Source organism: Pseudomonas sp. UBA6562 (assembly GCF_002434265.1).
Taxonomy (GTDB): Bacteria; Pseudomonadota; Gammaproteobacteria; order Pseudomonadales; family Pseudomonadaceae; genus Aquipseudomonas.
Map to the genome: position 1 here is coordinate 111,318 of NZ_DJJS01000004.1, position 57,671 is coordinate 168,988.

The following is a 57,671-nucleotide window of genomic DNA, read 5'->3' on the forward strand; positions in this document are numbered from 1 at the left end:
GACCAGGCGCTGGCGCAGGTGTTCAAGGCGCGGCACGGGCAGCTGGTGGCGCGCCGCGCAGCGGCAGGCATGGCCCAGCAGGTAGTGGATCTCGGTGCGGCGCCCGGCGCGCACGTCCTGGTGCATCGAGGAGTAGTTGGCAGCGGTGGCGAGAATCACCCGCTGCACGTCCTCGGCCAGGTCCTGGGCGGCGTCGGGCTGGCCACAGCGTCGCAGCAGAAGTGACAGCTCGGCGCACAGGCCCTCGATTTCGTCGAGGTGGCCCAACAGGCCGCCGTTGCGGCAGCCGTGCAGTACGGTCAGCGGGTTGATCGCGCAATTGAGCGCCAGTTTGCGCCATAGGCGGGTGAGGATGTCGACGGTCCATTGCGCGGGGATGGCGGCATCGTGCAGGTCGTCCAACCATGCCGGTGGCGTGGCCTGCAACGGATCGCCCAGCCAGGTGAAACCCTGGCCGGCGAAGCGTACCGCGAACGGCGCCTCGAGAAAGGCGCCTTCGGTGCTGGAGGCGAAGATGCAGCGTGCGTGGGGCGCCTGTTCGGCGACCTCGTCCTGGCTGCCCAGGCCGTTCTGCAACAGGATCAGCTCGGCACCGGGCGCCAGTCTGGGCAGCAGGCCGGCGATGGCCGGCGCGGCATCGTAGGCCTTGCAGGCCAGCAGCAGGCGGTGGATCGGCGTGTCCGTACTGGCCGTCTGGGCGGGCACGGCGTAATGGCTACGGTGCTCCTGCTCATGCAATGTCAGGCCGCCGGCGGTCTGGTAGGCGTCCAGCGCACGCTGGTCGCGCAGAATCAACTGCACCGCCTTGCCTGCCCGCGCCAGGCGGCAGGCCCACAGGCTGCCGAGGCTACCGGCGCCGAGAATATGCCAGCTGCTGCTCATCTGCGTTTCGCAACCCGTTATAATGGACCCGCATTTTAACCCTCAAAACACCCGCGCTCCACCGCCTGGGCCGTTGGCCGAAGGCGTGTCGAGCGCGCCGTTCATTTATGGAGAGTAACCCATGCCTTCGTTCGACGTGGTATCGGAACTGGACAAGCACGAAGTGCAGAACGCTGTCGAAAACGCCATCAAGGAACTCGACCGCCGCTATGACCTCAAGGGCAAGGGCAGCTTCGAGTTCAAGGACAAGGAAAAGACCGTCGCCCTCACCGCCGAGGCCGAGTTCCAGCTCGAAGCGATGATCGAGATCCTGCGTCTGGCCTTGGTCAAGCGCAAGCTCGACGTCAAATGCCTGGAAGTCAAAGACGCCTATGCCTCGGGCAAGGAAATGAAACAGGAAGCGGTGTTCCGCGAGGGCATCGACAAAGACCTGGCCAAGAAGATCGTCGCCGAGATCAAGGACGGCAAGCTCAAGGTGCAGGCCGCCATCCAGGGCGAGCAGGTGCGCGTCACCGGCAAGAAGCGTGACGACTTGCAGGAAGCCATCGCTCTGCTGCGCACCAAGGAATTCGACATGCCCTTGCAGTTCAACAACTTCCGTGACTGATTCGAGCGCGCCAGGAACCTCCCTGGCGCCGGCAGGGTCCACCCCTCCCGTGCCCGCTGCCAGCCGGCGGCCGGTTTCAACGTGTACGTGCCGCTCGGCATCAGGAGATAAACATGGATTTGAACGCTGAAGTCGATCAGCTGGTTCACCAAACGCAAACCTGGATTCCCTTGATCCTGCAGTACGGCAGCCGCCTGCTGCTGGCACTGCTGACCCTGGCCATCGGCTGGTGGGTCATCAACCGGCTCAGCGCACGGTTGGGCAAATTGGTGGGGCTGCGCCACTCCGACGCCGCCTTGCAGGGCTTCATCGCCACGCTGGCCAACATCGTGCTGAAGATCCTGCTGATGGTCAGCGTGGCCTCGATGATCGGTATCGAAACCACCTCCTTCGTCGCCGCCATCGGTGCTGCCGGTCTGGCCATCGGCCTGGCCTTGCAGGGCAGCCTGGCCAACTTCGCCGGCGGGGTGCTGATTCTGCTGTTCCGTCCGTTTCGCATCGGCGACTGGATCGAGGCGCAAGGCGTCAGCGGTACGGTCGACAGCATCCAGATCTTCCACACCGTGCTGCGCACCGGCGACAACAAGACGGTGATCGTGCCCAACGGCAGCCTGTCCAACGGCATCATCACCAACTACAACCGCCAGCCGACCCGTCAGGTGGTGTTCAACGTCGGCGTGGACTACGACGCCGATTTGCAGAAGGCCCGTGAAGTGCTGCTGGACCTCGCCAAGGACCCGCGTGTGCTGCCCGATCCCGCCCCTGCGGCGGTGGTGTCCGAGCTGGGCGACAGCTCCATCACCGTGTCGCTGCGCGTCTGGGTGAAGACGCCGGACTACTGGAGCCTGATGTTCATGCTCAATGAGCAAACCCGCGACCGCCTGCGCGCCGAAGGCATCGACATTCCGTTCCCGCAGCGGGTGATCCGCGTGGTACAGGAAGCCCCCGCACAGTAGACCCTGCTGGGTCGTACAACCTGTGGGAGCATCGCGAGATGCTCCCACAGGCGTTTCTGCCCTTACACTTGTTCACAGCGCCGCCCCTGGCGTTGTGGCATATAGCCTGCCACTCATACCTTCCTGCCGATTTCGATCCATGAAACCACTGCTGCACATCACCCCGGCCCGCGCGCTGCTGTTCGGGCTCACCCTGGCCTTGTTCGAGCTGCTGACCTACCTGGCCAGCGATGCGGTCATGCCGGCCATGCCCAACGTGGTCGCCGACCTCAAGGCCAGCCCCGAGTACATTCCCCACGCGCTCAACCTGTACCTGCTGGGCGGGGTACTGTTGCAATGGCTGATCGGCCCGCTGGCCGACCGCTACGGGCGGCGACCGTTGCTGCTGACCGGCTGCCTGCTGTTCGGTGCGGCATGCCTGGGCACCTATTGGGCGCATGACATCACCCTGTTCAACGTATTGCGCCTGTTGCAGGGGGTGGGCCTGGGCTTCGTGGTCACGGTCAGCTACCCGGCATTGAACGAGGCCTTCAGCGAGGCCGACGCCGTGCGCATGATGGCGCTGCTGGCCAACATCGCCTTGCTCTCGCCGCTGCTCGGGCCTCTGGTCGGTACGCTGATGCTGCAATGGCTCGACTGGCGCTGGCTGTTCGTGGCCTTCGCGGTGGGTGCAGTGATGACCTGGGGGCTGTTGTACCGGCTGATGCCGGAAACCCTGGGCGTCGAGCGGCGCGACGGTTCACGCTTGCCGTTCACGCCGATCGAGCTGCTGCCGCTGTTGCGCGGTTACGGACAACTGCTCGGCAACCGCCGCTTCGTCGCCGGCAGTGCGGCGCTGGGGCTGGTGGGCTTGCCGCTGATCGCCTGGATCGGCCTGTCGCCGGTACTCTTGATCCACGACGAAGGCTTGAGCGCGATGGCCTATGCGCTGTGGCAACTGCCGGTGTTCGCCGGGCTGATCCTGGGCAACCTGATCATCAACCACATCGCCGACCGCTACCCGCTGGCGACCCTGTTGCGCGGTGCGTTGCTGCCTTATCTGGCTGGCTTGGCCGCACTGGTGCTGGCTACCTGGTTATGGCCTTCGGTGCCGAGCGTGGTGCTGGGCCTGTCGTTGTACGCGGCGGGGTTGGGAATCGCCAACGCGGTGCTGTACCGCTTGACGCTGTTTTCCAGCCTGCAGAGCAAAGGCCTGGTGTCGGCCATGCTGGGCATGATCACCATCGCGTTGTTGGGCGTGGGTGGCGCGCTGCTGGCGGTGCTTGGCGCCGGCGCCAGCCTGTTGAGCTTCGCCGTGGCGGCCAGCGCGGCGGGCGCGTTGGCGCTGTGGCCGCTGTGGTCGATCGTCGGTGCGCGTTCCGGGCAGCAAGTGCCCGCAGCGTAGGGCTGGGGAGCGATCGCTCCCCAGCGCTATCAGGATTTTTCCGACGGTGGCTCGGCCGCCGCGCCCAAGGCGCCCGGCCGCGACTGCTGGCGCCATTGCAGGGCGATCAGAATCAAGGTCGGCACGCCCAGCAACGCTGTGATCATGAAGAAGTTGTGGTAACCGAACTTCTCCACCATGACCCCGGAGTAACCGCCGATCAGACGTGGCAACAGCAGCATGATCGAGCTGAGCAGGGCGTACTGGGTGGCCGAGAACTTGAGGTTGGTCAGGCTCGACAGGTAGGCGACGAAGGCCGAGGTGGCCAGGCCCGAGCTCAGGTTGTCCAGCGAGATGGTCAGGATCAGCATCTGCAGGTTCGGGCCCATGTCGGCGAGCATGACGAACAGGACGTTGGTCGCCGCCGAGCTGACCCCGCCGATGAATAGGATCGGCAGAATGCCGAAGCGCACGATCAGCAACCCACCCACGCCCGCGCCGAGCAAGGTCATGATCAGGCCGAAGATCTTGCTGACGCTGGCGATCTGGTCCTTGGTGAAGCCCTGGTCGATGTAGAAGACGTTGGCCATCACGCCCATCACCGTATCGGACATGCGGTAGGTGGCGATCAGCCCGAGCAGCAGCAGCGCTTGCCAGCGGTAGCGCTGGATGAAGTCGTTGACCGGCGTGAGCACCGGCGCCAAACCGCGCCGGCCCATGGACGACAGGCACGCCCAGGTCAGTAGCACATACAGGACCAGGCGCATGAAGGCCCGGTCGTCACGCGCCAGGTCGAGCATGGAGGCATTGCCGAACACTACGCTGGCCCAATCGGTGTTGAACATCTGGGTGAAGCTCGCCGGTACCGACACCAGCAGGATGATCAGCACGAACACCGAAGCCAGCTGGTGGCCCAGGCCATAACGCGCAGCCGACAGCTGGGTGCGCAGCGGCACTGGCGGTTCGCGCATGATCAGCGTGGTGAATACCGCCGGCAGCATGATCACGCCGAACAGCACGTAGGTGCCGGTCCAGGCCTTGTGCAGGTAGCTGAAGCCGGTCGAGCCGAACCATTCGGCGAAGAACAGCGCACCGGCGGTCGCCAGCAGGGCCGCGACCCGGTAACCGGCCATGTAGCTGGCGGCCAGGGCGGCCTGGCGCTGGTCGTCGGCGATTTCCAGGCGGTAGGCGTCGACGGCGATGTCTTGCGTGGCCGAGGCGAAGGCGACCAGCACCGCCAGCGCGATCAACCAGGACAGGTGCTGTTGCGGATCGCACAGGCCCATGCCGATCAGCCCCAGCACGACCAGGGTCTGCGACAGCAGCAGCCACGAGCGACGCCGGCCCATGCCGCCGAGCAGCGGCAGGCGCCATTGGTCGAGCAGGGGCGACCAGACCCATTTGAAGGCGTAGGCCAGGCCGATCAGGCTGGCGTAGCCGATGGTCTCGCGGGCGACCCCCGCTTCGCGCAGCCACACCGACAGGGTCGAGAACACCAGCATGTAGGGCAAACCGGCGGCGAAGCCGAGCAGCAGAAGCACCAAGGTCGAGGGACTGGCGTAGGCAGCGAGCGCAGCGCGCCAGGTTTTACGGGACATCGGCCACTATCTGCCTCAAGGTTGCATGAACAAAACGCGCACTCTACCCGCTGTGCTCCACCGGGCGCCAGCCATGTCGGGCCATATCCACACGATCGGCGCTGATTGGCACGCCCTCGGCGCGCAGCCTGGCGCGTTGCTCGTCCCCGGAAGGCGTACCGCTGGCCAGGCTCAAGCGGCCGTTGGCGGCCAGCACCCGGTGCCAGGGCAGGCGCGTGCCTTCGGGCAGTTGGCTCAAGGTTCTGCCGACCCAACGGGCCGCGCGACCCAATCCGGCCAGTTCGGCCAGTTGCCCGTAGCTAACCACCTTGCCGGCGGGCACGCTGGCCAAGACGCCATACAGCGCCGTTCGTCGGGCTTGGGCGCTCGAAGCGTCGGGTATGAGGGGGTCGTTCATCGGTACGCACCTGCTGGCATGGGGCCCTCCAAACGAATGGCTTCAAATGAGAATGGAACTCAACGCCAAAGTGGGTGTCTGTGCTTGCTCTGACCGCGGCGATCTGGATAATGCCCGGATTTTTCCACCTTCCGAGCCTTTCGATCCGCTTATGTTCTCTCGAGCTTTGCTGTCTATTGCCGTCGTTTCCCTGTCCGCTCCGGTATTGGCCGACACCGTCTGGATGAAGAACGGCGACCGCCTGACCGGCACCATCAAGGTTTTCGACGGCGGCAAGTTGCTGCTCGACACCAAGTACGGCGGCGCTATCGCGCTGGACTGGAAAGAGGTCAAGACCCTCGAAAGCGACCAGCAGTTGCTGGTCAAGCAAGGCGCCTATGAAGGCGAACGCGCCAAGTCGCTGCAACCGGCCGAGGCGGGCAAGGTCATCCTGGCCAATGGCGAAGCGCCCAAGACCGTCGAGCTGGCCAGCATCGAGCAGATCCTCAAGCCCAAGCCCGTGGTCGAAGACCTGGTCTGGAAGGGTCGAATCGACGCCGCGCTGGACTACAAACGCGCCGAAAAAGACACCGACAACTACGACATCGGCTTCAAGACCAGCGCGCGCCACGGCCGCTGGCGGCACACCGCCGACGGTGAGTACAACCGCGACACCCAGAACGACGTCACCACCAACGACAACTGGAACGTCGAGTACTCGCTCGACCGCTTCCTGACCGACCAGTGGTTCTGGCAAGGGCGCGTCGACTACACCCGCGACCATATCGAAGACCTCGAACGCCAGCGCACCGTCGGTACCGGCCCCGGTTACCAGTTCTGGGACGACGAACTGGGCGCCTTCTCGCTCGGCAGCCTGCTCAACCGCACCGACTACGCCTACCGCGACGGCGGCAAAGACAGCTTCTATTCCGTGGCGATGAAGTGGGACTACAACCGCTACCTGATCGGCAAGCGCTTCGAATTCTTCACCAACGGTGAAGTGGGCAAGCCGCTGGGCTCGGTCGCCGACTACTCGCTCGATGCCGAGCTGGGCGTGCGTTACAAGGTGACCGAATGGGCGTCGCTCAACCTCAAGGCGGAGCGGAACGTGATCAGCGGCACCGAGGACAGCGACCTGGAGAAGACCCGCTACACCGCAGGCTTCGGCGTCAACTGGTAAGCCGCTGGCAGCGCTCTGGCGGCTGGCACCTGACGGCGTAAATGACTATCGTGTGCCCGGTCATTTCTTCGTCAGGAGCCACCCCCTGTGAGTACCCCCGCCCATCGCCCAGCCCGTGAGCTGTTGCTCAAGGAATACCGGGGCGTGCTGTCGACCCACTCCAAGTCCATGCCCGGTTACCCGTTCGGTTCGGTAGTGCCTTATTGCCTGGACGCGCAGGGCTGGCCATTGCTGTTGATCAGCCGCATCGCGCAACACACCCACAACCTCAAGCAGGACGCCAAGTGTTCGCTGCTGGTGGGCGAGCGTGACGCCGAAGACGTGCAGGCCGTGGGCCGTCTGACGCTGCTGGCGCAGGCGCGCAAGCTCGACGAAGCCAGCGCCATCGCCGCCGCTGCCGAGCGTTACTACCGTTATTTCCCGGAAGCGGCCGGCTACCATCAGGCCCACGATTTCGATTTCTGGGTGCTGGAACCGGTACGCCATCGCTACATCGGCGGCTTCGGCGCCATCCACTGGCTCGACGACGTCACCCTGGCCAACCCTTTCGCCGGTAGCGTCGAGGCCAGGATGATCGAACACATGAACAGCGACCACGCCTCGGCCATCGCCCATTACGTTGCCCTCAACCCACTGCCAGTCACGCCGCCTGCCGCACTGGTGGGCATCGACAGCGAAGGCATGCACCTGCGTATCGGCCAGGCGCTTCATTGGTTGCCCTTCGGGCAGACCTGCAATAACCCGACACAAGTTCGCGAAGCCCTGGTTTTACCGACCCGCGCCGAGCAATGGCCCACCTACGAAACGCCTGCGGGTTGAAATGCAGAGTCGTCGCAACCATCTAGAGGTCTCACAGCAAGACTGTCTTGCGCGAGGATTCCTGTAATGCGTGTTTTTCTCCTGCTTCTATTGATCTTCCCGGTGCTTGAGTTGTTCGTCTTCGTCAAGGTCGCCGGGGCCATCGGATTTCTGCCGGCGTTGCTGCTGATCATCGCCGGCTCCGCCCTGGGCCTGCTGGTGATGCGCGTGGCGGGCTTGGCCACGGCGCTGCGTGCCCGTGAAAGCCTGCAGCGCGGCGAACTGCCCGCCGAGCAGATGTTCCAGGGCTTGATGCTGGCCGTCGGTGGCGGCCTGCTGCTGATCCCGGGCTTCGTCAGCGACGTACTGGGCCTGGTCTGTCTGTTGCCGTTCACCCGCCATTTCGTCGCGCGCAAGCTGCGCGCCCGTGTCGAGGCGCAAGCCGCCCGCCAGCGGGCGTTCCGCGACGAGCCCTTTGCCGCCCAGCCGCGCGAGGGCCTGCAACGGCCCAACGTCATCGAAGGCGAGTACGAGCGCCGCGACCAATAATCCCGCCCTCCTTGCAACGGCCCCATGACGGGGCCGTTCGCATTTACGTTCCCCGTGTCTGAAAAAATATTTTTCTACGGCCTTGTAATCGACGTTGCCGACCTCATGTATGGGACACCGCAAGGTTTCTGGCGCACATCGCCAGACATGACAGCGATGGCTCGCCCACGGCGGGCCATCTCCGGCGACGCCGGAACGCATTAACCGCCGGTGTCGACACCGGCCGATGAAAACCACAATTTGGGAGAGATCGACAATGAAGCTTCGTCCTCTGCATGACCGCGTAGTCATCCGTCGCAGCGAAGAAGAATCGAAAACCGCTGGCGGTATCGTCCTGCCGGGCAGCGCGGCTGAGAAGCCGAACCGCGGCGAAATTGTTGCCGTCGGTACCGGTCGAGTTCTGGACAGCGGCGAAGTCCGCGCCCTGGCCGTCAAAGTGGGTGACAAAGTCGTGTTCGGTCCGTACTCGGGCAGCAACACCGTGAAAGTCGACGGCGAAGACCTGCTGGTGATGAGCGAGAACGAAATCCTCGCTGTCGTCGAAGGCTGATTTCCCCCGATTTCCGTGACCCCACAGAATTTCAAGGATTAAACGATCATGGCTGCTAAAGACGTAAAATTCGGCGATTCCGCCCGTAAGAAAATGCTCGTTGGTGTCAACGTTCTGGCTGACGCCGTCAAAGCCACCCTCGGCCCGAAAGGCCGTAACGTAGTCCTGGCCAAGAGCTTCGGCGCGCCGACCATCACCAAGGACGGCGTTTCCGTCGCCAAGGAAATCGAACTCAAGTGCGCGTTCGAGAACATGGGCGCGCAGCTGGTCAAGGAAGTCGCTTCCAAGGCCAACGACGCAGCCGGTGACGGCACCACCACCGCCACCGTCCTGGCACAAGCCATCGTCAACGAAGGCCTGAAAGCCGTCGCTGCCGGCATGAACCCGATGGACCTCAAGCGCGGCATCGACAAGGCCACCACCGCCGTCGTCGCCGAGCTGAAGAACCTGTCCAAGCCGTGCTCCGACTCCAAGGCCATCGCCCAGGTCGGCACCATCTCCGCCAACTCCGACGAGTCCATCGGCCAGATCATCGCTGAAGCGATGGAAAAGGTCGGTAAAGAAGGCGTCATCACCGTCGAAGAAGGTTCGGGCCTGGACAACGAACTGTCGGTCGTCGAAGGCATGCAGTTCGACCGCGGCTACCTGTCGCCGTACTTCGTCAACAAGCCAGACACCATGGTCGCCGAGCTGGAAGGCCCGCTGCTGCTGCTGGTCGACAAGAAGATCTCCAACATCCGCGAACTGCTGCCGGTGCTGGAAGCCGTTGCCAAAGCCGGCCGTCCGCTGCTGATCGTGGCTGAAGACGTCGAAGGCGAAGCGCTGGCGACCCTGGTCGTCAACAACATGCGCGGCATCGTCAAGGTCGCTGCGGTCAAGGCGCCAGGCTTCGGCGACCGCCGCAAGGCCATGCTGCAGGACATCGCCGTCCTGACCGGCGGTACCGTGATCTCCGAAGAAATCGGTCTGTCCCTGGAGACCGCTACCCTGGAGCACCTGGGCAACGCCAAGCGCGTCGTCCTGTCCAAGGAAAACACCACCATCATCGACGGTGCTGGCGTTGAAGGCGACATCCAGGCGCGCGTCACCCAGATCCGTGCCCAGATCGGCGACACGTCGTCCGACTACGACCGTGAGAAGCTGCAAGAGCGTCTGGCCAAACTGGCCGGCGGTGTTGCCCTGATCAAGGTCGGTGCCGGCACCGAAGTCGAAATGAAAGAGAAGAAAGCCCGCGTCGAAGACGCCCTGCACGCTACCCGTGCGGCCGTCGAAGAAGGCGTGGTGCCTGGCGGTGGTGTTGCCCTGGTGCGCGCCCTGGCCGCACTGGTCGACCTCAAAGGCGACAACGAAGACCAGAACGTCGGTATCGCACTGCTGCGCCGCGCCGTCGAAGCGCCGCTGCGTCAGATCACTGCCAACGCCGGCGACGAGCCAAGCGTCGTGGCCGACAAGGTCAAGCAGGGTTCGGGCAACTACGGCTACAACGCCGCGACCGGCGAATACGGTGACATGATCGAGATGGGCATCCTGGACCCAGCCAAGGTCACCCGGTCCGCGCTGCAAGCGGCCGCTTCGATCGGTGGTCTGATGATCACCACCGAGGCCATGGTCGCCGAACTGCCGGAAGAGAAATCCGCAGGCGGCATGCCTGACATGGGCGGCATGGGTGGCATGGGCGGCATGATGTAAGCCAGCCTTACCCTCGCTGTAGGAAAAGCCTCGCCTCGTGCGGGGCTTTTTCGTTATGGCGCGTCAGTTGTTTCACTGGCAGGTCCAGGCTAAATGACCCGCAACGCTGGCGCCGCCACGACCGAAAGCCTTAAGCTGCGCCAGCCGCGCAGCACCCCCAGCACTGCACAGGAGAACCCGATGCGCATTCTTTTGGTAGAAGACAACCGCGACATTCTGGCCAACCTCGCCGACTACCTCGGCATGAAAGGCTATACCGTCGATTGCGCCCAGGATGGGTTGTCCGGGTTGCACCTGGCGGCGACCGAACACTACGACCTCATCGTGCTCGACATCATGCTGCCCGGCATCGATGGCTACACCCTGTGCAAACGCCTGCGCGAAGATGCCCGCCGCGATACCCCGGTCATCATGCTCACCGCCCGCGACCAACTCGACGACCGCTTGCAGGGCTTCCGCTCCGGCGCCGATGACTACCTGCTCAAGCCTTTCGCGCTGTCGGAGCTGTCGGCGCGCATCGAAGCGATTCTGCGCCGTGCCCAGGGCGGCGGGCGGCGCACGTTGCAGGTGGCCGACCTCAGCTACGACCTCGACACCCTGGAGGTCACCCGCGAGGGTCGCCTGCTCAAGCTCAACCCGGTCGGCCTCAAGCTGCTCGCCGTGCTGATGCAGAAAAGCCCGCACGTGCTGCGCCGTGAAGTGCTCGAAGAGGCGCTGTGGGGCGACGACTGCCCCGACAGCGACAGCCTGCGCAGCCACGTCCACCAACTGCGCCAAGTGATCGACAAGCCGTTCGACAAGCCGTTGCTGCACACCGTGCATGGCGTCGGCTATCGCCTGGCCGAGGGTCGTGATGGAGTTTAAGCAGAGCCTCGCGCAGCGCATCATCATCGCCTTCGCGGTGATGAGCGCCCTGGTGGCCGGCGCCTTCGGTATCGGCATCGTGTCCACCGTGCACCTGGTGGAGGAGCGCTTGATCTCCTCGGTCCTCGGCGGCGACCTGCAGCGTTTGCTGCGCATGGACAGCGTCAGCGACTGGAGCCACCGACCGCGCCCCGACCAGCTGTTCTATTTCGACGGCGGGCGCGACGACTTCGAGCTGCCCCGAGACTTGCGCCATCTGGAAACCGGCTTCCATGAGGTGTTCCGCGATCAACTGTCGTACCACGCGATGGTCGAGGTGGTCGATGGCCGGCACTATGTGCTGCTGCAGGACCAGAGCGACTTCGAAGAGCGCGAGCGACTGCTGTTCGCCGTGGTGCTGGTGGGCTTCGTGCTCAGCCTGGTGCTGGCCACCGTGCTGGGCTGGCTGCTGGCAAGGCGGGTGATGGCGCCGGTGATCCGCCTGGCGCGCCAGGTGCGGCACCGCGATCAGTTGTTGGGCTTGGCACCGCCCCTGGCGCCGGACTACGCCGCCGACGAAGTGGGGCAGCTGGCGGTGGCCTTCGACGACACACTGGGCCGGCTGCGCGATGCCCTGACCCGCGAACGGCTGTTCACCAGCGACGTCAGCCACGAACTGCGCACGCCGTTGATGGTGCTGGCGACCTCCTGTGAACTGCTGATGGTCAATCCCAACCTCGACAGCCGTTCGCGCAGCCAGGTCGAGCGTATCGCCCGCGCCACCGAGGAGATGCGCGAACTGGTCAAGACCTTCCTCATGCTGGCCCGTGCCCAGCATGACGAGAATGCAATCGCCTCGCGCGCCACTGTACGCGAGGTGGCCGACGACCTGATCGGGGTGTGGCGCGACACCGTCGAGCAGAAGGGCCTCGCGCTCTACTACGACGGCCGGGTCAGCGCCGGCCCACAGCAATACAACGCCACGTTCCTGCAATCGGTGATGGGCAACCTGCTGCGCAACGCCGCACATTACACCGACAGCGGTTACATCCGCCTGAGCCTCAACCCCGATGGCTTCAGCGTGGAAGACAGCGGTGTCGGCATCCCTGAGGAGCAGCGCGAGGCGATGTTCAAACCCTTCGTGCGTGGCGCCGAGCGGCGTGGCGAGGGCCTGGGTCTGGGCTTGTCGCTGGTGCAGCGGATATGCGACGACCAGGGCTGGCAGGTCAAGCTCAGCGCGACCTTGCCCCATGGTTGTCGTTTCCAGGTGGACCTGTGCGGTCCGAAAGAGGTGCTTGATCTGAAAGGCGAGGCCCACAACGTCCTCTCCAACGAGCAGACTTAGCAGCGAGTCTCAGTGGTCTGCTTGTCGATGTCCGTCGTTTGGGCTTGCGTGCGCTCGCACGGTGACGGTCGAAGGCATGTCTCTTCGATCAATGGGTTGGCGACGGTCGTGCGACCACGAACCGTGGCAAGACCAGCATGTGCGGCAGGGCGAACGCGGCCAGTACGGCAAATAGCGAGCGGATTCCCGTGTGCTCTTGCCGGACGAACACGGCAGCGACGATCAGGGCGAACAAGGCGGCTGCCGCCAGTACCGGGCGCGTCAGTCGCAGGTAGGCGCCCAGCTTGCAAGTGCCTAGCAGGCGCTGCCGCGTGCGGGTCTGCGGTGCGGCATGCAGCACGAAGAAACCCAACGCGAACCCTACCAGAGGCGGCAGGCACAGGGTCGCGACGAGTGTCGCCGCCAAGCGCCCATCGCCTTTGCGCCAGGCAGCCCTGAGCAGCACCACGCTCGCCAGGACGCCTGCGGCGGCCAGGGCACTCGCCAATCCAATACCCAACGCGCTGGGCGCGTGGGTGCCTGAGGCCAGATCGAGCAACCGTGCCACCGTTTGCCTGTGCAATACGGCAGGGGCGCCGACGATGAAAGCGCCCAAGGCCAGGCGCTCGCTGGGATGTTCGAAGAGTTCGTCTTCGTGACTGAAATGCCAGGCGGACAGCAGCAGAAAGGTCACGAGGGCAATGGCGCTGGCAATTTGCCAAAGCGCCAGGTAGGCCAGAGCTGCGGCCAGATAGCAGGCGATGAAAGGCAGCCGCTGCGCTGCATTGACCACGTGCAGGTCGCTGGCTCCATGCAACAGGCCGAGGCCTAGCCCGACGGCCACCGCAAACGCCAGCGGCAGGCCGCCGCCGATCATGCTGGCGGCTACCGCGCAGAACACCAGCGCCAGCCAACCCCGGCTCCCGGCGCGCACGTTCAAGCGCTTCGGTCGACCAGCGCGTTGCGCAGGTTGCCCTCGCTGGTAAAGGCGTAGACCACCTTGGCCAGGACGTCGAGCACCAGGAACACCCAGACGGTCAACGCGTCGCTCACCAGGCCCAAGCCCTCGGGGCCGACGGCGAACACCACGGGATAGATCAGCCACAGCACGCTCAGAAAGCCGATGTTGCGACGATAGGCGCTGCCGATCGAGGCGTTTTGTCCGGCCAGCATCGCCAAAGGCTTCCACATCAGATACAGCACACCGGCGAAGGCGGCACAAGACCAGGTGAAGAACACCCATTTCAACATGCCATAAGGCGCCAGCGAGGCGATTAGGCCGGTGACGATCATCACCACATCCAAGGTCACGATCGAGGCGACGAAGCCGGCCTGGCCGTCTCGTTCGCGCGCACCGAGAAATGCCGAGCTGACCACGCCGGCCAGCAGCAGGGGCGTGGTGAACGTCCAGTCCATATAGCGCGCGACATAGGTCACGGTGCCATCCGGCTTGATCAGGTTGCCCAGGCCCAGGTACATGGCCAGGTAAGCGGTGGCAGCGATGAAGGGCACCGCAGCGTGAAGCAGGGTGTGGCCACGTAAAGGCCCGTGATGAGCGCCTTTGGCATAAATGGCCAGGGAGGCGAGCGACATGACGATGAAACCGATCAGCAGAGGCGTTTGAACCATGGCGAGCTCCGGAAGCGGCAGAGAAGGGCAGTGTTCAAGCAGGGTCGTCATGGGGGCTACGACGCACTGCCTGATAGAAAATGGAGGAAGTGCCCGAATATTTGGTTCAAAATGTTTCAGATGTGAGTAAATCCTAGGACTGTGTAAGTAATCGCCCGGTCGGGTATGGGAATATTCGGCATATGCGCCATTGACGGTACGTCCCTTGCACGTTCTTACGGGGTCTATGGATTACCTCGATCATGAAAAGCGCCATAAGGGCTGCCGTACCGATTCGGCAAATTGCACAAAAATAAAATATTTCAAGGAGTTACTGGCACGGATCGTCGTTCGTGCTGTCAGCTATCGGCTACTTTCGCAGGCTTGTGACCTGCCAAGGAAGCTGCTACGGCAAGCGCCTATGGCGCCTTGCCAAGAAACATCGTGTTACTCATAGCTACATTCCTGACACGCCTTTTCTCGATCAGCTTTGCACTCAACCGCGTGTGACGGTGCTGCCAGGCTATGCCGTATGGCTAATCAATCTATTACGCAAGAGACAGTGACCATGGCAAGTGCCCATACCCCAGCCTCGCAGTTCGACTTCTACTGGCAGCAAAAAGGAGAGTGGGTCGAAGAGCCCAACCAGCGCCGGGGAGGCGAAAGCGGTGTGCAGCGCCTGGATGATGGCCAAGGTCACTGCCTATACGCCAAGCGCCAGACGGGCCATCTGTACCGTAGCTGGCTGCATCCGTTCGGGCGTCCGACCGTACTGCGCGAGCAGGATGCCTTGAGCAACTGCGCGCGCCTGGGCGTACGCGTGCCACGCATCGTGTTCTGCCAGGCGCGCCGCGACGCCAACCACCAATGGCAGGCGCTGCTGGTGAGCGAGGCGCTGGAAGGCTTCGTCGACCTGGAAAGCTGGTACGCCGCCGGTGCTCTGACGCGTTATCCCGAAGCCGTGCACCAGCGCATGCTCAAGGACTTGGCGCAAAACATGGCGCGCATGCACCGCGGGCACTGGCAGCACAGCTGCCTGTATGGCAAGCATGTGTTCGTCAAGGTCGTGGGAGAAGGCGAGGACGCGCACGTCGAAACGGCGCTGCTAGATCTGGAAAAAGCTCGGCGGCGCTTGAGGTGCCAAAGCGCGGCCGCGAAAGATCTGGGGCAATTGCAGCGCCACTCGTCCATTTCGGACGCACACTTCCGTTCGTTGCTCTACTTTTACGAGACAGCGTTTGGCAGCGCAGTCAAAGGGTTAGGGCAATGAAACTAGAAATAGCACGAGCTTTGTTCCTCATCGCTGCGTTGGCCGTCACCACGGCAGCGGCGGCAGCCTGGGAACAACCGCGCCCATTGGTGTTCAGCAAAGCCGAACTGGCAGGGCAGTGCGCCTTGCCGCGCGGCCCCAAGGCGCAGGTACAGGACCAGGCCAAGCCCGATCATGACCTGTTGCTGTTCCTGTTCGGTATGCGTCAGGGCCTCAAGCCTTTCGGCTGAGGCTGCCTCCCCCAGGCCCGACGCCCGCATCCAGGATGCAGGCATCGGGTCACCGCTCCATCACTCCTGCGCGTTGAGCAAACGCTCCATGCGCACCGCCAGGCGACGCTTGATCTCGGTTTCGATGTGCGGCGTGAAGTCGTTGATCACGTCCTGCATGATCGATTGGGCCGCTGCGCGCAGTTCGCTGTCCAGGTGCAGCAGGGTGTCCTGACGGCGGGTCTGCGCGTTTTGGAGGTCGCCAGCGCTCGTGGGCGCCGTGGCGGACGACGCAGTGCTGCCCTGTGCCGCGCTGACCGACGGTGCAGGCTCCACCGTCTCGGTGAGCAGCGGTGGCTGCAGGTCGGCATCGCCCAGCAGTTCGCGGATCGACTCCAGGTCATCGAGCAGGTGGGCGGAGTGGTTGGAGGAAGTCATCGGCTTGTCCATGGGCGTCAAAGTCGCTGTAGGCGGTGATCGGTAAGAGCGTAGCCCCGTTCCCGATAGAAACGGAACCGCTCGCGTGCGGCCTGGCGGACAACGGGGGCTTCCACCACGATTTCGGCTACCCGCTGGAACTGGCCGACGAAAGCGGGTACATCGCCGCCTAGGTTGATCAGCAGGTCGGCATGCCCATGGGCCGAAGCACCGATGCCCAAGACCACCCGGCCGGCAGGGTCCAGCTCTGCCGAGTCGTGGGGCACGAATGCCTCGCCCTTGAATTGCCACAGGCGTTGGTCGAGCTCGCCGCGCTGGGCCTCGTCCTGACAATGCAGATAGACCTGATGCCCGAGGCGCCAGGCTTTTTCGCAGAGCTTGCAGGCGAAGTCCAGACGCGCCGTGAGCGAGTCGGTGGGCAGGATGTAGAAATCGACTTTGGCCATGATGGGTGTGCCGGCCAACGGCGCCTAGGCGCCGCTGGCGATGCGGCATCAGGCTCCTGCGCGGTCGAGCAGGTATTGGGTCAGCAAGGGAACCGGACGGCCGGTGGCGCCTTTTTCCTTGCCGCCGCTGATCCAGGCGGTCCCGGCGATGTCCATGTGCGCCCACTGATACTGCTTGGCGAAGCGCGAGAGGAAGCACGCAGCGGTAATGGTCCCGGCCTTCGGCCCGCCGATGTTGGCGATGTCGGCGAACGGGCTGTCGAGCTGCTCCTGGTACTCCTCGAACAACGGCAACTGCCAGGCGCGGTCGTCGGCACGCTTGCCGGCATCGAGCAACTGGTTCAGCAGGCCATCGTCGTTGCCCAGCAAGCCGGTGGTGTGGCTGCCCAGGGCGACGATGCAGGCGCCAGTGAGGGTGGCGATGTCGATCACCGCCTGTGGTTTGAAGCGTTCGGCATAGGTGAGGGTGTCGCACAGCACCAGACGGCCTTCGGCGTCGGTGTTGAGGATCTCCACGGTTTGCCCGCTCATGGTGGTGACGATGTCGCCAGGACGGGTGGCACCGCCGCTCGGCATGTTCTCGGCACAGGCCAGCAGGCACACCAGGTTGATCGGCAGTTGCAGCTCCAATACCGCCTGCAGGGTGCCGAACACGCTGGCCGCGCCGCACATGTCGTACTTCATCTCGTCCATGCCGGCGCCAGGCTTGAGGCTGATGCCGCCGGTGTCGAAGGTGATGCCCTTACCCACTAGCACGTAGGGTTTTTCGCTTTTCTTCGCGCCTTGGTAGTTGAGCACGATCAAGCGCGGCGGTTGCTCGCTGCCTTGGCCGACGGCGTAGAAGGCGCCCATGCCCAAGTCTTTGATCTTCTTCTCGTCGAGCACTTCGACTTTGAGGTTCTTGTGCGCCTTGCCCATGTCCTTGGCCTGCTCGGCGAGGAAACTCGGGTGGCACAGGTTCGGCGGCAGGTTGCCCAGGTCGCGGGTCAGGGCCATGCCGGCGCTGATCGCGCGGGCATGCTTGAGGCCACGCTCGACCTCTGACAGACCGGCTTCGCTGGTGAGCAGGGTGATTTTCTTCAGCGCGCGCGGTTCGGCCTTCTGGCTCTTGAAGCGGTCGAACACGTAGGCGCCGGCCAGCAAGGTTTCGGCCAGCAGCCGGTATTTGCCGTAGTGGCCTTCGCGACCTTCGACGACCACGTCATCGAGCACCAGGGTGGCATCGCTGCCGCCCAGGCCTTTGAGCGCGCCGGCGACGGCGTTGACCACCTTGCGCCAGTTGCGGTCGTTCAGGGCCTGTTCCTTGCCGATGCCGACCAGCAGCACGCGTTCGGCCTTGAGGCCGGGCAGGGCCTGCAGCAGCAGGGTCTGGCCGACTTTGCCGGTCAGGTCGCCGCGTTTGAGTACCGCGCCGATGGCACCGTTGCTCGCCTGGTCGATGGGCTGGGCCAGTGCGCCCAAAACGCGACCTTCGCCGACGCAGAGCACCAGCGTGGCGGTTTTGACGGATACAGCAGCGACGCTTTTTACAACCAGTTCCATGTCAGGTCCCCAGATGGTCGTTGGTGTGGCGCTGTCGGGCGTAGGCGTCGTGATGCGCGGACCGCCTGCTCGCATGCCAGTGGAAAAACTGCCAGTTTGACCCTCCGCCGACCCTACTGACAACCCCGGGCCACGGCAGGGCTCAGCACCAAGTGACAGAGGCCGTCAATCCCAGGATAATGCGCGCACTTTTGCAGTCGGTGGGCTTCGGCGAACCGGCTATGATCCTGATTGTCCGATTTCCTTGTCCGGCACTTCGCCCCTGACAACCCAGGAGTTTCTGGTTTGATCGTCTTCCGTTATCTGTCTCGCGAGGTCCTGGTGACCTTGAGCGCCGTCAGCGCCGTGCTGCTGGTGATCATCATGAGCGGGCGCTTCATCAAGTATCTGGCCCAGGCTGCGCAGGGCATACTCGACCCGAGCGTGCTGTTCCTGATCATGGGCTTCCGCCTGCCCGGGTTCCTGCAACTGATCCTGCCGCTGGGGCTGTTCCTCGGCATCCTGCTGGCCTACGGTCGGTTGTACCTGGAAAGCGAAATGACCGTGCTGTCGGCCACCGGCATGAGCCAGCAGCGTCTGCTCGCCGTCACCCTGGCCCCGGCGGCCCTGGTGGCGCTGCTGGTCGCCTGGCTGAGCCTGAGCCTGGCGCCCCAGGGCGTTGCGCAGGTGCAGCGGATCATCAACCAGCAGGATGCCCTGACCGAATTCGACACCTTGGTCCCGGGCCGTTTCCAGACCCTGCGCGACGGCACCCGGGTGACCTACACCGAGCAGCTCTCCGACGATCGCGTCAAGCTCGACGGCGTGTTCATCTCCGAGAAACGCTTCAACCAGGACAAGACCAAGGACCGCGCGCCGACGGTGCTGGTGGCCGAGCGTGGCCATCAGGAAGTGCGCGGCGACGGCAACCGCTACCTGGTGCTGGAAAACGGCTATCGCTACGACGGTAACCCGGGCGAAGCCAGTTACCGCGCGATCAAGTACGACACCTACGGCGTGCTGCTGCCCAAGCCCGAAGTCAGTCAGGAAGTCACCGACCGTGAAGCCATCCCGACGCAGCAATTGTTCGGCGAGCAGGGCCTGCGCGAACGGGCCGAGCTGCAATGGCGCCTGTCGCTGCCGATCCTGGTGTTCATCGTGACCTTGATGGCGGTGCCGCTGTCACGTGTCAATCCACGCCAGGGCCGCTTCCTCAAGCTGCTGCCGGCTATTCTTCTCTACATGGCGTACCTGACCATGCTGATTTCCGTACGTGGCGCCTTGGAGAAGGGCAAGCTGCCGATCGCTCTGGGCATGTGGTGGGTACACGGGCTGTTCCTGGCCATCGGCCTCGGGCTGATGTACTGGGAACCGTTGCGTCTCAAACGCGCGGCCCGTCGTGCGGAGGTGGCCCGTGGGTAAGCTGGATCGTTACATCGGCAGCAGCGTGTTGCTGGCCATTCTGGCCGTACTGGGCATCATCCTGGGCCTGGCCTCGCTGTTCGCCTTCATCGACGAAATGGGCGACCTGAGCGACACCTACAGCCTGCTCGACGCTGGCATGTATGTGCTGTTGACCGCGCCCCGCCGGCTCTACGACATGCTGCCCATGGCCGCGCTGATCGGCTGCCTGATCGGCCTGGGCAGCCTGGCGAGCAGCAGCGAGCTGACCATCATGCGTGCGGCCGGGGTGTCCATCGGGCGCATCGTCTGGGCCGTGATGAAGCCCATGCTGGTGCTGATGCTGGCCGGCCTGCTGATCGGCGAATACGTGGCACCGGCCACCGAGAGCAAGGCCCAGGCCGATCGTTCGCTGGCCCAGGGCGGCGGCGAGGCGCTGAGTTCCAAGCGCGGCATGTGGCATCGCCAGGGCAACGAGTTCGTGCACATCAACTCGGTACAGCCCAACGGCCTGCTGATCGGCGTTACCCGTTACCAGTTCAACGAGCAGCGCCAGGTGATGACCTCGAGCTTCGCGCGGCGCGCCACCTACGCCAATGACCAGTGGACGCTGAACGACGTCAGCACCACCTTCTTCCGCGGCGACCACACCGAAGTGGTCAAGGCCGAGCAGGAGCGCTGGGACGTTTCGGTGACGCCCGAGTTGCTCAATACGGTGGTGCTGCCAGCCGAATCGCTGTCGATCAGTGGCCTGTGGAGTTACATCCATTACCTGGCCGACCAGGGTCTGAACAACTCCGCCTACTGGCTGGCGTTCTGGACCAAGGTGTTGCAGCCGCTGGTGACCGCTGCGCTGGTGGTGATGGCGATTTCCTTCATCTTCGGCCCATTGCGTTCGGTGACCCTGGGCCAGCGCGTGTTCACAGGTGTGCTGGTGGGCTTCGTGTTCCGCATCGCCGGGGAACTGCTGGGCCCGTCCAGTCAGGTGTTCGGCTTCCCGCCGCTGCTGGCAGTGGTATTGCCTGCAGCGATCTGCATGGTGGCCGGGGTCTGGCTGTTGCGCCGAGCCGGCTGATGCCGTGATGCCAGGGGGCCGATCCCGGTCCCCTGGCTCGATCTTCACACCTCTACTTTCTCGCCTTCGGCACCCTGACCAATTGGGTGTTGGAGTAGAGGTCGTGCCATGTGCGCTGATGCTTGTCGAACAGCGCCCAGAAAAACCCCAGCCCCAGGCACAGCCACGAAGCGATGGCCACCATGAAGCGCAGCAAGGCCTGCCACAGGCTGATCGCACTGCCGTCGGCGTTCTGCACCCTGACACCCCACGCTTGCATGCCCAATGTCTGCCCGCCGTGGGTCCAGAATTTGGCGAAGAAGCCGAACAAAGCGAACAGCAGCAGGGTGGACAGCAGCGGGTCGCCGTCCAGCGCCCCGGCTTCGGTCAACTGACGCATGCGCGCCTCGCCGATGAACGCCATCTGGACCAGTTTGTAGACCCCTGCGGTGACGATCAGCAGGGCCGTGCACAGCAGTGCGTCATAGAACACGGCGGCCAGGCGTCGGGCGAAGCTGACGGGCGGGAAATCACCCTGGGGTTGCAGCGTGGAGGTTGGCATGCGTAGCGGCTCCGGTAAGCGAAGCGCGCATTCTACGGACAAAAAAAAGCCCCTGCACTTGGCAGGGGCTTTTTTGCGGAGCTTCGATCAGGCTTCGGCTTGAACTTCGTCAGCCTGCATGCCTTTCTGGCCTTGAACGGCAACGAAGGTCACCTTCTGGCCTTCCTTCAGGGATTTGAAACCGTTGCCCTGGATGGCACGGAAGTGGACGAAGAGGTCGGCACCGGATTCTGGAGTGATGAAACCGTAACCTTTCTCGTCATTGAACCACTTGACGGTACCGTTCTGACGCTCTGCCATGATCTTGCTTCCTATGGAACTTGGGTTGTGATGACAGTGGTTCACTTGAGGTTTGGAGTGAACGCCACTGGGCTGGTTGCAGGAAGTCTGGCGTCGAACGGGTGGTAGCGATTTTGGCTACTGGCCCGGGTCACGATTCCACTTTGGCGACCCATGCAAACACAGTGGAAAAGACTCTACGCCAACTCTCTCGGATAAAACAAGCCCTCTCTAAGGGGCCTTCCGGGCGGCATGCGCAGGTACGACATTTCTGTCGGAAACGGCATACCGCCTGGCCTGTAGAGCTTTCGCAAAGCGACAGCAAAGGTTCGAAAACGAACAGAAGTTCAGCCTTCACCCCCGGTGATAACGCGGCGTGACGAAAGGCATTTTGCTCACGCGCATGGGCACCGGCTTGCCGCGTACCAGCGCGAACAATGCGCTGTCCAGCGCCGCATGTTCGTTATCGACATAGCCCATCGCCACTGGCGCATCGAGCGTAGGCCCGAAGCCGCCACTGGTGACCTTGCCCACCACCCGACCAGCGGTATCGACGATCTCCGCGCCTTCTCGCACCGGTGTCCTGGCCTGGGCCAGAAGACCGACCCGTTTGCGCGCCACGCCTTCGCCTCGCTGCGCGAAAATCACCTGGGCACCCGGGAAACCGCCGGCACGCACACCGTCCTCGCGGCGCGTTTTGGAAATGGCCCAGAGCAGACTGGCCTGCACCGGCGTGGTGGCGCTGTCCATGTCATGGCCATACAGGCACAGCCCTGCCTCCAGGCGTAGCGAATCGCGCGCCCCCAGGCCGATGGCCTGCACCTGCGCTGCGGCCAGTAACCGTCGGGCCAGCGCCTCGGCGCTAGGGGCAGGCACGGAAATCTCGTAGCCATCCTCGCCGGTGTAACCCGAGCGGCTGACCACGCAGGAAACACCCAGCAGGTCTACCGTGCGGACCTGCATGAAGGTCATGTCTGCAACCTCGGACGCCAGATCGGCCAGCACCTCGGCAGCGGCAGGGCCTTGCAGAGCCAGCAGGGCGCGTTCTTCGAACAGCGGCAACACATCGCACAGGCCATCCAGCGCCTGGCGCAGGTAGGCGAGGTCTTGCGTCTTGCAGGCGGCGTTGACCACCAGCAGCAGTTCGTCGTCGGCCAGGCGCGCGACCATCAGGTCGTCGAGGATGCCGCCCTGCTCGTTGGTGAACAGCGCATAGCGTTGCAGGCCCACCGGCAGGTCGAGGATGTCCACCGGCACCAGGCGCTCCAGCGCCGCCGCAGCGCCTGGGCCGCGCAAGAGGATCTGGCCCATGTGCGAAACGTCGAACAACCCGGCGTGCGCACGGGTGTGCAGGTGCTCCTTGAGCACGCCCAAAGGGTATTGCACGGGCATGGCATAACCGGCGAAGGGCACCATGCGCGCGCCCAACTCCAGGTGCAGGGCATGTAGCGGGGTGTGTTGCAGTGTGTCGGACATCGAACGCTCCTGAGAATCTCGTCTAGGTCGGCCCAGCGGCACGACGATGGACCGGCCGGCGCCGTGGCGACCGACCGGGCCTAGCGCGGACGGCAACGGCCGTCAGCCTTCCTGATACAGCTCGATCGGCGGGCAGGCGCACACCAGATTGCGGTCGCCATAGACGTTGTCGACACGCCCCACCGGCGGCCAGTATTTGCCCTGCACCAGGCTCGGCAGGGGGTAGACGGCCTGTTCGCGGCTATAGGGGTGGCGCCACTCGCCCACCAGTTCGGCGGCGGTGTGCGGCGCGTTCTTCAGCGGGTTGTCGTCCGCGTCCAGGCGGCCTTCCTGCACGGCGCGGATTTCCTCGCGGATCTTGAGCATGGCCTCGCAGAAGCGGTCCAGCTCCTGCTTGGATTCGCTTTCGGTCGGCTCGATCATCAGCGTGCCCGCCACCGGGAACGACATGGTCGGCGCATGGAAGCCAAAGTCGATCAGTCGCTTGGCCACGTCGTCGACGCTGATGCCGCTGCTGTCCTTGAGCGGGCGCAGGTCGAGGATGCACTCGTGGGCCACCAGGCCCTGGTTGCCGGTGTACAGCACCGGATAATGGCCGTGCAGGCGCCGGGCGATGTAGTTGGCGTTGAGGATGGCCATCTGCGAGGCGCGCTTGAGACCGGCGCCGCCCATCATGCGGATGTACATCCAAGTGATCGGCAGGATGCTGGCGCTGCCGAAGGGCGCGGCGCATACCGCGCCTTCCTGGCGTGGCAGTGCCGCGTGGCCCGGCAGGAACGGCGCCAGGTGCGCCTTCACGCCGATCGGGCCGACGCCGGGACCGCCGCCGCCGTGGGGGATGCAGAAGGTCTTGTGCAGGTTCAGGTGCGAGACGTCGCCGCCGAACTTGCCCGGTGCGCACAACCCGACCATGGCGTTCATGTTGGCGCCGTCGATGTACACCTGGCCGCCGTGTTCATGGACGATATCGCAGATTTCGCCGATGGCCTCCTCGAACACACCGTGGGTGGACGGGTAGGTGATCATCAGCGCGGCCAGTTGCTCGCGGTGCTGCTCGGCCTTGGCGCGCAGGTCGTCGACATCGACGTTGCCGCGGTCGTCGCAGGCCGTGACCACCACGCGCATGCCGGCCATGTGCGCGGTGGCCGGGTTGGTGCCGTGGGCCGAGGCCGGAATCAGGCAGACGTTGCGCTGATGGTCGCCGCGGCTGCGGTGGTAGGCGCGGATCGCCAGCAAGCCTGCGTATTCGCCCTGCGAGCCGGCGTTGGGCTGCAGCGACACGGCGTCGTAACCGGTGGCGGCGCAGAGCATGGCTTCCAGCTCTTCGGTCATCTGCGCGTAGCCCTGGCTCTGTTCGGCCGGGGCGAAGGGGTGCAGGTTGCCGAATTCGGCCCAGGTCACCGGGATCATTTCGCTGGCCGCGTTGAGCTTCATGGTGCACGAGCCCAGCGGAATCATGCTGCGGTCCAGCGCCAGGTCCTGGTCGGCCAGGCGGCGCAGGTAGCGCATCAGCTCGGTTTCGCTGTGGTAGCGGTTGAACACCGGGTGTTCAAGGAAGGCCGACTGGCGGCGCAGTGCGGCGGGCAGGCGTGACTCGGCGGTGGCGGCCAGGGCGGCGAAGTCGGGCGCCGCCTTGTTGTCGGCAAACAGCGCCCACAGTGCCTCGACGTCGGCTTGGGTGGTGGTTTCGTCCAGCGACAGGCCCAACTGGCTGGCGCCGACCACGCGCAGGTTGATGCCCTGCGCACGGGCTTTGTCGTGCCACTGCGCGGTGGCGCTGCCCGTGTCCAGGATCAGGGTGTCGAAAGCGCTCTCGCCGAGCACTTTCAAGCCCAGCTCGCCCAGGCCTTGGGCGAGGATCGAAGTCAGGCCGCTGACCCGCTCGGCGATGCGCGTCAAGCCTGCCGGCCCGTGGTAGACCGCGTACATGCTGGCCATGTTGGCCAGCAGTACTTGCGCGGTACAGATGTTCGACGTCGCCTTCTCGCGGCGGATGTGCTGCTCGCGGGTCTGCATGGCCAGACGCAACGCCGTGTTGCCGAAGCGGTCGATGGACACACCGACCAAGCGCCCCGGCATGTCGCGTTTGAACGCATCGCGGGTGGCGAAGTAGGCCGCGTGGGGGCCGCCGAAGCCCAGCGGCACGCCGAAGCGCTGCGCCGTGCCGATGGCGACGTCGGCCCCGAACTCGCCGGGTGGCGTGAGCAGGGTCAGGGCCAGTAGGTCGGCGGCCACTGCCACCAGGGCGTTGGCGGCGTGCAGGCGCTGCACCAGTTCGCGGTAGTCGAAGATCTCGCCGTGGCTGGCCGGGTATTGCAACAGGGCGCCGAAGAACGTCGAAACATCCTCGAGTTCGCGCTCGTCCCCGACCACCACCTCGATGCCGAGGGGCTCGGCGCGGGTGCGCAGCACGTCGAGGGTTTGCGGGTGGCAATGCACGGAGGCGAAGAAAGCCTGGCCGGTCTTGTTCTTCGACAGGCGCTTGCAGAAGGTCATGGCCTCGGCCGCAGCGGTGGCCTCGTCGAGCAGGGACGCGTTGCTGATCGGCAGGCCCGTGAGGTCGCAGATGAGGGTCTGGAAGTTCAGCAGCGCTTCCAGGCGACCTTGGGAAATTTCCGGTTGGTAGGGCGTATAGGCGGTGTACCAGGCGGGATTTTCCAGCAGGTTGCGCAGGATCGGCGCCGGGGTATGGCAGTTATAGTAGCCCTGGCCGATGTAGGTCTTGAACAGCCGGTTGCGGTCGGCGATGGCCTTGAGCGCCGCTAAGGCGTCGGTTTCGCTCTGGCCGGGGGCGTCGCCCAGCACGCTGGTGCCCTGGATGCTGGCAGGGACGACGGCTTGGCTCATGGCGTCGAGCGAGTCGAAGCCGAGGGTGGCGAGCATGGCCTGCTCATCGGCGGCACGCGGGCCGATGTGGCGGGCGACGAATTCGTTGGCGGTGCTGAGGTTCAGGGGCATGGCAGGGTCCTCAGGCGTCGGCGCTGGCGTTGAGCAGGCGGTCGTAGGCGTCCTGGTCGAGCAGGGCGGCGACGGCGTCCGGTTGGTCGGGCACGAAGCGGAAGAACCAGCCTGCGCCGAGCGGTTGTTCGTTGACCAGCTCAGGTTGCTCGGCCAGTTGCTCGTTGACGGCGACGATCTCGCCGGCCAGCGGCATGTATACGCCACTGGCCGCTTTCACCGACTCCACGGTCGAAGCCTCGCTGTCTTTGTCGTAATGCTGCAGTTCGGGCAATTGCACGTAGACCACATCGCCCAGCGCCTGCTGGGCGTAGGCGGTGATCCCCACCGTGACGCTGCCGTCGGCTTCGACGCGCAGCCATTCGTGATCCTCGGTAAAACGCAACTCGCTCATGAAAAGTCCTCGGGATGCAGGAGGTCAGGCGCGGTGTGGCCCCACGCTCTGGGTCGGGGTTTTCCCTAGCAAGAAGGCGGCCAGCAGGGTAGAAGCCCGATTAATCAAGGGCTTGCCGGGGATCGGCGCAGGAAAGCCGGCGGTGATTGTAATGAATTCGATACGGCCCGAAGCGGTCTGAAAAGAAAGCCCAATCAAACCCTTGCAGAACAAGCGGTCGCAGGGTTTGTATCGAATTCATTGCAATGGAAAGAAATCGATACGGTCTCGTTAAGCCTGCCTCATATACCTATAGCCCTGCGGGGCCGCTCTTGCCATTGCGCACGGCCGGCGACTTCGCTTCTCAAGCGTCCTTGCGAATACCGTATTTGCGCAGACGTTGGGCGATGGCGGTATGCGAGGTCTGCAAGCGTGCGGCCAGCAAACGGGTCGACGGATAGCTGGCATACAGGCGTTGCAGCAGTTCGCGCTCGAAGTCGCCGACCGCCCGTTCCAGACTGGCGACGCCGCCCAGTTGGCCGCTGGCGACCGAGGTGCCGGCGATGTCCAGGTCGTCGATTTCCACCCACTGGCGCTCGCAGATGGCCGCCGCGCGGAAGATCACGTTGTGCAGCTGGCGCACGTTGCCCGGCCAGGGGTTGGCCAGCAGCGCCGCATGGGTGGCGCTGCTCAGGCGGCAGGGCGGGCGCTGGATCTGCGTGCAGGCCTGGGCCATGAAAGCGTGCGCCAGCATGAGGATGTCTTCGCCGCGCTCGCGCAGGGGCGGCACTTGCAGGTTGAGCACGTTGAGGCGGTAGAACAGGTCTTCGCGGAAGGTGCCTTCGCCGACCATGCGTTGCAGGTCGCGGTGGGTGGCGCTGATGATGCGCACATCGACCTTCACTTCCCGGTCGCCGCCGACCCGGCGGAAGCTGCCGTCGCTGAGAAAGCGCAGCAGTTTGGCTTGCAGGTAGGGCGACATTTCGCCGATTTCATCGAGAAACACCGTGCCCTGGTTGGCCAGCTCCATCAGCCCCGGCTTGCCGCCACGCTGGGCGCCGGTGAAGGCGCCGGGGGCATAGCCGAACAGCTCGCTCTCGGCCAGGCTCTCCGGCAGTGCGGCGCAGTTCAGCGCCAGGAACGGCGCGGCCTGGCGACTGCTCAGGGCGTGGCAGCCACGAGCCACCAGTTCCTTGCCGGTGCCGGTTTCGCCATGCACCAGCAGCGGCGCATCGAGCACCGCCACACGCAAAGCGCGGGCCTTGAGGGTTCGAATCGCCGGCGAATCGCCGAGCAACGCCTCCAGGCCTTCGGCATGGTCGTGGCGCAAGGCCGAGAGCCGCTCGCCCATGCGCGTGGGTGGATACAGGGTAAGCAGGCCGCCGGCGTGGGTGATGGGACTGGCGTCGAGCAGCAGGCTCTGGCCGTTGAGCTGCATCTCACGCATCGGCAGGTGGAAGTTGTTGTCCAGCAGCGCTTGCAGCAGGCCCGGGTCGCCGAACAGCTCGCCCACCGAGCGCCCGGCCGACTCACGCCCGCACAGGGCGATCAGCGCCGGGTTGGCCAGCAGCACCTTGCCGGCGCTGTCGACCGCCAGCACCGGGTCGCTCATGGCCGCCAGCAGGGCGTCGAGTTGCAGGTGGCGACGCTGGCCGGGAAGGATGTCGACCACTTCCACCGACTGCACGCCGTGCACGTCGAGCAGCGCGTCGTGCAGCTCTTCGAGGACGGCCGGGCTCAAGGTCGGGGCATCGATGTAGACGTTCGGCGGCACCATCTCCACCGCGTCCAGGTTGAGGTGGCGGGCACCCAGCAAGGCGAGCACTTCCTGGGTGATGCCAACGCGGTCGATGAAGCTGACGTGGATACGCATGGGGGCTGGGGCCATGGCCGGAGGGGCGAACAGTATGCCCTGGCCAAGCCGGCAACCCCAGGGGGTCAGGTGAGGTGTTCGGGCTTGACCGGGTCGCCGGACTTCACGTCGAGCTGGGCGCGCACGTCTTCGAACATCAGGTCATAGAACGTATGGGATGCCGCGATGCTGGACGCGCTCTTGGGCAGGCCATGCTTTTCCGCCAGGCGGGTGACGTAGCGGGCGAAGTCGAAGGCCTGGTCCTTGGGCAGGAAGAAGGTTTCATCGACCGCTTTGTCGTCGATGCTGCCATGCAGGCGGAAATTCATGCCGGTGCCTTCCTTGGGATCTTGGAACAGGCTGTAGTCGACGCTCAGGTTGTAGCTGTGGTCAGCCTGGTTCAGCGCGTGGCGCTCGATGTGCAAGTGGCCGGGGGTGAAGGTGGCCATGGGCGGTCCTCCTGATGGTGGGTGGGCTTTGCGCGCATTGGGTGGCGTCAACGGTAGCTGATAAGCAGCGGGGCATGCCAAGCGGTTGCGCTGTTTTGGCGCGGAAACGGTTTGGCGGTGCCGCCGCGCGATGACGGATCGGGTACTGCGCGCAGCGGCCGGGATGTGCTGTCCATGGCGACCGGAAACCCCAGCCTAAGGGCGCGGGGCCTGCTGACAACTGATCTGCATCAGTCGATGCTGGCATGGGAGGGCGATGTTGGTGCCATGGGTGGCTGTGCCGCGTCATACGGAGTAACGGTCCGCTCAGGGCGCGACCAGATCCACAGGTTGCCGAGCGCCATACCGCCGATGGCCAGGAACACCGGCCAATGGTGCTCCAGCACCAGCAGCATCAACCCGGCACACAACAGCATGCTAACCGTGGCGCTAAGTTTGGCACGGCGCTGGATCACCTTGCCGTTGCGCCAGTTGTAGAGGATCGGGCCGAACAACCGGTGCTGCTCCAGCCAGGCGCTCAGCCGCGGCGAACTGCGTGTCGCGGCCCACGCTGCGAGCAGGATGAACTCGGTGGTCGGCAGCCCCGGTATGACGATGGCGACCAGCCCGATGCCCAGGCTCGTATAAGCCAGGAGTGCGTACAGCAGGCGGGTCACGCGGGAGCGGGCAAGTTGGGTCATGGTCTCACTGCGGTGGGTCCGACCTCCGTTCGCAGGGGCCGGACGGGCGTATCAAGCCAGTGCGTTGTCGGTCGCATAGGCGTGCTTGAGCAACTCGGTAAAGCGTTCGAACGCAGCCACGGCCGCGCGTTCGGCGGCGGCGTCCTCTTCCGCCGAAAGGGGCAGGGCGTCGAGGGTGCGGGTGAAGCGTTTCCAGCCCTCGGCACGGCCGCCGGCAGGCTCGCCCAAGTGGCGTGCGCCGAACGTGTCGGACAGTTGCAGTGCGGCGGCGCGCTTGATCAGGAATGCAGCGCCGAGTTTGGAGCCTTCGGACACGAAGAGCCAGCCCAGGGCCTGCGCTACGCTCGGATCGTGCAGCGCACCCGGCACGGGTGCCGGCACTTCGCAGCCGAGGTCGGCCAAGTCCAGTCGGGCCTGCTCGGCGCGGCAGCGTTCGGCAAGGTCCGGGAATAGCGCGATCAATGCCGGGTCGCGGTACAGCGGTTGCAGTTCGGCTTGGAACAGGTACTGGGCGGCGACGAAGCGGGCGAAGCGCTCGCGGCTGTCGAACGGGGCATGAGCCTTGACCAGAGCGTCCAGTTCGCTGTGCGGTGCGTGGGTGACCTGGTTCAGGCGTTGCGAGCGCAGGCTGGCGCGCTCGGGGGCGGTGGCAGTGGCCATGGAAGTTCCTCAAAGAAAGGGCGTCTGTGTATGAAGACGAAACAGACAGGGCAAAGCGGTAAAAAAGGTCGTCAGGCGCGCTGTGGCAGCGCGCCCATGCCCGTTCAGATGTCCCACACCAGGTTGATCGCCACGTTGCGCCCTGGCAGGGTCAGGCGGTCGAGGTTCGCCGGTTGCGTCACCCCGGCTTCGCCCAGGCCGTCGTAGCCACGTACCGAATCCCACTGCCAGTATTTCTTGTCGGTGAGGTTGTAGAGCCCGGCGTTGAGGGTCAGGTCGTCGGTGAGCTTGTAGAACCCGCTGAGGTCGAGCACGCCATAGCCGGGTGTGCGGAACTGGCTGCTGGTGCCGTCGGGGGCGAAGAAGGTGGTGTCGTCGACACGGTCCTTGCGCTTGACCAGGGTCCAGCTCAGCAGGCCGCCGTAGTTCGGCTGCTCGTAACCCAAGCCCCACACCGTGGTCAGCGGGTTGATGCTGTTCAGCGGCTGGCCGTTGTCGTCGTTGCGCCCGTGCAGATAGGTGACCGCGCCTTGCGCGTACAACCCGGGTGCGGCGCCGAAGTGGTCGAGGTTCAGACGGCCCTTGAGCTCGGTGCCCTTGATGGTCGCGCGGCGAATGTTGTTGGCCTTGAACGTGTTGCCCAGCGAAGACGACTGGATGGCGTCTTCGTTGATGAAATCGCGGTACTTGTTATAGAACACCGCCACGTCGAAGTGGCCTGCCTCGAACTGGCCGCGCAGGCCGGTTTCCAGGCTTTTGCTCTTTTCCGGTTCGAGGTCGGGGTTGCCCTCGACGCGGTAGCCTTCGACCTGATTGTCGAAGCGGCCGTACATCGATTTGGCGGTGGGGGTACGGAAGCCTTCGGCGTACTGGCCATAGCCGGTGTAATGCTCGTCGAAGGCGTAGGTGACGCCGAGCTTGGGCGAAACCCGGTGCCAGTGCTTGCTGGAGGTGTCGATGGACGTGGGCGCCGTGCTGCCGCTGCCCTGCAGGCCGAGCAGGAATTCGTCGGTGGCCTTGGGTTTCATGCGCGTGTAGTCGTAGCGCGCGCCGGGCAGGAAGGTCCAGGCACCCCAGCGGATTTCGTCTTGGGCGAACAGGCTGTAGGTGTCGATGGTCGGGTCAGGGAAGTCGCTGACTCGCGCCTGACCGTCGGTGGGGCTGTCGAAGCCTGCGCCTGGGCAGCGCGCGCCGACCGTTAGACAGGTGCCGGTGCCGCTGCGCGAACCGGTGACCTTGTCGTGCTTGAAGGTGGTGCCGTAGGTCAGCAGATGCTGCGTCTCACCGAGGTCGAAGGCCTTGTCGAACTGTGCGTCGAGCACCCACTGGCGATCCTTGTACGTGGTGTCACGGGTGCGCAGCACGGTGCGGCTGAAGGGAAAATACACTTCTTCGGTGTGCTGGTCGGTCTTGGCGATCTGGTAGTTGAGGCTCCATTTCGCGTGGTCGGCCAGGGCGCTGTCCAGGCGCAATTCATGCTCCAGGCCGAAGCGCTCGCGGGTCACGGTGTCTTCGGCTTGGCGACTGCGGTACATGCCCAGCCCCCTGCCCTGGGTGAACGGCCCGCCGACCGCGCTGCGCACGTTCTGCTCGCGGTCGTTCTTGAACCGCTCGTACACCAGCGCCAGGCGATCCTCTTCGGCATAGTTCCAGCCCAGCTTGGCCAGTACGTTCGTCGTGCGGGCATCCTCGGGGTTGGCCGAGGTGCGCGCCAGGCCATCGCCGCCCTGGCGACCATAGGACTCGGTCTCATGGCCGTCGCGCCGGCTCAGGTGCAGTAGGCCGTCGACGTCGCCGCTGCGCCCGGCCACGGTGGCCGACTTCAGCCAACTGTCGTCGGCCGAGCTGTAGCCGGTTTTCAGACGGGCGCCGACATCCTTGCCGGGCTTGATGATGTCTTCGGGGTCGAGGGTGAAATAGCTGACCGCGCCACCGATGGCGTTGCTGCCATAGAGCACCGAGGCCGGGCCGCGGAGGATTTCCACGCGCTTGACGATTTCCGGGTCGACGTAGTTGCGTTGGGTCTGGGCGTAGGGGCCGAAGAAGAAGCTGTCGGGAATGGCCACGCCGTCGACCTGGGTGAGGATGCGCTCGCCGTCGATGCCGCGGATGTTGTAGCCGTTCAAGCCGCTGCGCTGGCCGATGCCACTGACCGACACGCCCGGCTCGTAGCGCGCCAGGTCGGCGATGCTGTTGACGTTCTGCCGGTCGAGCTGCTCGCGGGTCTGCACGCTGACGGTGCTGGGCACCTGGTTGACGTCCTGGGCGTTGCGGGTGGCGCTGACGGTGAGCTGTCGCAAGGCGATGGCGTTGCGCTGGCCGAGGGCCTGGCGTTCGATCACCACGTTGCCGTGGCCGACGGTACGGTAGGTCAGCCCGGTACCTTGCAGCAGGCGCTCGAGCGCGGCTTGCGCCGGCAGCGAATCGCGTACGCCGGAGGAAACCACGCCCTGGGCGAGCTCTGCGGAAAAGCCGACCTGCCAGCCGGTGACTGCGGTGAAGGCATTGAGGGCCGACACCAGCGGTTGCTGTTCGATGGCGAAGCGGTAGTCGCCTGTGTGCTGGCTGCTCGCCTGGGCGATGTCGGCGGCCAGCGCCGGCAGGCTGGTCAGCCCTCCGGCGAGCATGGCCAGAGTCAGCAACGACAGCTGACCGACCCGGCGGGAAGAAGAGGACGGGCGTGTGAAACCTGTGGGCATCGAAAGCGCTCCCTGTCGCGCGAACGTTATGAGTGGCTGATTTCGTAACGAACAAGAATCAGTCGCATTGGCTATAACGAGACGGAACAGGGTAGGCGGGTGCGTAAAAATAATTTCGATAGGCGCCGCAAGCGCTAGTTGAGGATGACCAGCGCAGGGTATTCGTGCAACTGCGCCGAGGTGATCTGCGCCAGGGCACGCAAGGTTTCCAAGGGCCGATCGAGGCGGTAGTTGCCGGTGACCGTCAATTGCTCCAGGCGTGGATTGCGGTTGACGATCCAACCGGGGTAGTAGCGCCGCACCTCGGCCAGCACCTGGCTCACCGGGCAGTTCTCGAACACCAGGCGGCCTTCGACCCAGGCCAGCGCCTTGGCCATGTCGGGCCTTTGCGGTGCGCTGAAACCGGCAGGGCCCAGGCTGATGCTGTCGCCCGCACGCAGGCGCACGCGCTGGTCGTCCGGCGATTGCAAATCGACGTCCCCACGCTGCACGCGCACCTGCGCCTGACCGTCGAAGTAGCGCACGGCGAAGTCGGTGTCGTCGGCACGCGCGCGCAGCGGCCCGGCTTGTACTTCAAAAGCGGGCTGGGCGCCGGCCGGCACCTGGAAATAGGCCTCGCCTTGCAACAGGCGGACGTTGCGATGGCCGTCGTGTCGCTCGCTGGCCAAGGCGCTGTCGGTGTTGAGCAGCACACGGGCCCCCGTGTCCAGCTGCAGGTGCTGGCGCTCACCGACGGCGGTCAGGTGGTCGGCCTGAAGGCGCACCGGCAGGTTGCCGAAGGCGAACAGACCGACCAGCAGCAACGCGGCAGTCGCCAGTGGCGCGCGGTAGCGGCGCAGACGCGCGGGCCAGGTGCGGCGCCTGCGGCGGTGCAAGTGGTCGGCCGCCTGTTGCAGGGCAGCACTGTTCCATAGCGCTTCGGCCTGCAAGTAGACTTCGGCGTTTTCCTCGGCCTGGGCCAGCCAGGCGGCGAAGTCGCGTTCGTCTTGCGGGTCGGCGCATTGCAGGCGCACCAGCCAGTCCAGCGCCTGCTCACGGGCGCGCGCTCGGGCCTGGGTGACGCTGGAGGAAGTGGCTGGGTGGTCGGTCACGCAGAGTCCTTGCACGGCTCGAAGGGCCAGGGATGATCGGGGCTGACGGGGCGGCTGGCAAGCCGTGCGCCTACTGGCCAGTGGCGTCGGCCGTTCAACTCAAACGCTGTGCGATGTCCATGCAGAGCGCCATGATCAATTTGAGTTCCTTCTGCACGGTGCTGGCCGACACCTTCAGCTGCCGGGCGATTTCCAGATAGCTGGCGCCCTGCACGCGGCTGAGCACGAAGATCCGTTGCTGACGCTCGGTCAGTTGACCCAGGTGGCTGCTCAGGTGTTTGAGCAATTGTTCGGCATGGGCGGCATCTTCGCTGCTGCCAAGGGGCGCGGCGACGTTGTGCAGCACCTGCTCGGGCACATCGTCGACCAAGGTGCGCGCCTGCGTACGACGTGCGCGCAGGTGGTCGAGCGCCAGGTTGCGTGCGGTCTGGAACACGAAGGGCTCCAGATGCGTGACCGGCCGTTCGGCCAGGGCGCGGGCGACCCGCAGGTAGGTTTCCTGCAGCAGGTCTTCGGCGGTGCTGGGGTTGCCGACCATGCGCTGCAAGGTGCGCAGCAGGGGGAGGCGCTGCTGGACGAACAGCGCATTGAACCGGGACTGACTCACAGGGAAACCTGGCCAAAGGGAAGTTATTGATAATGCGTATCATCTTCCCATGGGGTCAAGCTGGAAAACGCTTCCAAACGTTAGGCCGCGCCTGGCCATCGCCCGGCGCCTGCCGAAGCCGCGATGCGGCTTCGGTCAAGCACAGCGAACCCTTCAACGCGCCTCGAACAGCGCGCGGCAGGTGTCGAGCATGCGGTTGGAGAAGCCCCATTCGTTGTCGTACCAGGCCAGCACCTTGAGCATGCGCCCGTTGCTGCGGGTGTGGTTGGCGTCGAAGATCGACGACAGCGGGTTGTGGTTGAAGTCGCACGACACCAGGGGCAGGGCGTTGTAACCGAGCACCGGCGATTGGCGGCTGGCCTCGGCGAAGGCCTGGTTGACCTCGTCGCGGCCGACTTCGCGTTGCAGGTTGACGGTCAGGTCGACCAGCGACACGTTGATCACCGGCACACGTACCGCCATGCCCGTCAGCTTGCCGGCCAGCTCCGGCAACACCAGCCCGACCGCCTCGGCGGCGCCGGTCTTGCTCGGGATCATCGACTGCGTGGCCGAGCGCGCCCGGTACGGGTCGCTGTGGTACATGTCGGTCAGCACCTGGTCGTTGGTGTAGGCGTGGATGGTGGTCATCAGGCCCTGTTCGATGCCGAACTCGCGATGCAGCACCTGGGCGATCGGCGCCAGGCAGTTGGTGGTGCACGAAGCGTTGGAGATGACCTGGTGCGAGGCGCGCAGCACGTCGTGGTTGACGCCGTACACCACGGTGGCGTCGGCGCCTTTGGCCGGTGCCGAGATGATCACCTTGCCGGCGCCGGCGCTCAAGTGCGCGGCGGCCTTTTCGCGATCGGTGAACAGACCCGTGCATTCGAACACCACATCCACCGCTTCGGCCTTCCATGGCAGCTCCGCCGGGTTGCGGATGGCGCTGACGGCGATGCGGTCGCCATTGACCGTCAGGCTCTGCTGGTCGGCTTCGACCTGGGCATCGAAGGGGCCGTGTACGCTGTCGTACTTGAGCAGGTGGGCGTTCATGGCGCTGTCGCCCAGGTCGTTGATGGCGACGACCTGCAGGTGCTCTCGATAGCCTTGGGTATAGAGTGCGCGAAGCACGTTGCGGCCGATGCGGCCGAAGCCATTGATGGCGATGCGGATGGTCATGGCGATACCTCTGGCAGTGGGGCGAGGCCTGTGGCACAAAGGCAGGCGTCGCTGAAACGGTTTTGTTGTTGGAATTACAAGATTATTCCCTTGCTGATAGAAAACAACCCTTTTTGGTGTCAGTATTTGTTTAGAACATACAACGAGTGGTCGGGTTCAACCCAATGTCGCTGCCGGCGGGGCTTTCAACTGAGCCTAGGCCGCAACCGTCGCAAGGTGAAGCAACCCGTCAAGACCGCCCTTACCGCGAGCCTGGAGTCCTGTACATGCACCCGCGCATCCTTGAGGTCACCCAGCGGCTGATCGAACGCAGCCGTGCCACCCGTGAACGCTACCTGGCGCTCATCCATGGCGCGGCCAGCGCCGGCCCCATGCGCGCCAGCCTGCAATGCGCCAACTTCGCCCACGGCGTGGCGGCGTGCGGTACGGACGACAAGCAGACCCTGCGGCTGATGAACGCGGCCAACGTCGCCATCGTCTCGGCCTACAACGACATGCTCTCGGCGCACCAGCCCTATCAGCACTTCCCCGAACAGATCAAACGGACGCTGCGCGACATCGGCTCGGTCGGCCAGTTCGCCGGTGGCGTGCCGGCCATGTGCGACGGCGTCACCCAGGGCGAGCCGGGTATGGAGCTGGCCATCGCCAGCCGCGAAGTGATCGCCATGTCCACGGCGATCGCGCTGTCGCACAACATGTTCGACGCCGCGCTGATGCTCGGTATCTGCGACAAGATCGTGCCGGGGCTGATGATGGGCGCGCTGCGCTTCGGCCACCTGCCCACCGTGTTCGTACCCGGCGGGCCGATGGTCTCGGGGCTGTCGAACAAGGAAAAGGCCGACGTGCGCCAGCGCTACGCCGAAGGCAAGGCCAGCCGCGAAGAGCTGCTGGAATCGGAGATGAAGTCCTACCACGGGCCCGGTACCTGCACCTTCTACGGCACCGCCAACACTAACCAGCTGGTGATGGAAGTGATGGGCCTGCACCTGCCGGGCGCCTCGTTCGTCAACCCCTACACGCCGCTGCGCGACGCGCTCACTGCAGAGGCGGCGCGCCAGGTCACGCGCATGACCAAGGCCAGCGGCAACTTCATGCCGCTGGGCGAGATCGTCGACGAAAAGGCTCTGGTCAACTCCATCGTGGCCCTGCACGCCACCGGCGGTTCGACCAACCACACCCTGCACCTGCCGGCCATCGCCCAGGCGGCCGGCATCCAGCTGACCTGGCAGGACATGGCCGAACTGTCGGAAGTGGTGCCCACGCTGTCGCACGTCTACCCCAACGGCAAAGCCGACATCAACCATTTCCAGGCCTCCGGCGGCATGGCTTATCTGATCCGCGAGCTGCTCGACGCGGGCCTCTTGCACGAAGACGTCAACACCGTGGCCGGCCCCGGTCTGCGCCGCTACACCCAGGAGCCTTTCCTCGAAGACGGCCAGCTGGTCTGGCGCGAAGGGCCGACCCAGAGCCTCGACGAAACCATTCTGCGTCCGGTGGCGCGGCCGTTTTCGTCCGAGGGCGGGCTGCGGGTGATGAACGGCAACCTCGGCCGCGGCGTGATGAAAGTCTCGGCGGTGGCGCCCGAGCACCGGGTGGTCGAGGCCCCGGCACGCATCTTCCATGACCAGCAGTCCCTGGCCGATGCGTTCAAGGCCGGCGAGCTGGAGTGCGACTTCGTCGCCGTGGTGCGTTTCCAGGGCCCGCGCTGCAACGGCATGCCCGAGTTGCACAAGCTGACGCCGTTCCTCGGCGTGTTGCAGGATCGCGGCTTCAAGGTGGCGCTGGTCACCGACGGGCGCATGTCCGGCGCGTCGGGCAAGATTCCCGCCGCCATCCACGTCTGCCCCGAGGCCTTCGACGGTGGCCCGCTGGCACGGCTGCGCGATGGTGATATGGTGCGCGTCGACGGCGTCGAAGGCACGCTGCAGGTGCGCCTCTCGGCCAGCGAGCTGGAAAGCCGCGACCTGCCCCCCGCACCCCAGGGCAACGACCTGGGCTGCGGGCGCGAGCTGTTCGGCTTCATGCGCGTCGCCTTCAGCTCGGCCGAGCAGGGCGCCAGCGCCTTCACTGCGGATTTGGAGAAGCTTGGATGACGGAATTGCTGGTCGGCGACATCGGTGGCACCAACGCGCGTTTCGCGTTGTGGCGCAACAACCAGTTGGAGGCCGTGGAAGTATTCGCCACCGCCGACTACAGCGGGCCGGAACAGGCCATCGAACGGTACCTGGCCAACCAGGGCGTAGCGCCCGGCGCAGTGCGCGCGGCCTGCCTGGCCGTGGCCGGGCCGGTGCTGGGCGACGCGTTCCAGTTCACCAACAACGAGTGGCAACTGAGCCAGCGTGCGTTCTGCGAGCACTTGCAGATCGAGCGCCTGCTGCTGGTCAACGACTTCACCGCCATGGCCTTGGGCATGACCCGGCTCAAGCCCGGCGAATCGCTCGAAGTCTGTGCCGGTGAAGCCGACCCCAGCCGCCCGGCGCTGGTGATCGGGCCGGGCACCGGTCTGGGCGTGGGCTGCCTGCTGCGCCAGGGCGAGCGCCGTTGGCTGGCCTTGCCGGGGGAGGGCGGCCACGTCGACCTGCCGGTGAGCAACGCCCGCGAAGTGGCGATCCAGCAGTACCTGCACCGCCAGCTCGGCCACGTCAGCGCCGAGAACGTCCTCAGCGGCAGCGGCCTGTTGCGTCTGTACCAGGCGCTGTGTGCCATCGACGGCGACGTGGCGCAGCACCAGACGCCCGCGCAGATCACCGACGCCGCCCTGGGCGGCGAACCACGGGCACGGGCGGTGATCGAGCAGTTCAGCCGCTTCCTCGGCCGGGTCGCCGGCAACAACGTGTTGACCCTCGGCGCGCGCGGCGGTGTGTACATCGCCGGCGGCGTGATTCCGCGCTTCGCCGAGCTGTTCCTGCACAGCGGCTTCCGCGACAGCTTCACCGACAAGGGCCACATGAGCCATTTCTTCGCCGGCATTCCGGTATGGCTGGTCACCGCCGAACTGTCCGGCCTGCTGGGGGCCGGGGTGGCCCTGGAGCAGTCGCTGCACGATTGAGCCGAGTCATGGCAGGCCGCGTGGCCTGCCGCTACACTGCCGGCCGCATGCAACTGCCATTTCCACCCAACGCCTGCACCAGGCACATCGCGGCTGTACCCCCAGCCGTCCAAAAGGGATCGACCGTGAGCACCTCCGGTAAATCGATACTGATGGTCGACGACGACCACGACATCTGCGAATTGCTGCAGACCTACCTCAGCCGCGCCGGCTTCGACGTGCGCGCTGAAACCAATGGCCAGGGCTTTCGCCAGGCGCTGGACGCCGGCGACTATGACCTGGCCATCCTCGATGTGATGCTGCCCGACGAAGACGGTTTCAGCCTGTGCCGCTGGGTGCGCCAACATCCGCGGCATGCGCGGGTGCCGATCATCATGCTCACCGCCAGCTCCGACGAGACCGACCGGGTCATCGGCCTGGAGCTGGGCGCCGACGACTACATCGGCAAGCCGTTCGGCCCCCGCGAGCTGCTGGCGCGCATCAAGGCTCTGCTGCGGCGCACCGAGTTCGCCCAGGCCGCGTCGGCCAGCACGGTGCTCAGCTTCGACGACTGGCGCCTGGACACCACGCGCCACCGCCTGTACCACTGCGACGGCGAAGAGGTGCTGCTCACCGGCGCCGACTTCGCCCTGCTCAAACTGTTCCTCGACCACCCGCAGCAGATCCTCGACCGCGACACCATCGGCAACGCCACCCGCGGGCGCGAACCGATGCCGCTCGACCGCATCGTCGACATGGCCGTCAGCCGCCTGCGCCAGCGCTTGCGCGACACCGACAAGCCGCCGCGGCTGATCCGCACCGTGCGCGGCAGCGGCTACGTGCTGGCCGCCGATGTCCGCCCGGGTGTCTGAGCCGCGCTGGCGCCTGCTGCCGCGCTCGCTGCTGGGGCGCATGCTGCTGCTGACCTTGCTGGTGGTGCTGCTCGCCCAGGGGCTGTCGAGCCTGATCTGGGTCGCCCAGTTGCGCGCCAGCCAGTTGCAGGGGCTGCAAGCCAGCGCACGCAGCCTGGCCCATTCGATGAGCGCCAGCGTCAGTTATTTCCGCTCGTTGCCCGTGGCCTACCGGCCGATGGTGCTCGACCAGCTGCGCAGCATGGGCGGCACGCGTTTCTTCGTCTCGCTCAACGACCGCCCTCTGGACATGCCGAGCCTGCCGGCCACGGCGCGCAAGCAGGCAGTGATCGAAGTGTTCGACCAGGTCCTGCACGAGCGGCTCGGCGCGCAGACCGACTTCACCGTGGAGTTCGTCACGCCACAGGAGCTGCGCATCTTCAACAGCGGCCTGAAGCTCGACGAGCTGCCGCGCTCCTGGGCGCACTACGCGCTGACCCTAGAGCCGCTCAATCCGCCGGTGCTGGTGATCCAGATCCCTTTGGCCGAACACGAATGGCTGTACATCGCCTCCTTGCTGCCCGAGCCCTACACCGGCCTGGAAGAGCAGGGCCTGCCGCGCCAACAGATCGGTTTCGTCGGCCTCACCACGGCCTTGCTGTTGCTGTTCATCGGCCTGTTGGTGCATTGGCAGACCCGCCCGCTCAAGCGCCTGGCCAGGGCCGCGCGCGACCTGTCGCTGGGCGCCGACGTGGCGCCGCTGGCCGGCGGTGGCGGCAGCGAAGTGGTGGAGGTGACACGCGCCTTCAACAGCATGCGCGAGCGCATCAGCCGTTACCTGACCGAACGCAGCCAGCTGTTCAGCGCCATCTCCCACGACCTGCGCACGCCCATCACGCGCTTGCGCCTGCGCGTCGAGCTGCTCGAGGACGAACAGGCGCAGCGCACCTTCAACCGCGACCTCGACGAGCTGGAGCTGCTGGTCAAAGGTGCGCTGCAATGCGTCAAGGACACCGACATCCACGAGAACATCGAGCCGATCGACCTCAACCAGGTGCTGGAAATCCTCGCCGAGCCCTACCTGCGCGACGGGCGCATCACCCTCGAAGGCCGGGCGCTGGCGCCCTATCCGGGTAAATCCCTGGCCCTGCGCCGCTGCATCGGCAACCTGATCGACAACGCCATCAAGTACGGCGAGCGCGCCCACCTGCGCATTCTCGACAGCGCCACCGGCTTCGTGCTGCAGGTCGACGACTGCGGCCCCGGTGTGCCGCAGCAGCGTCTGGAACAGGTGTTCGAGCCGCATTTCCGTCTGGCCGTGCAGCAGCAGGGCTACGGCCTGGGGCTGGGCATCGCGCGCAACATCGCCCACAGCCACGGCGGCGAGGTGAGCCTGCTGAACCTGCGCCAGGGCGGCCTGCGCGTCACCCTGAGCCTGCCGCGCAGCGCCGAATGAGCAGGCCTTTGTCACCGATCGGTGACAAAGACGCGGCGCTTCGTTACCTGGCGCTGCGGCTCGCCTGATTAGACTCCGAGGCAAGCGCAAGCACTCGACTTGCTCGCATAACAAAAACAAAGGTTTTCACATGAACGCATTCACTCGCCTGGCTACTGCCGTCTCTCTCGCTTGCTCCCTGCCCCTTAGCGCCGTCGCAGCCGACAACGGTACCGTCGAAGTGCTGCACTGGTGGACCTCCGGTGGCGAAGCCGCCGCCGTTCAAACCCTCAAGCAGCAGATCGAAAAAGACGGCTTCACCTGGAAAGACAACGCCGTCGCCGGCGGTGGCGGCGCGGCGGCCATGACCGTGCTGAAAAGCCGCGCGGTCGCCGGCAACCCGCCTGCCGCCGCGCAGATCAAAGGCCCCGACATCCAGGAGTGGGGCGCCCTGGGCCTGCTCACCGAACTGGACGAGGTCTCCAGCGCCAACAAGTGGGACGAACTGCTGCCGGCCAAGCTCACGCCGATCTGGAAGTACGACGGCCACTACGTCGCCGTGCCGGTCAACATCCACCGCGTGAACTGGCTGTGGATCAACCCGCAGGTGTTCGAGAAGGCCGGCGCCAAGGTGCCGGACACCCTCGACGAACTGTTCGCCGCCGCCGACAAGCTCAAGGCCGCCGGCTTCCAGCCCCTGGCCCATGGCGGCCAGCCGTGGCAGGACAGCACCGTGTTCGAGAACCTGGTGCTGAGCCTCCTCGGGCCCGAGGGCTACCACAAGGCGTTCGTCGATCTCGACACCGACACCCTCACCGGGCCGAAGATGGTCGACACCTTCAAAGCCCTGCAACGCCTGGCCGGCTACATGGACCCCAACCGCGCCGGACGCGACTGGAACATCGCCGCCGCCGACGTGATCACCGGCAAGGCCGGCATGCAGATCATGGGCGACTGGGCCAAGAGCGAATGGACCGCCGCCAAGAAGACCGCCGGCACCGACTACGTCTGCGTGCCGTTCCCCGGCACCCAGGGCAGCTTCACCTACAACATCGACTCGCTGGCGATGTTCAAGCTGACCAAGGAAAACGACATCAAGGCGCAGAACGACCTGGCCAAGGTGGCGCTGGAAAAACCCTTCCAGACCGCCTTCAACCAGAACAAAGGCTCCTTGCCCGTGCGCCAGGACATGGACATGAGCCAGTTCGACGCCTGCACCCAGCGCTCGTCCAAGGACTTCCAGCAGGCCAGCCAGGGCGACGGCCTGCAGCCGAGCATGGCGCACAACATGGCCTCGACCCTGGCGGTGCAGGGCGCGATCTTCGATGTGGTCAGCAACTTCCTCAACGACCCCAAGGCCGATCCGGCCAAGGCGGCCAAACAGCTCGACGCGGCCATCAAAGCCGCGCGCTGATGGCCTGGCAGGCCAGCCGCAGCGGGTGATCCACCTGTGCGGCGCGGCCTGCGTTCATCCGTCTTTTCTCTTCCTGGAACACACGCCATGAACATTGCGACCGCGTCTCGGCGGGCGTCTCCCCTGGACGCCCTGCAACGCTGGCTGCCCAAGCTGGTGCTGGCCCCGAGCATGCTCATCGTGCTGGTGGGCTTCTACGGCTACATCCTCTGGACCCTGGTGCTGTCCTTCACCCAGTCGACCTTCATGCCCAGCTACAAATGGGCGGGGCTCACCCAATACGCCAAGCTCATGGCCAACGACCGCTGGTGGGTGGCAAGCAAGAACCTGCTGGTGTTCGGCGGCCTGTTCATCGGCATCAGCCTGGTGATCGGCGTGGTGCTGGCGGTGTTGCTCGACCAGCGCATCCGCCGCGAAGGCTTCATCCGCACGGTGTACCTGTACCCCATGGCCCTGTCGATGATCGTCACCGGCACCGCCTGGAAGTGGCTGCTCAACCCCGGCCTGGGCCTGGACAAGCTGTTGCGCGACTGGGGCTGGGACGGCTTTCGCTTCGACTGGCTGGTGGACCCGGACCGCGTCGTCTACTGCCTGGTGATCGCCGCCGTGTGGCAGGCCTCGGGCTTCGTCATGGCGCTGTTTCTGGCCGGGCTGCGCGGGGTCGATCCGTCTATCATCCGCGCCGCCCAGGTCGATGGCGCCAGCCTGCCGCGCATCTACCTGCGCATCGTCCTGCCCAGCCTGCGGCCGGTGTTCTTCAGCGCGGTGATGATCCTGGCGCACATCGCCATCAAGAGCTTCGACCTGGTGGCAGCGATGACCGCCGGCGGGCCGGGCTACGCCTCCGACCTGCCAGCGATGTTCATGTACAACTTCACCTTCAGCCGCGGCCAGATGGGCATGGGCTCGGCCAGCGCCATCCTCATGCTCGGCGCCATCCTGGCGATCCTGGTGCCGTACCTGTATTCCGAACTCAGGAGCAAGCGCCATGACTAGCCGTCGCGGATTCTCCGCAAGCCGCCTGGCCATCTACGCCACCCTGCTGCTGGCCTGTGCGGTGTACCTGGTGCCGCTGATCGTGATGCTGCTGACCAGCTTCAAGTCCCCCGACGACATCCGTACCGGCAACCTGCTGAGCTGGCCCGAGGTGATCACCGGCATCGGCTGGTTCAAGGCCTGGGACAGCGTCGGCGGCTACTTTTGGAACTCGGTGAAGATCACCGTGCCGGCGGTGGTGGTGTCCACGCTGATCGGCGCGCTCAACGGCTACGTGCTGTCGATGTGGCGCTTCCGCGGCTCGCAGCTGTTCTTCGGGCTGCTGCTGTTCGGCTGCTTCCTGCCGTTCCAGACCGTGCTGCTGCCGGCCTCGTTCACCCTCGGCAAGCTGGGCCTGGCGAGCACCACCACAGGCCTGGTGTTGATGCACATCGTCTACGGCCTGGCCTTCACCACGCTGTTCTTCCGCAACTACTACACCAGCGTGCCGCAGGCCCTGGTGCAGGCGGCGCGGCTGGACGGGGCGGGGTTCTTCACCATCTTCACGCGCATCCTGCTGCCGATGTCGCTGCCGATCATCATGGTCTGCCTGATCTGGCAGTTCACCCAGATCTGGAACGACTTCCTGTTCGGCGTGGTGTTCGCCAGTGGCGACGCGCAGCCGATCACCGTGGCATTGAACAACCTGGTCAACACCAGCACCGGGGTCAAGGAATACAACGTCGACATGGCGGCGGCGATGATCGCGGGGCTTCCGACCCTGCTGGTCTACGTGGTCGCCGGCAAATACTTCCTGCGCGGCCTCACGGCCGGCGCGGTCAAGGGGTGACACATGGCACGCTTGCAACTTCGTAACGTCAACAAACGCTATGGCAGCGGTCTGCCAGACACCCTCAAGGCCATCGACCTGGCCATCGATTCGGGTGAGTTCCTGATCCTGGTCGGCCCCTCAGGCTGTGGCAAATCGACCCTGATGAACTGCATCGCCGGGCTCGAAGACATCAGCGGCGGCGAGATCCTGGTCGAGGGCGTCGACATCAGCGGCATGAGCCCCAAGGATCGCGACATCGCCATGGTGTTCCAGTCCTATGCGCTGTACCCGACCATGACCGTGCGCGAGAACATCGCCTTCGGCCTGAAGATCCGCAAGATGCCCCAGGCCGCCATCGACGAGGAAGTGGGCCGCGTCGCGCGCCTGCTGCAGATCGAGCACCTGCTCGGGCGCAAGCCCGGCCAGCTGTCCGGCGGCCAGCAGCAGCGCGTGGCCATGGGCCGGGCGCTGGCGCGCAGGCCGCAGATCTACCTGTTCGACGAACCCTTGTCGAACCTCGACGCCAAGCTGCGGGTGGAGATGCGCACCGAAATCAAGCTGATGCACCAGCGCTTGAAGACCACCACGGTGTACGTCACCCACGACCAGATCGAAGCCATGACCCTGGGCGACAAGGTTGCGGTGATGAAAGACGGTATCATTCAGCAGTTCGGCACCCCGCAGCAGATCTACAACGACCCGGCCAACCAGTTCGTGGCGAGCTTCATCGGCTCGCCACCGATGAACTTCATCCCCGCCACCCTGATCCATCAGGACGGCCGCGTGCTGGCCCAGCTCGACAGCGGCCAGCAGCGCTGCGACCTGCCGCTGCGGGTGCCGGGTGACCTCGCGGGCCGCGAGGTGGTGCTGGGCATCCGCCCGGAACAGATTGCCCTGGGCCCCGAGCAGGGCAATGGCCTGCCATCGATCGGCGCGCAAGTCGAAGTGCTCGAACCCACGGGTCCCGACCTGTTGGTGTTCGTCTCCCTCAATGGCAGCAAAGTCTGCTGCCGATTGGCGCCGGACGTCGTCTGCCGAGTGGGCGACAGTCTGCGCCTGCAATTGGATCCAGCCCGCGTGCTGCTGTTCGACGCGCAGACCGGCGAACGCCTGGACCGCATTACCGAACAGGGCTTGCCGGACAGCGCCGCCGCGCGTCCGGTCGGCGCGCTGGACTAACAACAACAGAAAGGACGTAACGCAATGGAGCATCGCAATCGCATCACCACCCTCGGCTCGCTGGCACTCCTGGCCGCAGTCGGCAGCGGCACGGCGCAGGCCGCCGAGGCGTTTTCCAGCGACTCGAAATGGATGACCGGGGACTGGGGCGGCACCCGTACCGAGCTGCTGGAAAAAGGCTACGACTTCACCGTCGATTACGTGGGCGAGGTGGCCGGCAACCTGCACGGCGGCTACGACCATGACCGCACCGCGCGCTACAGCGACCAGTTCGCCCTGGGCGCGCACCTGGACCTGCAGAAGATCCTCGGCTGGCACGATGCCGAGTTCAAGCTGGCGGTCACCGAGCGCAGCGGCCGCAACCTGTCCAACGACCGCATCAGCGACCCGCGTGCCGGGCAGTTCAGCTCGGTGCAGGAAGTCTGGGGCCGTGGCCAGACCTGGCGACTGACACAGATGTGGATCAAGCAGAAGTACTTCGACGGCGCACTGGACGTGAAATTCGGCCAGTTCGGCCCGGGCGAGGAGTTCAACAGCTTCCCCTGCGACTTCCAGAACCTGGCCTTCTGCGGCTCGCAGGTGGGCAACTGGGTCGGCAGCATCTGGTACAACTGGCCGGTCAGCCAATGGGCGCTGCGGGTCAAGTACAACATCGCGCCGGACTTCTTCGTGCAGGTCGGCGCCTTCGAGCAGAACCCGTCGAACCTCGACACCGGCAACGGCTTCAAGCTCAGCGGCAGCGGCACCAAGGGTGCCATCCTGCCGGTCGAGGCGGTGTGGCAGCCACGGTTCAACGGCCTGCCGGGCGAGTACCGCTTGGGCTACTACTACAGCACCGCCGAAGCTCAGGACGTCTACAAGGACATCAACGGCAACGCCCAAGGCGTGTCCGGCAGCGGCTTCCGCTCGCATTCGAGCAAGCACGGCTGGTGGGTGGTGGCCCAGCAGCAGGTCACCGCGCACGCGGGCGACGTCAACCGCGGCCTGAACCTGTTCGCCAACTTCACCGTGCACGACAAGGCCACCAACGTGGTCGACAACTACCAGCAGGTGGGCTTGGTGTACAAAGGCGCCTTCGACGCCCGGCCCAAGGACGACATCGGCTTCGGCGTGGCGCGCATCCATGTCAACGACGACGTGCGCAAGCGCGCCGACCAGCTCAATGCCCAGCTGGGTGTGGACAATTACGACGATCCGCGCTTCACCCCGCTGCAACGCACCGAGTACAACGCCGAGCTCTACTACGGCTTCCACGTCACCAATTGGCTGACCGTGCGTCCCAACCTGCAATACATCAAGAGCCCTGGCGGGGTGGACCAAGTGGACAACGCCCTGGTCGCAGGCTTGAAGATTCAGTCGTCATTCTGAGACCGTTTGTTGTAACTTTACGCACTTCTCGCAGCCGCTTCGGTGGCTGAACGTCACAGGCCTGGGTCGAACCGGGCCTGTGACGGTAGCGCCCCTAAAGACAACAAGAGCTTCAAACCCATGCCCGAACATCCACTCCACTGCCTTTTCAGCCCCGAGCGGCCCAGGCCGACCTTCGAGTGGGCGCGTCATCAGCAGCGCGACGTGCTGGTGATCGATCATCCGCGTTGCCAGGCCGTGTTCAGCCGTCAAGGCGCACAACTGCTGCACTTCCAACCCACCGGCGAACTGCCCTGGCTGTGGTGCGCCGCGAAATGGCCGCACGTGGGTGCGATCCGTGGCGGGGTGCCGGTGTGCTGGCCCTGGTACGGCCGCCACCCCAGCGAAGACCTGTGGCCGACCCATGGCTGGGCGCGTTTGCTCGACTGGCAACTGTTGGGCAGCGAAGAGGACGCCGAGGGCGTCAGCCTGACCTGGCGCCTGCAACTGTGCGACTGGCAGGTCGAACTCCAGGCACGGCTGTCCAGCACCATGGAACTGAAGCTGACCACCGAGCACCAGGACAGCGAAACCTGCCAGTTGAGCCATGCGCTGCTGGCCTATTGGCGCATCAGTCACGTGTCAAAGATAGCGCTGTCTGGGCTGGAAAACGTCGAGGGCTATGACCGCATGAACCGCAGCGCCTGCCGTCAGAGCGGTGCGTTCAAGGTGCAGGGCAGTTGCGAGCGCGTGTACCCCGGCATGGCCGCCCTGCAGGTGCAGGACGCGGCCTGGGAGCGGGCGTTGTGCATCGACACCAGCGACGGCGACGACACCGTGGTCTGGCATCCGGGCAGCCGACCGCTGGTGGGCGTGACCGGGCGCGAGGCGCGCAGCTTCGTCTGCGTCGAGGCCGCCAGCGGCTGCAAGGAAGGCCTCAGCCTGGCGCCGGGCGAACAAGCGCACCTGCGCTTGCAGGCCCACCGCCTCAGCTGAGCGGGTCGTCTTCGATGGGGTAGCGGCTGGCGTTCAGGCTTTCCTTGATCTTGCGCAGGTGCGGCTGGAAATCCACGCCGCGGCGCAGGGTCATGCCCGTGGCCAGCACGTCGAGCACGGTGAGCTGGATGATGCGCGAGGTCATCGGCATGTAGATGTCGGTGTCCTCGGGCAGGGGAATGTGCAGGCTCAAGCTGCACGCCTCGGACAGCGGCGAGCCGGCAGCGGTGAGGGCCAGCACCGAGGCGCCGTTTTCCCGCGCCGTGCGCGCCACCTCGACCAGTTCGCGGGTGCGGCCGGTGTAGGAAATCATCACGAACAGATCCCCGGTGTGCGCCACCGAGGCCAGCATGCGCTGCATCAGCACATCGGCATGGGCCGACACCGCCAGGTTGAAGCGGAAGAACTTGTGCTGCGCGTCCACCGCCACCGGGGCCGAGGCGCCGAGGCCGCAGAAGTGGATCTGCCGGGCCTGGATCATCATGTCGACGGCGCGGCTGATCTGCTGTGGGTCGATCTGCTGGCAGGCGCTGTCCAACGAGGCGATGGCGCTGCCGAAGATCTTCTGGGTGTAGGCGGCCGGGTCGTCGTCCGGCTCCACCGCGCGGCTGACGTAGGCGGCGCCGCTGGCCAGGCTCTGCGCCAGTTGCAGCTTGAGCTCGGGGTAGCCACTGACCTCGAACGAGCGGCAGAAGCGGTTGACGGTCGGTTCGCTGACCTTGGCCGCCTGGGCCAGCGCCGCGATACTGAACCGGGTGGCCTGTTGCGGGTTGAGCAAAATGACTTCGGCGACTTTGCGTTCAGCCTTGTTGAGGTCGTCGAGACGTCCCTGGATCTGTTCCAGAAGGTTTCGCACGCGGTCCATGGGGTGTCCTTGATTCGGTGAGACGGCCGAGGCACTCGGCTTTTTCGGTGGCGTCTATCCTACTGGCGGTCGCTCAGGCGCACCACTTGTCTAAGGGAAAACTGCCATATGTTGTTAGATTTACTACATCTAGTGTTGAAAAACAGGTTTGAAACCGGTATTCCTACCCTAACTCTATAAAAGAACCACATTCATGGCGCTAATCAGTGTTGAACCCTGCACCCTCGCGGTGTTTGGAGCCTTGGGCGACCTGGCCCTGCGCAAGCTGTTCCCTGCGTTGTACCAGCTCGACCGTGCGCAGTTGCTGCATGCCGACACGCGTTTGCTGGCCCTGGCCCGCGAAGCGGGCAGCGCCGAGGCGCATCTGCACAGTATCGAGACCCACCTGCGCCGCCATGTGCCGGCGGCCGACCTGGAACCCGAGGCCCTGGCACGCTTCCTCCGGCGCCTGAGCTACCAGCACCTCGATTTCCTGGAAGGCGAGGGCTACACCGCTTTGGCCGAACAGGTGCCGGCCGAGGGGCCGCTGATCGCCTACTTCGCTACCGCCGCAGCGGTCTATGGCGCAATCTGCGAGAACCTCGACAAGGCCGGCCTGGCCGAGCGTACCCGTGTGGTGCTGGAAAAGCCCATCGGCCACGACCTGGAATCCTCGCGCCGGGTCAACGACGCCGTAGCGCGGTTCTTTCCTGAAAACCGTGTGTACCGCATCGACCATTACCTGGGCAAGGAAACGGTACAGAACCTCATCGCCTTGCGTTTCGCCAACAGCCTGTTCGAAACCCAGTGGAACCAGAACTCCATTTCCCACGTGGAAATCACCGTGGCCGAGAAGGTCGGCATCGAGGGGCGCTGGGGCTATTTCGACAAGGCCGGGCAGTTGCGCGACATGATCCAGAACCACCTGTTGCAGCTGCTCTGCCTGATCGCCATGGACCCGCCCAGCGACCTGTCGGCCGACAGCATCCGCGACGAAAAGGTGAAGGTGCTCAAAGCACTGGCGCCGATCACCGGCGAGAACCTCGCCACCCGTGTGGTGCGCGGCCAGTACATCGCCGGCTACAGCGACGGCCAGCCGGTGCCGGGGTATCTGGAGGAAGACAACTGCAACGCGCACAGCGACACGGAAACCTTCGTCGCCCTGCGCGCCGACATCCGCAACTGGCGTTGGTCGGGCGTGCCGTTCTACCTGCGTACCGGCAAGCGCATGCCGCAGAAGCTGTCGCAGATCGTCATCCACTTCAAGGAAACCCCGCACTACATCTTCGCTCCCGAGCAGCGCCTGGAGATCGGCAACAAGCTGGTCATCCGCCTGCAACCGGACGAAGGCATTTCCCTGCGCGTGATGACCAAGGAGCAGGGGTTGGACAAGGGCATGCACCTGCGCAGCGGCCCGCTGCAACTGAATTTTTCCGAGACCTGGCGCAGCGCGCGGATTCCGGATGCCTACGAACGCCTCCTGCTGGAGGTGATGCGCGGCAACCAGAACCTGTTCGTACGCAAGGACGAGATCGAGCACGCCTGGTCGTGGTGCGACCAGTTGATCGCTGGCTGGCAACGCAGCGGCGATGCGCCCAAACCCTATGCCGCGGGTTCCTGGGGGCCGATGAGCTCGATCGCATTGATCACCCGAGATGGGAGGGCATGGTATGGCGATATCTGACTTGCAACTGCCGAGCTGCGTGAACACGCATTCGCTCACCGATTCGACGGCCTTGGCGCAGACCCTGGCTCAGGACGTGGCCGCACGACTGAGCCGCGCCATCGAGCGCAACGGCCGCGCCTGCGTGGTACTGTCCGGTGGCCGTAGCCCGGTGCCGTTTCTCGAACGACTGGCGCAGCAGCCCCTGGACTGGTCGAAAGTCACCGTCAGCCTGGCCGACGAGCGCTGGGTGCCGGTCGAACATGACGACAGCAATGCCAAGCTGCTGGCCACGCACCTGCTGCAAGGCGCTGCCGCCCAGGCCACCTTCCTCGGCCTGTATCAGCCCGCCGCCGACCTGGACAGCGCTGCACAACTGGCCGATGCCGCGCTGGCCGACCTGCCGCCGATCGACGTGCTGGTGCTGGGCATGGGCGACGATGGGCACACCGCTTCGCTGTTCCCCGACAGCCCCCACCTCGGCGAAGGGCTTGCCCGCGAAAGCGCACGTCGCTGCCTGCCGATGCTGGCGCCGAGCGTGCCGCACCAGCGCCTGAGCCTGACCCGCGCACTGCTGGCCAGCGCCGACTTCACCGCCTTGTCCATCCAAGGCCAGGGCAAGCTCGCCACACTGCGCCAGGCGCTGGACAGCGACGCGCACAGCATGCCCATCCACGCGTTTCTTCAAGACCCCCTGGACATCTACTGGTGCCCATGAGCCAAGGATCAGCTGACATGACCACCCTCGAACGCCCCCAACCGCTGCTGAGCATGAGCGAGAAGACCGCGCGCATCGACGCGATCTGCGCCCAGGCGCGCATCCTGCCGGTGATCACCATCGCCCGCGAGCAGGACATCCTGCCGCTGGCCGATGCGCTGGCGGCCGGGGGCATCCGCACCCTCGAAGTGACCTTGCGCTCGGCCCATGGCCTCAAGGCCATCGAGGTGCTGCGCGAGCAGCGCCCGGAGCTGTGCGTAGGCGCCGGCACGGTGCTCGACCGCCGCATGTTCGAAGCGGTGGCTGCCGCCGGCGCACAGTTCGTGGTCAGCCCCGGCATCACCCCCGAACTGCTGCAAGCGGGCGTGCAGGGTGACATTCCGCTGTTGCCCGGCATCAGCACGGCGTCGGAAATCATGACTGGCTACGCCCTGGGCTATCGCCGCTTCAAGCTGTTCCCCGCAGAAATCAGCGGCGGCGCGGCGGCCATCAAAGCTTTCGCCGGTCCGTTCGGCGACATTCGTTTCTGCCCTACGGGTGGGGTCAACCAGGCCAACGCGCGCAGTTACATGGCGTTGCCCAACGTGATGTGCGTGGGCGGCACCTGGATGCTCGACAGCGGTTGGATCAAGAACGGCGATTGGGCACGCATTGAAGCGAGCAGCGCCGAGGCAATGGCGTTGTTTGATTGATCGAATACGTTGTATTCCGCGATCGAAGGAGCGCCTAAGGCGCCCCTTTACTCCACCGCTATATCCAACTCGTTACCGGAGGCAACAGGTACTCGTGGAGCCAGCGTTCGTCATTGCGCGAGAAGCAGAAGGCTCCGATATGATGACCTGGCTGACGCTCCAATAGATCCAGCGTGTCAGGCGTGATGCCCCGATTGTTGATGCCGCTCAAATCATGGATATGAATTTTGCGTTTGCGTAGGGCTCGGCGGACGATCCGTACATCGTCGGAAGTTCCTCTAATCTGGTTGAGGACATCCACTTGGTACTTCGTTACCAGCGGTTTTTTGCGGTCGAAATGAGTAAGGTGCTCGTACGCATTTATATCTTCGTAGAAAAATGCTTTTTCGTTGAATCTAGGGTTGCGTCGATACGCATTGCGGCCTTGTGGATTTTGATAACTTATCCAGTTGTCTCCCCACTTCCTACCGTGCGCGCCGGAATAGATATGAATGGGGCTTGCGGAGTTTCTTCTGGATATACGGATCAATGGCTCCTGAACATGGTGGCACCGGATCGCCTGGTCCGCGCCCCACAAGGTGCTCGACGGGATCAGTGCGGGCGTTTCGCTGAACCACTGCGGAACTCTGTAAATACCGGCTGGGTGCTGCGACAGGTTTAGCGTGGGAACGCTATCGGCTTTGAAGCCGAATCGGTACAGGCCTTTCTTAGGCGCCGTGTGGGTGACGGCAGGAGGTCTGCCCGCACGCATACCGCGACTAGGCAATGACGAGCCAGTCATCGAGGAGCCAATCACAGCGCGTCCAGCCGTGGCGCCCGCCGTCCTAGCGGCGATGGCAAAGCCTGCACCGGCGCTGAACATACCTACGCCGAGACCTATGTAATCAAGCGTCTGCGCGAGCTCCGGATTACTGTCTTCAATGACTAACGACGCTATCTCGAACCCGGACGCGGCTACCGCCAACCCTGTGACTGCGATAGCCAGGCCTAGCGAGGTGCCGCCGGTGAATGGCGCGCTCAATAGCCCGGTCGCCGCCATCACATAACGGAACTCTTTGGTTTCGAGCAACGTCCCGGAAGCTTTGCGTGAGTACTGTGCAACCCGTTGGTGCCCACTCGGGTCATGGTAGTTGATTGGGTCGCCGGAGCAGTATGCATAAGTGGCAGGGCCGCCATCACCGAAAGGGCTGAGACTGTCCGGGCTTTGGAATGACATGAGCGCTGGGTTGTACAGCCTGTAGTTGCCCAGATAGTAATTACCATCGGGCAGTAGCGGCTCTCCCTTGTAACCAAGCCAATCGCATCCTGTGGGTGCAGCATCGATGAATCCATAGGGCGAGTACACATGGTATGCGATCGAGTGATCAGCGCCGACCGTCGCGAAGATCGTACCGGCAGCATCACGCAGTTCGAATGTCCTCGTTACCCGTTCGCCGTCATCCCTGCACTCCTGCAAGTAGCAACTGGTGCTTTCATTGAGCATCAGCACGTCGCGCCGAATAGCCTTCGCATTGGATGACAACGGAGTGAATACTTGGGAGCGCGCGTACACCTGCCCAGCACGATAGTGGAACCGATAGCCCGCTTCAGTGGAGGCTTTTAGATGGATGCCACGTAAGCGGCCTAGATCATCGTAGCCATACGTCAGGACACGATGATCGTTGGAGTGCATTCCCCCGGACACCTTGGGCTGGCCATTGCCGTAAAAACTGCAATGATTGCTGACCCAGCGTCCCTTGGCATCGCTGACAATGGCGGTTTTATCGTGTTTGACCAGAACACCGGGTTTGCTGGAGCTGAATGACCTGTCGAAGGTCGCGCTCCAGGCCCATGCCCCAGGTCGTTGATTTTTTTCACTGCATTGGGTCGAGGTCACATTGCCGAGCACATCGTAGTCGAACGTCTGTTTTGCAAAAGCGCCCTCTTTATATTTGAAGTACTTACCGTCCCCGTCCCATTGGATGAGACGGCCATGGCTGTCGTATTGATAGGCGTCTGAGGAGTGCGATTTTTTATCGACAAGCAGCTCACTCTTGCTGAGTTTTCCATCTGCCAGGAGCGTGCGTTTCAACTCGTGTGACGGCATGCCTGGACAGGTGAAACGGCGGGATATTTCGTTGCCTGCCAAGTCGTAGGTATACGCGACTGTCATCGTGCGTTGGCCGCTAATATCCTCGACAGTTTCTTGCAGTGGCAGGCCGTCGTCCCGATAGGTAAACGCTGCCCTGAAGGTATCGCTGTCCAATGCCGTCAGACGTCCGAATGCATCGTACTTGTAATGCATCACGTAATCTGCAATGTCGGTCGTGCGCAGAAGCTGTCCCGCCGCGCTGTAGGCGGCAGCTGTGCGCAGCGTCGTGCTAGACGTTCTGTCCAGCGTCAAACCTACCGGGCAGTCCATTAAGAGCGTCTGATTGGCACTGTCCCATTTGCAGGCATAACCGTCGAGCACAGGAGGCGTGTCTTGCGAGCCTGGAGAAGCCTCGTCATTGAACGACTCGACCACGCCGCCGACGCTGCGACTTGAAAGCCGACCCAAGCTGTCGACTGACTGGGAGCCCAGTTCCAATGATGCGCCCCCGCTGCTGTCGGTGATCGTCGCGCGGGTGGCTATTGGTGATCGGGTATCGGCAGCGTAGGTGTTGTTAATAACGATGCCGTTGCTATTTTGCGAGGTAAGCCGGCCGAAGCTGTCGTAATCGAAGAGGCTCTTGACCGAATGGTTACCGGCGGTGCGGTGGCTTTCTGTGAGCCAGCCATTCCTGTCGTACTTGAACTCAACCTTTTCCCGCTGGTGAGTCTTGGTGCCTTCGACCGTACCGACAATGACGGCGGTGCGATGACCCTCAACGTCATACGACGTCTGGATTTTAAACGCGTCCTTGGTACTATTCGAAACGCTCGAAATAAGTGCTTGCGTACGTGTGCCGGCATCCCAGGTCTGTTTCAGGGTGAAATCGCCGTGTACCGCCTTTAGCCCATCTTCAATACGGCTTGTGACAATCGTTTTGCTATCGACGACATTGCCCTTGCCGTCCTTGAGGGTCCTGACTACCTGACGGGCGTCATCCTCCGCAGCGAAAGTGGTTACCGTTTCGTGTTCGCTGATCAGGAGGTTTTTCGCGTCGTAGTCGAATACACTCAGTCGGATTTCGAGATCTTCGCGATCATATTCGCTTGATGTCTGCAGCAGCCAGTTTTTGCCATCTCGCGTCAGCCAGTGCGCACGGACTCGCCCTTGCTGGTCAATCGTGACACGGGTGCCATGGCCGAATTCACTGTTCTGGACTTGGTGCTGGACATGACCGCTCGGCAGGGGGGTCAGCGTATAAGTGATGATGACCGCAGGTTGCAGGGCCGAGGACAGCGACTGGCTGGCAAGCAAGCCGTTGGATGTGTAGTTCAATTCTGTTACTTGTCCATCCCCATCGACCTTCTGGTAAAGCCTGCCGGTCAAATGCGAGCGAGTGGTACTCGACGTTGTGGTGACGCCATCAGGCGCGCTGACAGTCGCAGTAACGGTGATCCTATGAGGGGGCGTGGAAGGCTGGCTATAACCCAACGCGGTCACTATCTTTTTGGACGCGATCGCTGCGCCATCCTGATCAAGTGCATAAGCAGTACTTTTCTTCAAACAGGCAAATCCCGGCTTTTTGGGATCTGTTCCATAAGAGAGTTCATCCACCCGCATCGACATCGCTCGCCACGGTTTTCGTAGTTTGAAGCCCGAAGCGTTCTGTTCGCTCTGTTGCTTCAAACTCTTTTCCAAACTCGCCTGCATCGAGACGAATTGAGCTTTTTCCTCTGCATCTACACTCGCGGTCATTTGCGCTTTCAAACTGTCGGTAAAGGGCTTTGCCCACGTCTTGGCAATCTCCAGCTGTAACGCTGAAATATCCACGCGTTCGAAGTCCGGCTCAAGAATCGTTAGCTTGTGGGAAGGTTTGAGCACATGTGCACGTCTCACGTGCGGCTGCTTGATCGGAACGAATTTCTGGTAACCGTAAAACGTCAAGGATTGCGCATGCAGGACGCCCCCCTGGCGTATTGACGTCAACTCGGATTCGGGATGTGAGGAAAAGCCAGTGGTCGCCCCGGGATAGGCCAGTTCAAGCGGCAGTTGAAACGCTTTTTTTGCATACGTGGTGCCGGCATGAGACAGATTGACGGTGCTGTGCAGTACCTTGTACCAAGTCAGGCCGCTCTTGCCAAAAATCAAAAATCCCCAACCGATGGGATTGGCATAATCCACTGCGGCCAAGGGCGCCTGGCTCAACCAGTTCTCACCGCTTACCGTAGAAACGCGTTCGGACGTTTCCTTGATTTCGTAAACGTCGTAGTCGTTATAGTAGGTCCACTCGGTCACCACGTCGGCCTCGTCATGCTTGACCAAGTTACCACTCGCATCGAACTCCCAAAAACAACTGCCTACCGCTTCGGCATCAACGCTGCGTGTGGCGGTCAGGCGTACCCGCTGCTCGCTTTCGAGCACGGTCAATGTGTGCTTAATTTCCTCCACCGTACCACCGGCTTCAACTTTGAAAGCGGCAAGCCGATCGTGTTCATAACAGTAGGTATAGAGGCCGACGTGCTGTGGGGGAGAGGTTGGCGTGTCCTTCGGCAGTCCACGTGAGCATGTAACAGTCGTGGTATGCGTATTCCGCACGCTGGCATAAGTATAGACCGCAATTAGGCTGTCCTGGTCAGCGTAGCCGTGAGGTTGGATACGATAGCTGCCAATTTTACCCTTACTGTAGGTGAACAGGGCTTGGTGGGTATGGATGCAGGACGTTGGCTCGGTGTAGATCTCGATGACATCTAGACATTCAACCTGTTTGGCGTTGGTCTTCAAGCGATAGACCCGTTGATCTGCATGGGTCGTGTCTCCCGTCAGCGTGATCTCAATATCCTTGCCTGAATAATTGATACTAAAGGTCTTCGCTTCTTCTGACCCTGGGAAAACTTCGAGTTTTTGCAGCGTTGAATCTACCCAGTCAGCCTTGAGGACGCAGTAGCCTTCGCAGGTGAGCGACTGCACACGTGGGGCCCTATCTTTGTCCGTCCACGAAAAGTCGACAGACGTTCCAGACGGTGCAACCACCTGGGTAAGCAGTGCGTAGCCGCTCGCAGTCTTGTCAGACTGCATCAACTCATAAACATGAGCAGTCCCATTCTTCAGCATGACGGTCACGTGCCGCTGACCTGTGACGGCGGTATAACTGCCGCCTTTTCTGACCGCCTCTACACGGGCCTGATTGAATAGCTCGGCGTCGACAAAATAGTTTTCGCCGCGGGTGAAACCCTCCATCGCAACGTCACAGGTGATCCGCTGGCCGTTGGTGAAGGGCACGTCATTGAGACTGAGTTTAGTAGTTGCCGTATCTAGACCACCCCAATACATCGACCAAGTGCCGTAGCCGAAAAAATTAAGCTGAGGCGAGATCAGGTCAACATCGAGTTCAAGAGTAAACAAGGGTCCTTGCTCTTCGTGCAGCATCCCGGCAATAGGCAGAATAAACTTGCCGGATCCAGATCGTTCATCAATGGCTATACAGTCGAAGCCGCCGAAATCTTCACTCATGATCTTCTCCTCAATGGGACGGCTGACCGATTTTCAGCATTCGGTCGCATGGAATCGAGGCTTAGTTTCGATCAGGCCAGCAAGGAGCGACAACTGACAAAAATATCAGTGCGGCGTGCCGCTATTATGCGTAACGCACATGATTTCATTCAGCTTGGCCCCCACGCCCACCCGTGCCCTCTGGTCAAACGCGGCGGACAGCGGATTCTCATGGATGGAAAGGCGCGCTGTATCGAAGTGTCTTCACCACCGTTGCCGATCCGCACGTCGCGATCCGTCCCTTCAGGACTGCTCATGACGAGCATTCAGCCAAGCCATTCACATGGACAAAGACGCCAACCTCGGTCATCAGTTCTACATATATGGCAGGCCGTGTGATGAACAATCAGCGGGTCAAGTAAGCGCTTCGGACGCCGGAGCATACGCGCTTTATAGCGTTGAATATAATGACTGGGCAAGGACTGATATTTTTGTCAGTTGTTTTTGATGCGCAGGCTCTTAGTCTGAAGGGGTGATTTTTACTTTTCAAACTTGGAGTTAATGCCATGAATGCATTGCCCGGCAGGCTGCTGCCTGCGTGTTTTATATCGCTCTGTTTTTCGACCAGTGCAAT

Annotated in this window: 50 protein-coding genes (1 of these 50 only partly in view); 27 read left to right on the plus strand and 23 right to left on the minus strand. The window is 64.0% G+C overall.

What is annotated here, in order from left to right; all coding sequences use genetic code 11:
- On the minus strand, positions 1–882 hold the 5' portion of the coding sequence (locus B4M43_RS04715) for a putative 2-dehydropantoate 2-reductase (protein ID WP_296264662.1). 36 nt of this gene lie to the left of the window's left edge; only the first 882 of its 918 coding nucleotides appear in the window; the start codon lies at positions 880–882; the stop codon falls past the left edge of the window.
- Positions 883–1,003: 121 nt separating this feature from the next.
- Here B4M43_RS04715 and B4M43_RS04720 point away from each other — a divergent pair, with 121 nt between their 5' ends.
- The 3 genes from B4M43_RS04720 (at position 1,004) to B4M43_RS04730 (ending at position 3,829) form a co-directional block, all read left to right on the plus strand.
- Entirely contained in the window at positions 1,004–1,489 is a 486-nt protein-coding gene (locus B4M43_RS04720; RefSeq protein ID WP_296264663.1) for a YajQ family cyclic di-GMP-binding protein, read from the plus strand.
- A gap of 113 nt (positions 1,490–1,602) precedes the next feature.
- Positions 1,603–2,445, plus strand: coding sequence for a mechanosensitive ion channel family protein (locus B4M43_RS04725; protein WP_296264666.1), 843 nt, complete (start codon positions 1,603–1,605; stop codon positions 2,443–2,445).
- A gap of 139 nt (positions 2,446–2,584) precedes the next feature.
- Positions 2,585–3,829, plus strand: a complete 1,245-nt coding sequence (locus B4M43_RS04730) for an MFS transporter (protein ID WP_296264667.1) — start codon at positions 2,585–2,587, stop codon at positions 3,827–3,829.
- 29 nt (positions 3,830–3,858) lie between these two features.
- On the opposite strand, the gene B4M43_RS04735 is transcribed toward B4M43_RS04730, so the two are convergent.
- Positions 3,859–5,406: an AmpG family muropeptide MFS transporter gene (locus B4M43_RS04735; RefSeq protein ID WP_296264669.1), complete on the minus strand. Its 1,548-nt coding sequence runs from the start codon at positions 5,404–5,406 to the stop codon at positions 3,859–3,861.
- A 43-nt stretch (positions 5,407–5,449) separates the two neighbouring features.
- On the minus strand, positions 5,450–5,803 hold the full coding sequence (locus B4M43_RS04740; protein WP_296264671.1) for an MGMT family protein: 354 nt from the start codon (positions 5,801–5,803) through the stop codon (positions 5,450–5,452).
- A gap of 151 nt (positions 5,804–5,954) precedes the next feature.
- Here B4M43_RS04740 and B4M43_RS04745 point away from each other — a divergent pair, with 151 nt between their 5' ends.
- From B4M43_RS04745 to B4M43_RS04775, 7 genes are all read left to right on the plus strand, one after another.
- Entirely contained in the window at positions 5,955–6,962 is a 1,008-nt protein-coding gene (locus B4M43_RS04745) for a DUF481 domain-containing protein (protein WP_296264672.1), read from the plus strand.
- 87 nt (positions 6,963–7,049) lie between these two features.
- Positions 7,050–7,781 carry a HugZ family protein gene (locus B4M43_RS04750; protein WP_296264674.1) on the plus strand — a complete coding sequence of 244 codons (732 nt, stop codon included), beginning with the start codon at positions 7,050–7,052 and terminating at the stop codon, positions 7,779–7,781.
- A gap of 66 nt (positions 7,782–7,847) precedes the next feature.
- Positions 7,848–8,309, plus strand: coding sequence for an FxsA family protein (locus B4M43_RS04755; RefSeq protein ID WP_296264676.1), 462 nt, complete (start codon positions 7,848–7,850; stop codon positions 8,307–8,309).
- A 256-nt stretch (positions 8,310–8,565) separates the two neighbouring features.
- Positions 8,566–8,859, plus strand: a complete 294-nt coding sequence (locus B4M43_RS04760; protein ID WP_028696642.1) for a co-chaperone GroES — start codon at positions 8,566–8,568, stop codon at positions 8,857–8,859.
- 48 nt (positions 8,860–8,907) lie between these two features.
- Entirely contained in the window at positions 8,908–10,548 is a 1,641-nt protein-coding gene (groL, locus tag B4M43_RS04765; RefSeq protein WP_296264679.1) for a chaperonin GroEL, read from the plus strand.
- A gap of 180 nt (positions 10,549–10,728) precedes the next feature.
- On the plus strand, positions 10,729–11,412 hold the full coding sequence (gene colR, locus B4M43_RS04770) for a two-component system response regulator ColR (RefSeq protein WP_296265328.1): 684 nt from the start codon (positions 10,729–10,731) through the stop codon (positions 11,410–11,412).
- Positions 11,402–12,736, plus strand: coding sequence for a sensor histidine kinase (locus tag B4M43_RS04775; protein ID WP_296264680.1), 1,335 nt, complete (start codon positions 11,402–11,404; stop codon positions 12,734–12,736). The genes colR and B4M43_RS04775 overlap by 11 nt, the downstream gene beginning before the upstream one ends.
- 88 nt (positions 12,737–12,824) lie before the next feature.
- On the opposite strand, the gene B4M43_RS04780 is transcribed toward B4M43_RS04775, so the two are convergent.
- Positions 12,825–13,649, minus strand: a complete 825-nt coding sequence (locus tag B4M43_RS04780; protein WP_296264682.1) for a beta-carotene 15,15'-dioxygenase, Brp/Blh family — start codon at positions 13,647–13,649, stop codon at positions 12,825–12,827.
- Between the two features lie 2 nt (positions 13,650–13,651).
- Positions 13,652–14,344 (minus strand): bacteriorhodopsin, encoded by a 693-nt coding sequence (locus tag B4M43_RS04785; RefSeq protein ID WP_296264684.1) that lies wholly within the window; start codon positions 14,342–14,344, stop codon positions 13,652–13,654.
- Between the two features lie 547 nt (positions 14,345–14,891).
- Between B4M43_RS04785 and B4M43_RS04790 the strand changes: the two genes are divergently transcribed.
- Positions 14,892–15,593 (plus strand): lipopolysaccharide kinase InaA family protein, encoded by a 702-nt coding sequence (locus B4M43_RS04790; protein WP_296264686.1) that lies wholly within the window; start codon positions 14,892–14,894, stop codon positions 15,591–15,593.
- The gene (locus B4M43_RS04795; protein WP_296264688.1) at positions 15,590–15,823 is read left to right on the plus strand and encodes a hypothetical protein; all 234 of its coding nucleotides are present in this window, start codon (positions 15,590–15,592) and stop codon (positions 15,821–15,823) included. Before B4M43_RS04790 ends, B4M43_RS04795 begins: the two co-directional genes overlap by 4 nt.
- 60 nt (positions 15,824–15,883) lie before the next feature.
- Here B4M43_RS04795 and B4M43_RS04800 read toward each other — a convergent pair whose 3' ends face one another.
- Genes B4M43_RS04800 through B4M43_RS04810 form a run of 3 tightly spaced genes read right to left on the minus strand, consistent with a single transcriptional unit; the run spans position 15,884 to position 18,228 of the window.
- The gene (locus B4M43_RS04800) at positions 15,884–16,240 is read right to left on the minus strand and encodes a DNA polymerase III subunit chi (protein ID WP_414707812.1); all 357 of its coding nucleotides are present in this window, start codon (positions 16,238–16,240) and stop codon (positions 15,884–15,886) included.
- 17 nt (positions 16,241–16,257) lie between these two features.
- Positions 16,258–16,686, minus strand: a complete 429-nt coding sequence (locus B4M43_RS04805) for a DNA polymerase III subunit chi (protein WP_296264690.1) — start codon at positions 16,684–16,686, stop codon at positions 16,258–16,260.
- Between the two features lie 48 nt (positions 16,687–16,734).
- The gene (locus B4M43_RS04810; protein WP_296264692.1) at positions 16,735–18,228 is read right to left on the minus strand and encodes a leucyl aminopeptidase; all 1,494 of its coding nucleotides are present in this window, start codon (positions 18,226–18,228) and stop codon (positions 16,735–16,737) included.
- Between the two features lie 285 nt (positions 18,229–18,513).
- Between B4M43_RS04810 and lptF the strand changes: the two genes are divergently transcribed.
- Entirely contained in the window at positions 18,514–19,629 is a 1,116-nt protein-coding gene (gene lptF, locus B4M43_RS04815) for an LPS export ABC transporter permease LptF (protein ID WP_296264694.1), read from the plus strand.
- Positions 19,622–20,683: an LPS export ABC transporter permease LptG gene (gene lptG / locus B4M43_RS04820; RefSeq protein ID WP_296264695.1), complete on the plus strand. Its 1,062-nt coding sequence runs from the start codon at positions 19,622–19,624 to the stop codon at positions 20,681–20,683. The genes lptF and lptG overlap by 8 nt, the downstream gene beginning before the upstream one ends.
- Positions 20,684–20,735: 52 nt before the next feature.
- On the opposite strand, the gene B4M43_RS04825 is transcribed toward lptG, so the two are convergent.
- The 13 genes from B4M43_RS04825 to gap all read right to left on the minus strand — a co-directional run bounded on the left by B4M43_RS04825 (position 20,736) and on the right by gap (position 35,503).
- The gene (locus B4M43_RS04825; protein ID WP_296264696.1) at positions 20,736–21,224 is read right to left on the minus strand and encodes an RDD family protein; all 489 of its coding nucleotides are present in this window, start codon (positions 21,222–21,224) and stop codon (positions 20,736–20,738) included.
- Between the two features lie 87 nt (positions 21,225–21,311).
- On the minus strand, positions 21,312–21,524 hold the full coding sequence (locus tag B4M43_RS04830; protein ID WP_296264698.1) for a cold-shock protein: 213 nt from the start codon (positions 21,522–21,524) through the stop codon (positions 21,312–21,314).
- A 333-nt stretch (positions 21,525–21,857) separates the two neighbouring features.
- A complete protein-coding gene (gene gcvT, locus B4M43_RS04835) occupies positions 21,858–22,979 on the minus strand; it encodes a glycine cleavage system aminomethyltransferase GcvT (protein ID WP_296264700.1) in 1,122 nt (373 codons plus the stop codon).
- Positions 22,980–23,081: 102 nt separating this feature from the next.
- A complete protein-coding gene (gcvP, locus tag B4M43_RS04840; protein ID WP_296264702.1) occupies positions 23,082–25,937 on the minus strand; it encodes an aminomethyl-transferring glycine dehydrogenase in 2,856 nt (951 codons plus the stop codon).
- A 10-nt stretch (positions 25,938–25,947) separates the two neighbouring features.
- On the minus strand, positions 25,948–26,331 hold the full coding sequence (gene gcvH, locus B4M43_RS04845; RefSeq protein WP_296264703.1) for a glycine cleavage system protein GcvH: 384 nt from the start codon (positions 26,329–26,331) through the stop codon (positions 25,948–25,950).
- 343 nt (positions 26,332–26,674) lie between these two features.
- Positions 26,675–28,183, minus strand: a complete 1,509-nt coding sequence (locus B4M43_RS04850; RefSeq protein ID WP_296264705.1) for a sigma-54-dependent transcriptional regulator — start codon at positions 28,181–28,183, stop codon at positions 26,675–26,677.
- A 65-nt stretch (positions 28,184–28,248) separates the two neighbouring features.
- Positions 28,249–28,611, minus strand: coding sequence for a DUF5064 family protein (locus B4M43_RS04855; RefSeq protein ID WP_296264707.1), 363 nt, complete (start codon positions 28,609–28,611; stop codon positions 28,249–28,251).
- Between the two features lie 230 nt (positions 28,612–28,841).
- Positions 28,842–29,291, minus strand: coding sequence for a YbaN family protein (locus B4M43_RS04860; protein WP_296264709.1), 450 nt, complete (start codon positions 29,289–29,291; stop codon positions 28,842–28,844).
- A gap of 51 nt (positions 29,292–29,342) precedes the next feature.
- On the minus strand, positions 29,343–29,951 hold the full coding sequence (locus B4M43_RS04865; RefSeq protein WP_296264711.1) for a biliverdin-producing heme oxygenase: 609 nt from the start codon (positions 29,949–29,951) through the stop codon (positions 29,343–29,345).
- Between the two features lie 104 nt (positions 29,952–30,055).
- Positions 30,056–32,650 (minus strand): TonB-dependent receptor, encoded by a 2,595-nt coding sequence (locus tag B4M43_RS04870; protein WP_296264712.1) that lies wholly within the window; start codon positions 32,648–32,650, stop codon positions 30,056–30,058.
- Positions 32,651–32,784: 134 nt separating this feature from the next.
- The gene (locus tag B4M43_RS04875) at positions 32,785–33,741 is read right to left on the minus strand and encodes a FecR family protein (protein ID WP_296264713.1); all 957 of its coding nucleotides are present in this window, start codon (positions 33,739–33,741) and stop codon (positions 32,785–32,787) included.
- A 94-nt stretch (positions 33,742–33,835) separates the two neighbouring features.
- Entirely contained in the window at positions 33,836–34,348 is a 513-nt protein-coding gene (locus B4M43_RS04880) for an RNA polymerase sigma factor (protein WP_296264716.1), read from the minus strand.
- A 153-nt stretch (positions 34,349–34,501) separates the two neighbouring features.
- A complete protein-coding gene (gene gap, locus B4M43_RS04885) occupies positions 34,502–35,503 on the minus strand; it encodes a type I glyceraldehyde-3-phosphate dehydrogenase (protein WP_296264718.1) in 1,002 nt (333 codons plus the stop codon).
- Positions 35,504–35,769: 266 nt separating this feature from the next.
- On the opposite strand from gap, the gene edd reads away from it, so the two are divergent.
- From edd to B4M43_RS04935, 10 genes are all read left to right on the plus strand, one after another.
- Entirely contained in the window at positions 35,770–37,596 is a 1,827-nt protein-coding gene (gene edd, locus B4M43_RS04890; RefSeq protein WP_296264719.1) for a phosphogluconate dehydratase, read from the plus strand.
- Positions 37,593–38,552 (plus strand): glucokinase, encoded by a 960-nt coding sequence (locus B4M43_RS04895; RefSeq protein WP_296264721.1) that lies wholly within the window; start codon positions 37,593–37,595, stop codon positions 38,550–38,552. Before edd ends, B4M43_RS04895 begins: the two co-directional genes overlap by 4 nt.
- Before the next feature lie 125 nt (positions 38,553–38,677).
- Entirely contained in the window at positions 38,678–39,403 is a 726-nt protein-coding gene (locus tag B4M43_RS04900; protein WP_296264723.1) for a response regulator, read from the plus strand.
- Positions 39,384–40,838, plus strand: coding sequence for an ATP-binding protein (locus tag B4M43_RS04905; protein ID WP_296264725.1), 1,455 nt, complete (start codon positions 39,384–39,386; stop codon positions 40,836–40,838). The genes B4M43_RS04900 and B4M43_RS04905 overlap by 20 nt, the downstream gene beginning before the upstream one ends.
- Before the next feature lie 130 nt (positions 40,839–40,968).
- On the plus strand, positions 40,969–42,231 hold the full coding sequence (locus B4M43_RS04910) for an ABC transporter substrate-binding protein (protein WP_296264726.1): 1,263 nt from the start codon (positions 40,969–40,971) through the stop codon (positions 42,229–42,231).
- Between the two features lie 87 nt (positions 42,232–42,318).
- Entirely contained in the window at positions 42,319–43,227 is a 909-nt protein-coding gene (locus B4M43_RS04915) for a carbohydrate ABC transporter permease (RefSeq protein ID WP_296264728.1), read from the plus strand.
- Positions 43,220–44,056 (plus strand): carbohydrate ABC transporter permease, encoded by an 837-nt coding sequence (locus B4M43_RS04920; protein WP_296264730.1) that lies wholly within the window; start codon positions 43,220–43,222, stop codon positions 44,054–44,056. The genes B4M43_RS04915 and B4M43_RS04920 overlap by 8 nt, the downstream gene beginning before the upstream one ends.
- Positions 44,057–44,059: 3 nt before the next feature.
- A complete protein-coding gene (locus tag B4M43_RS04925) occupies positions 44,060–45,217 on the plus strand; it encodes an ABC transporter ATP-binding protein (RefSeq protein WP_296264732.1) in 1,158 nt (385 codons plus the stop codon).
- 24 nt (positions 45,218–45,241) lie between these two features.
- Entirely contained in the window at positions 45,242–46,585 is a 1,344-nt protein-coding gene (locus B4M43_RS04930; RefSeq protein WP_296264734.1) for a carbohydrate porin, read from the plus strand.
- Between the two features lie 120 nt (positions 46,586–46,705).
- A complete protein-coding gene (locus B4M43_RS04935; protein ID WP_296264736.1) occupies positions 46,706–47,560 on the plus strand; it encodes a D-hexose-6-phosphate mutarotase in 855 nt (284 codons plus the stop codon).
- On the opposite strand, the gene hexR is transcribed toward B4M43_RS04935, so the two are convergent.
- A complete protein-coding gene (hexR, locus tag B4M43_RS04940; protein ID WP_296265330.1) occupies positions 47,553–48,416 on the minus strand; it encodes a DNA-binding transcriptional regulator HexR in 864 nt (287 codons plus the stop codon). The two genes, B4M43_RS04935 and hexR, sit on opposite strands and share 8 nt — an antisense overlap.
- Before the next feature lie 202 nt (positions 48,417–48,618).
- Here hexR and zwf point away from each other — a divergent pair, with 202 nt between their 5' ends.
- The 3 genes from zwf to B4M43_RS04955 are packed head-to-tail and all read left to right on the plus strand — an operon-like array spanning position 48,619 to position 51,477.
- Complete coding sequence (gene zwf / locus B4M43_RS04945; RefSeq protein ID WP_296264737.1) at positions 48,619–50,088, plus strand: glucose-6-phosphate dehydrogenase; 1,470 nt, start codon at positions 48,619–48,621, stop codon at positions 50,086–50,088.
- Positions 50,075–50,785, plus strand: coding sequence for a 6-phosphogluconolactonase (gene pgl / locus B4M43_RS04950; RefSeq protein WP_296264739.1), 711 nt, complete (start codon positions 50,075–50,077; stop codon positions 50,783–50,785). Before zwf ends, pgl begins: the two co-directional genes overlap by 14 nt.
- A 17-nt stretch (positions 50,786–50,802) precedes the next feature.
- Positions 50,803–51,477, plus strand: a complete 675-nt coding sequence (locus B4M43_RS04955; protein WP_296264741.1) for a bifunctional 4-hydroxy-2-oxoglutarate aldolase/2-dehydro-3-deoxy-phosphogluconate aldolase — start codon at positions 50,803–50,805, stop codon at positions 51,475–51,477.
- A 58-nt stretch (positions 51,478–51,535) separates the two neighbouring features.
- On the opposite strand, the gene B4M43_RS04960 is transcribed toward B4M43_RS04955, so the two are convergent.
- Complete coding sequence (locus B4M43_RS04960; RefSeq protein WP_296264743.1) at positions 51,536–57,058, minus strand: RHS repeat-associated core domain-containing protein; 5,523 nt, start codon at positions 57,056–57,058, stop codon at positions 51,536–51,538.
- Positions 57,059–57,671: the final 613 nt, after the last annotated feature.

Coding starts and splice junctions, on each gene's coding strand:
- B4M43_RS04790 (WP_296264686.1), top strand. CDS start 14,892: ATGGCAAGTGCCCATACCCCAGCCTCGCAGTTCGACTTCTACTGGCAG.
- B4M43_RS04910 (WP_296264726.1), top strand. CDS start 40,969: ATGAACGCATTCACTCGCCTGGCTACTGCCGTCTCTCTCGCTTGCTCC.
- B4M43_RS04730 (WP_296264667.1), top strand. CDS start 2,585: ATGAAACCACTGCTGCACATCACCCCGGCCCGCGCGCTGCTGTTCGGG.
- B4M43_RS04800 (WP_414707812.1), bottom strand. CDS start 16,240: ATGACTTCCTCCAACCACTCCGCCCACCTGCTCGATGACCTGGAGTCG.
- B4M43_RS04860 (WP_296264709.1), bottom strand. CDS start 29,291: ATGACCCAACTTGCCCGCTCCCGCGTGACCCGCCTGCTGTACGCACTC.
- B4M43_RS04915 (WP_296264728.1), top strand. CDS start 42,319: ATGAACATTGCGACCGCGTCTCGGCGGGCGTCTCCCCTGGACGCCCTG.
- B4M43_RS04930 (WP_296264734.1), top strand. CDS start 45,242: ATGGAGCATCGCAATCGCATCACCACCCTCGGCTCGCTGGCACTCCTG.
- B4M43_RS04735 (WP_296264669.1), bottom strand. CDS start 5,406: ATGTCCCGTAAAACCTGGCGCGCTGCGCTCGCTGCCTACGCCAGTCCC.
- B4M43_RS04810 (WP_296264692.1), bottom strand. CDS start 18,228: ATGGAACTGGTTGTAAAAAGCGTCGCTGCTGTATCCGTCAAAACCGCC.
- B4M43_RS04850 (WP_296264705.1), bottom strand. CDS start 28,183: ATGCGTATCCACGTCAGCTTCATCGACCGCGTTGGCATCACCCAGGAA.
- colR (WP_296265328.1), top strand. CDS start 10,729: ATGCGCATTCTTTTGGTAGAAGACAACCGCGACATTCTGGCCAACCTC.
- B4M43_RS04960 (WP_296264743.1), bottom strand. CDS start 57,058: ATGAGTGAAGATTTCGGCGGCTTCGACTGTATAGCCATTGATGAACGA.
- pgl (WP_296264739.1), top strand. CDS start 50,075: ATGGCGATATCTGACTTGCAACTGCCGAGCTGCGTGAACACGCATTCG.
- B4M43_RS04740 (WP_296264671.1), bottom strand. CDS start 5,803: ATGAACGACCCCCTCATACCCGACGCTTCGAGCGCCCAAGCCCGACGA.
- B4M43_RS04935 (WP_296264736.1), top strand. CDS start 46,706: ATGCCCGAACATCCACTCCACTGCCTTTTCAGCCCCGAGCGGCCCAGG.
- B4M43_RS04855 (WP_296264707.1), bottom strand. CDS start 28,611: ATGGCCACCTTCACCCCCGGCCACTTGCACATCGAGCGCCACGCGCTG.
- B4M43_RS04760 (WP_028696642.1), top strand. CDS start 8,566: ATGAAGCTTCGTCCTCTGCATGACCGCGTAGTCATCCGTCGCAGCGAA.
- B4M43_RS04955 (WP_296264741.1), top strand. CDS start 50,803: ATGACCACCCTCGAACGCCCCCAACCGCTGCTGAGCATGAGCGAGAAG.
- B4M43_RS04805 (WP_296264690.1), bottom strand. CDS start 16,686: ATGGCCAAAGTCGATTTCTACATCCTGCCCACCGACTCGCTCACGGCG.
- B4M43_RS04830 (WP_296264698.1), bottom strand. CDS start 21,524: ATGGCAGAGCGTCAGAACGGTACCGTCAAGTGGTTCAATGACGAGAAA.
- B4M43_RS04905 (WP_296264725.1), top strand. CDS start 39,384: ATGTCCGCCCGGGTGTCTGAGCCGCGCTGGCGCCTGCTGCCGCGCTCG.
- B4M43_RS04785 (WP_296264684.1), bottom strand. CDS start 14,344: ATGGTTCAAACGCCTCTGCTGATCGGTTTCATCGTCATGTCGCTCGCC.
- edd (WP_296264719.1), top strand. CDS start 35,770: ATGCACCCGCGCATCCTTGAGGTCACCCAGCGGCTGATCGAACGCAGC.
- B4M43_RS04755 (WP_296264676.1), top strand. CDS start 7,848: ATGCGTGTTTTTCTCCTGCTTCTATTGATCTTCCCGGTGCTTGAGTTG.
- B4M43_RS04720 (WP_296264663.1), top strand. CDS start 1,004: ATGCCTTCGTTCGACGTGGTATCGGAACTGGACAAGCACGAAGTGCAG.
- gcvP (WP_296264702.1), bottom strand. CDS start 25,937: ATGCCCCTGAACCTCAGCACCGCCAACGAATTCGTCGCCCGCCACATC.
- gcvH (WP_296264703.1), bottom strand. CDS start 26,331: ATGAGCGAGTTGCGTTTTACCGAGGATCACGAATGGCTGCGCGTCGAA.
- B4M43_RS04775 (WP_296264680.1), top strand. CDS start 11,402: ATGGAGTTTAAGCAGAGCCTCGCGCAGCGCATCATCATCGCCTTCGCG.
- B4M43_RS04870 (WP_296264712.1), bottom strand. CDS start 32,650: ATGCCCACAGGTTTCACACGCCCGTCCTCTTCTTCCCGCCGGGTCGGT.
- B4M43_RS04925 (WP_296264732.1), top strand. CDS start 44,060: ATGGCACGCTTGCAACTTCGTAACGTCAACAAACGCTATGGCAGCGGT.
- B4M43_RS04745 (WP_296264672.1), top strand. CDS start 5,955: ATGTTCTCTCGAGCTTTGCTGTCTATTGCCGTCGTTTCCCTGTCCGCT.
- gap (WP_296264718.1), bottom strand. CDS start 35,503: ATGACCATCCGCATCGCCATCAATGGCTTCGGCCGCATCGGCCGCAAC.
- gcvT (WP_296264700.1), bottom strand. CDS start 22,979: ATGTCCGACACACTGCAACACACCCCGCTACATGCCCTGCACCTGGAG.
- groL (WP_296264679.1), top strand. CDS start 8,908: ATGGCTGCTAAAGACGTAAAATTCGGCGATTCCGCCCGTAAGAAAATG.
- B4M43_RS04795 (WP_296264688.1), top strand. CDS start 15,590: ATGAAACTAGAAATAGCACGAGCTTTGTTCCTCATCGCTGCGTTGGCC.
- B4M43_RS04825 (WP_296264696.1), bottom strand. CDS start 21,224: ATGCCAACCTCCACGCTGCAACCCCAGGGTGATTTCCCGCCCGTCAGC.
- B4M43_RS04725 (WP_296264666.1), top strand. CDS start 1,603: ATGGATTTGAACGCTGAAGTCGATCAGCTGGTTCACCAAACGCAAACC.
- B4M43_RS04865 (WP_296264711.1), bottom strand. CDS start 29,951: ATGGCCACTGCCACCGCCCCCGAGCGCGCCAGCCTGCGCTCGCAACGC.
- B4M43_RS04895 (WP_296264721.1), top strand. CDS start 37,593: ATGACGGAATTGCTGGTCGGCGACATCGGTGGCACCAACGCGCGTTTC.
- zwf (WP_296264737.1), top strand. CDS start 48,619: ATGGCGCTAATCAGTGTTGAACCCTGCACCCTCGCGGTGTTTGGAGCC.
- B4M43_RS04920 (WP_296264730.1), top strand. CDS start 43,220: ATGACTAGCCGTCGCGGATTCTCCGCAAGCCGCCTGGCCATCTACGCC.